Annotated in this window: 44 protein-coding genes, 2 tRNA genes and 1 pseudogene (2 of these 47 running past the window's edge); 27 read left to right on the top strand and 20 right to left on the bottom strand. The window is 74.1% G+C overall.

The window, feature by feature from the left end:
• From ACU610_RS21575 to fdh, 11 genes and pseudogenes are all read right to left on the bottom strand, one after another.
• Positions 1-919, bottom strand: partial view of a hypothetical protein gene (locus ACU610_RS21575; protein WP_446769740.1) — the 5' portion only. 281 nt of this gene lie to the left of the window's left edge; the window shows 919 of its 1,200 coding nt (coding positions 1-919); it begins with the start codon at positions 917-919; the stop codon falls past the left edge of the window.
• The gene (locus ACU610_RS21570) at positions 919-3,645 is read right to left on the bottom strand and encodes a hypothetical protein (RefSeq protein ID WP_446769739.1); all 2,727 of its coding nucleotides are present in this window, start codon (positions 3,643-3,645) and stop codon (positions 919-921) included. Before ACU610_RS21570 ends, ACU610_RS21575 begins: the two co-directional genes overlap by 1 nt.
• Before the next feature lies 1 nt (position 3,646).
• Positions 3,647-5,275, bottom strand: a complete 1,629-nt coding sequence (locus tag ACU610_RS21565; protein WP_446769738.1) for an Hsp70 family protein — start codon at positions 5,273-5,275, stop codon at positions 3,647-3,649.
• 8 nt (positions 5,276-5,283) lie between these two features.
• Positions 5,284-5,895, bottom strand: a complete 612-nt coding sequence (gene grpE / locus ACU610_RS21560; protein ID WP_446769737.1) for a nucleotide exchange factor GrpE — start codon at positions 5,893-5,895, stop codon at positions 5,284-5,286.
• 113 nt (positions 5,896-6,008) lie between these two features.
• On the bottom strand, positions 6,009-7,190 hold the full coding sequence (locus tag ACU610_RS21555) for a hypothetical protein (protein ID WP_446769736.1): 1,182 nt from the start codon (positions 7,188-7,190) through the stop codon (positions 6,009-6,011).
• A 167-nt stretch (positions 7,191-7,357) separates the two neighbouring features.
• Positions 7,358-9,292 (bottom strand): VWA domain-containing protein, encoded by a 1,935-nt coding sequence (locus tag ACU610_RS21550; protein ID WP_446769735.1) that lies wholly within the window; start codon positions 9,290-9,292, stop codon positions 7,358-7,360.
• 2 nt (positions 9,293-9,294) lie between these two features.
• Complete coding sequence (locus ACU610_RS21545) at positions 9,295-10,539, bottom strand: hypothetical protein (RefSeq protein ID WP_446769734.1); 1,245 nt, start codon at positions 10,537-10,539, stop codon at positions 9,295-9,297.
• A complete protein-coding gene (locus tag ACU610_RS21540; RefSeq protein ID WP_446769733.1) occupies positions 10,536-12,371 on the bottom strand; it encodes a hypothetical protein in 1,836 nt (611 codons plus the stop codon). The genes ACU610_RS21545 and ACU610_RS21540 overlap by 4 nt, the downstream gene beginning before the upstream one ends.
• A gap of 114 nt (positions 12,372-12,485) precedes the next feature.
• The gene (gene nrfD / locus ACU610_RS21535) at positions 12,486-13,544 is read right to left on the bottom strand and encodes an NrfD/PsrC family molybdoenzyme membrane anchor subunit (protein WP_446769732.1); all 1,059 of its coding nucleotides are present in this window, start codon (positions 13,542-13,544) and stop codon (positions 12,486-12,488) included.
• Positions 13,545-13,617: 73 nt separating this feature from the next.
• Entirely contained in the window at positions 13,618-14,685 is a 1,068-nt protein-coding gene (locus ACU610_RS21530) for a 4Fe-4S dicluster domain-containing protein (RefSeq protein ID WP_446769731.1), read from the bottom strand.
• 130 nt (positions 14,686-14,815) lie between these two features.
• Positions 14,816-18,106 (bottom strand): annotated as a pseudogene (gene fdh / locus ACU610_RS21525) (formate dehydrogenase).
• 362 nt (positions 18,107-18,468) lie between these two features.
• Here fdh and ACU610_RS21520 point away from each other — a divergent pair.
• The 6 genes from ACU610_RS21520 (at position 18,469) to ACU610_RS21495 (ending at position 25,479) form a co-directional block, all read left to right on the top strand.
• Complete coding sequence (locus ACU610_RS21520) at positions 18,469-19,269, top strand: MBL fold metallo-hydrolase (protein ID WP_446769730.1); 801 nt, start codon at positions 18,469-18,471, stop codon at positions 19,267-19,269.
• Positions 19,266-19,892, top strand: a complete 627-nt coding sequence (locus ACU610_RS21515; protein WP_446769729.1) for a DedA family protein — start codon at positions 19,266-19,268, stop codon at positions 19,890-19,892. The genes ACU610_RS21520 and ACU610_RS21515 overlap by 4 nt, the downstream gene beginning before the upstream one ends.
• Positions 19,889-22,036, top strand: coding sequence for a phage holin family protein (locus tag ACU610_RS21510; protein ID WP_446769728.1), 2,148 nt, complete (start codon positions 19,889-19,891; stop codon positions 22,034-22,036). Before ACU610_RS21515 ends, ACU610_RS21510 begins: the two co-directional genes overlap by 4 nt.
• A gap of 85 nt (positions 22,037-22,121) precedes the next feature.
• Entirely contained in the window at positions 22,122-23,096 is a 975-nt protein-coding gene (locus ACU610_RS21505; RefSeq protein ID WP_446769727.1) for a glucosyl-3-phosphoglycerate synthase, read from the top strand.
• 215 nt (positions 23,097-23,311) lie between these two features.
• Positions 23,312-24,274, top strand: coding sequence for a glucosyl-3-phosphoglycerate synthase (locus ACU610_RS21500; RefSeq protein WP_446769726.1), 963 nt, complete (start codon positions 23,312-23,314; stop codon positions 24,272-24,274).
• A complete protein-coding gene (locus ACU610_RS21495) occupies positions 24,271-25,479 on the top strand; it encodes a glycosyltransferase (protein WP_446769725.1) in 1,209 nt (402 codons plus the stop codon). Before ACU610_RS21500 ends, ACU610_RS21495 begins: the two co-directional genes overlap by 4 nt.
• A gap of 1 nt (position 25,480) precedes the next feature.
• Here the strand turns inward: ACU610_RS21495 and ACU610_RS21490 are convergent, their stop codons facing one another.
• Positions 25,481-26,452 (bottom strand): Gfo/Idh/MocA family protein, encoded by a 972-nt coding sequence (locus ACU610_RS21490; RefSeq protein WP_446769724.1) that lies wholly within the window; start codon positions 26,450-26,452, stop codon positions 25,481-25,483.
• A 310-nt stretch (positions 26,453-26,762) separates the two neighbouring features.
• Here ACU610_RS21490 and ACU610_RS21485 point away from each other — a divergent pair, with 310 nt between their 5' ends.
• Positions 26,763-27,455, top strand: a complete 693-nt coding sequence (locus ACU610_RS21485; RefSeq protein WP_446769723.1) for a TetR/AcrR family transcriptional regulator — start codon at positions 26,763-26,765, stop codon at positions 27,453-27,455.
• Positions 27,456-27,457: 2 nt separating this feature from the next.
• Here ACU610_RS21485 and ACU610_RS21480 read toward each other — a convergent pair whose 3' ends face one another.
• The 3 genes from ACU610_RS21480 to ACU610_RS21470 all read right to left on the bottom strand — a co-directional run bounded on the left by ACU610_RS21480 (position 27,458) and on the right by ACU610_RS21470 (position 29,565).
• Complete coding sequence (locus ACU610_RS21480) at positions 27,458-28,051, bottom strand: TetR-like C-terminal domain-containing protein (protein ID WP_446769722.1); 594 nt, start codon at positions 28,049-28,051, stop codon at positions 27,458-27,460.
• Positions 28,052-28,195: 144 nt separating this feature from the next.
• A complete protein-coding gene (locus tag ACU610_RS21475; RefSeq protein WP_446769721.1) occupies positions 28,196-28,528 on the bottom strand; it encodes a hypothetical protein in 333 nt (110 codons plus the stop codon).
• Positions 28,529-28,674: 146 nt separating this feature from the next.
• Positions 28,675-29,565, bottom strand: coding sequence for a 1,4-dihydroxy-2-naphthoyl-CoA synthase (locus ACU610_RS21470; protein ID WP_446769720.1), 891 nt, complete (start codon positions 29,563-29,565; stop codon positions 28,675-28,677).
• A 110-nt stretch (positions 29,566-29,675) separates the two neighbouring features.
• On the opposite strand from ACU610_RS21470, the gene ACU610_RS21465 reads away from it, so the two are divergent.
• A complete protein-coding gene (locus tag ACU610_RS21465) occupies positions 29,676-30,482 on the top strand; it encodes an endonuclease/exonuclease/phosphatase family protein (RefSeq protein ID WP_446769719.1) in 807 nt (268 codons plus the stop codon).
• A 121-nt stretch (positions 30,483-30,603) separates the two neighbouring features.
• Here ACU610_RS21465 and ACU610_RS21460 read toward each other — a convergent pair whose 3' ends face one another.
• Together ACU610_RS21460 and ACU610_RS21455 are read right to left on the bottom strand one after the other, a co-directional pair.
• Positions 30,604-31,071, bottom strand: a complete 468-nt coding sequence (locus ACU610_RS21460; RefSeq protein ID WP_446769718.1) for an NUDIX domain-containing protein — start codon at positions 31,069-31,071, stop codon at positions 30,604-30,606.
• A 64-nt stretch (positions 31,072-31,135) separates the two neighbouring features.
• Positions 31,136-32,503: an FAD-binding oxidoreductase gene (locus ACU610_RS21455; RefSeq protein ID WP_446769717.1), complete on the bottom strand. Its 1,368-nt coding sequence runs from the start codon at positions 32,501-32,503 to the stop codon at positions 31,136-31,138.
• A gap of 117 nt (positions 32,504-32,620) precedes the next feature.
• Here ACU610_RS21455 and ACU610_RS21450 point away from each other — a divergent pair, with 117 nt between their 5' ends.
• Genes ACU610_RS21450 through ACU610_RS21440 form a run of 3 tightly spaced genes read left to right on the top strand, consistent with a single transcriptional unit; the run spans position 32,621 to position 35,460 of the window.
• Positions 32,621-33,676 (top strand): LuxR C-terminal-related transcriptional regulator, encoded by a 1,056-nt coding sequence (locus tag ACU610_RS21450; RefSeq protein ID WP_446769716.1) that lies wholly within the window; start codon positions 32,621-32,623, stop codon positions 33,674-33,676.
• Between the two features lie 53 nt (positions 33,677-33,729).
• Positions 33,730-34,299, top strand: coding sequence for an LOG family protein (locus tag ACU610_RS21445; RefSeq protein WP_446769715.1), 570 nt, complete (start codon positions 33,730-33,732; stop codon positions 34,297-34,299).
• A gap of 39 nt (positions 34,300-34,338) precedes the next feature.
• Positions 34,339-35,460, top strand: a complete 1,122-nt coding sequence (locus ACU610_RS21440; protein ID WP_446769714.1) for an NAD(P)/FAD-dependent oxidoreductase — start codon at positions 34,339-34,341, stop codon at positions 35,458-35,460.
• Here ACU610_RS21440 and ACU610_RS21435 read toward each other — a convergent pair.
• Positions 35,405-36,493 carry a GGDEF domain-containing protein gene (locus ACU610_RS21435; RefSeq protein WP_446769713.1) on the bottom strand — a complete coding sequence of 363 codons (1,089 nt, stop codon included), beginning with the start codon at positions 36,491-36,493 and terminating at the stop codon, positions 35,405-35,407. The two genes, ACU610_RS21440 and ACU610_RS21435, sit on opposite strands and share 56 nt — an antisense overlap.
• 146 nt (positions 36,494-36,639) lie before the next feature.
• Here ACU610_RS21435 and ACU610_RS21430 point away from each other — a divergent pair, with 146 nt between their 5' ends.
• From ACU610_RS21430 to ACU610_RS21420, 3 genes are all read left to right on the top strand, one after another.
• Complete coding sequence (locus ACU610_RS21430) at positions 36,640-36,963, top strand: STAS domain-containing protein (protein ID WP_446769712.1); 324 nt, start codon at positions 36,640-36,642, stop codon at positions 36,961-36,963.
• Complete coding sequence (locus ACU610_RS21425) at positions 36,960-37,205, top strand: STAS domain-containing protein (RefSeq protein ID WP_446769711.1); 246 nt, start codon at positions 36,960-36,962, stop codon at positions 37,203-37,205. Before ACU610_RS21430 ends, ACU610_RS21425 begins: the two co-directional genes overlap by 4 nt.
• 112 nt (positions 37,206-37,317) lie before the next feature.
• Entirely contained in the window at positions 37,318-38,610 is a 1,293-nt protein-coding gene (locus tag ACU610_RS21420; RefSeq protein WP_446770741.1) for an IS481 family transposase, read from the top strand.
• Here ACU610_RS21420 and ACU610_RS21415 read toward each other — a convergent pair.
• Positions 38,565-38,644 (bottom strand) — tRNA-OTHER (locus ACU610_RS21415). The genes ACU610_RS21420 and ACU610_RS21415 overlap by 46 nt on opposite strands.
• 746 nt (positions 38,645-39,390) lie before the next feature.
• Between ACU610_RS21415 and ACU610_RS21410 the strand changes: the two genes are divergently transcribed.
• From ACU610_RS21410 to ACU610_RS21395, 4 genes are all read left to right on the top strand, one after another.
• Entirely contained in the window at positions 39,391-40,485 is a 1,095-nt protein-coding gene (locus ACU610_RS21410; protein WP_446769710.1) for a hypothetical protein, read from the top strand.
• A 161-nt stretch (positions 40,486-40,646) separates the two neighbouring features.
• Complete coding sequence (locus ACU610_RS21405; RefSeq protein ID WP_446769709.1) at positions 40,647-41,273, top strand: DUF6308 family protein; 627 nt, start codon at positions 40,647-40,649, stop codon at positions 41,271-41,273.
• Between the two features lie 398 nt (positions 41,274-41,671).
• Entirely contained in the window at positions 41,672-43,222 is a 1,551-nt protein-coding gene (locus ACU610_RS21400) for a hypothetical protein (protein WP_446769708.1), read from the top strand.
• A gap of 65 nt (positions 43,223-43,287) precedes the next feature.
• On the top strand, positions 43,288-45,774 hold the full coding sequence (locus tag ACU610_RS21395; protein WP_446769707.1) for a hypothetical protein: 2,487 nt from the start codon (positions 43,288-43,290) through the stop codon (positions 45,772-45,774).
• Between the two features lie 76 nt (positions 45,775-45,850).
• Here ACU610_RS21395 and ACU610_RS21390 read toward each other — a convergent pair whose 3' ends face one another.
• Complete coding sequence (locus tag ACU610_RS21390) at positions 45,851-47,164, bottom strand: helix-turn-helix domain-containing protein (RefSeq protein WP_446769706.1); 1,314 nt, start codon at positions 47,162-47,164, stop codon at positions 45,851-45,853.
• A 98-nt stretch (positions 47,165-47,262) separates the two neighbouring features.
• On the opposite strand from ACU610_RS21390, the gene ACU610_RS21385 reads away from it, so the two are divergent.
• The 9 genes from ACU610_RS21385 to ACU610_RS21345 form a co-directional block, all read left to right on the top strand.
• Complete coding sequence (locus tag ACU610_RS21385; protein WP_446769705.1) at positions 47,263-47,511, top strand: hypothetical protein; 249 nt, start codon at positions 47,263-47,265, stop codon at positions 47,509-47,511.
• Between the two features lie 165 nt (positions 47,512-47,676).
• A tRNA-Ser gene (locus ACU610_RS21380) sits at positions 47,677-47,761 on the top strand.
• A 199-nt stretch (positions 47,762-47,960) separates the two neighbouring features.
• A complete protein-coding gene (locus tag ACU610_RS21375; RefSeq protein WP_446769704.1) occupies positions 47,961-48,695 on the top strand; it encodes a hypothetical protein in 735 nt (244 codons plus the stop codon).
• A gap of 645 nt (positions 48,696-49,340) precedes the next feature.
• On the top strand, positions 49,341-49,733 hold the full coding sequence (locus ACU610_RS21370) for a hypothetical protein (protein WP_446769703.1): 393 nt from the start codon (positions 49,341-49,343) through the stop codon (positions 49,731-49,733).
• A 435-nt stretch (positions 49,734-50,168) separates the two neighbouring features.
• The gene (locus ACU610_RS21365) at positions 50,169-51,878 is read left to right on the top strand and encodes an ATP-binding protein (protein WP_446769702.1); all 1,710 of its coding nucleotides are present in this window, start codon (positions 50,169-50,171) and stop codon (positions 51,876-51,878) included.
• Between the two features lie 50 nt (positions 51,879-51,928).
• Entirely contained in the window at positions 51,929-53,098 is a 1,170-nt protein-coding gene (locus ACU610_RS21360; RefSeq protein ID WP_446769701.1) for an exonuclease SbcCD subunit D, read from the top strand.
• 31 nt (positions 53,099-53,129) lie between these two features.
• Positions 53,130-56,432 carry an AAA family ATPase gene (locus tag ACU610_RS21355; protein ID WP_446769700.1) on the top strand — a complete coding sequence of 1,101 codons (3,303 nt, stop codon included), beginning with the start codon at positions 53,130-53,132 and terminating at the stop codon, positions 56,430-56,432.
• Positions 56,429-57,472, top strand: a complete 1,044-nt coding sequence (locus tag ACU610_RS21350) for a hypothetical protein (RefSeq protein ID WP_446769699.1) — start codon at positions 56,429-56,431, stop codon at positions 57,470-57,472. The genes ACU610_RS21355 and ACU610_RS21350 overlap by 4 nt, the downstream gene beginning before the upstream one ends.
• 71 nt (positions 57,473-57,543) lie before the next feature.
• A protein-coding gene (locus ACU610_RS21345; protein WP_446769698.1) for a TY-Chap domain-containing protein crosses the window boundary here: on the top strand, positions 57,544-57,671 show its beginning. Its footprint extends 232 nt past the window's final position; only the first 128 of its 360 coding nucleotides appear in the window; the start codon lies at positions 57,544-57,546; its stop codon lies off the right edge, out of view.

The raw sequence follows: 57,671 nt of genomic DNA, 5'->3' as shown, positions 1-57,671 counted from the left end.
TCGGGTGGTCCGAGTCGACCTCCGCGAAGAAGGCGTCGATCTTGGCCAGGACGACGGCCAGCGGGCGCTTGATCTTCTTGTTCGGGCCCAGCCGGTCGGCCTCGCGCAGCATCCCGGTGACTGCGGACAGGACCTGCATGGGCGTGTCGTCGAGGTTCTCCGGGTTCACCCCCCGGGCCAGCGCGGTGTCCCGGTTCTCGGGGAGGCCGAACGGGTCCAGCAGCAGGATCAGGCCGTCGGTCGCCGCCAGGTAGTGCTGCTCGCGGGCCCGGTCGAGCGTCGCGAGGTCCTCGCCCGAGGTGTCGTAGAACGAGAGGATCGTCGAATCGGTCCCGCCCCCGAGGCCGCGGCGCTGCCTGGTCATCTGCCACTCGAAGACCGCCGGCACCGTGTCGGCCTTGGTGAACGCCGCCGTCTGGGCGGGAAGGCGCCCGTCACCGCCCGGTTCCAGGCTCTGCCGCACCGACTGCAGCCGGCCCAGCAGAGCGGAGTTCCCCACGGTGTCGATCGAGGCCCCGAAGCGACGGGCGACGGCGCTGGTCAGCTCGGCGGCGAGGACGGACAGCAGCACCGTCTTCCCGCTGCCGCGGACCCCGACGAGGCCGAACACCGGGCTGCTCGCGGTGAAGTTGGCCGGCAGCGTGGAGTGGCAGTTCGGGCAGAGCCGGATCCCGGTCGGCCCGGAGCAGTGCGGGCACTCGGCCTCGTACGCGGTGCCGAGGCGACGGCCGCGCTCCGGGTGGAACGCCGGGAAGCCCGGCGTCGCGTCGTCGAGGACGGTCACGCGGACGTCGTCCTGCTGCTTCTGGCACGCCACGCGCCCGGGCGCGGGCCGTCCCGAGCACCGGAAGGCCGGTGCTGCGACGTCGACCCCCTCGTAGCAGTAGGGGCACGGTGCCGACCGCTTGCCGCCGAACATCAGGCTCCTCGCAGGTCCGTGGACGGTGGGTCGATCAGCCGGACCCCGGCGGCGTCCCTGGCGAACGCCCGCACCCAGAAGCTGCGGCCGAGCCCGCGGAGGGGGACCGTGAGCTCCGCGGACCCGGTGGCGGAGAGGTCCAGGGTCTGCTCGGCCAGGACGACACCGCTGTCGGGCGTGTACGGCATGACCTGCCCCGGCTGGCCGACCACCACGATCGGCACGGCCTCGGGCCGCTCCTCGCTGCCGAAGGTGAGGGTCACCGCGTGCGCGGGACGCGCGATCCGCTTGTGCCATGACGTCGTGTACCGGACGCCGGGCGCGGCGCCCGGCACCGTCACGACCGCCTCCGGGGAGGACCAGGCCCGCCCGCCCGATGCGGGCACGGTCCGGAGCCGCACCCGGCTGGTCTGCGTACCGACGACGATGCGCAGGCCGCCCTCGCCCACGTACCGGGCCCGGGTGATCAGGCGCTCGCCGGGGACCTGCCCGTCCCAGGTGGCGAGGACGTCGAACTCCTCGCCCGGCCAGTCCCAGCCGAGGACGACGACGCCGTGGAAGCGTTCGGCCGTCACGCCGGTGGGGGTGGGGCAGACCCCGACCTCGTTGCTCTGCCCGATGACGCCGACGTCCCCGTCGCGCGTCACCGCGACGTAGTGCCGGAGCCCGGCCGCGGCCGGTCCACGCACGCCGTCGCGGGAACCGCTGCCCGCGGTCACGCCGGCCAGCCGCGTGGCGACCGCCGCGATCTCGGCCATGGGGACGCGCGCGCCGTAGGCCCAGCGCGGTGGCCCGGCGGTGTGCCAGATCTCGACGTCGTAGCCGGGCACGGCCTGCCAGCCGGCCTCCAGCTCGGGCGTGCCCCCGTCCTCGGTGTGCAGCCGTACGGCGACGGAGGGCACCGGCCGCACCGGTTCCCGCGGGACGCCGGTGACCCGGCACGGCTCCGCGGCCAGGTCGCCGGTCGCCGTCGCGTACAGCGCGGTGAGCAGGTACGTGTAGGTCGCGCCCGTCGTCAGTCCGGTCGACACCACCGCGCCGTGCCGGTCGGGGTGCAGCTCGGTCTGTCGGCCGTCGGGCCCGACCTGCAGCACGTGGACGGCGCGGGCGCCGGATGGCGGGCTCACGGTGAGGGTCACGCTGTCGGGGTCGGCGTCGACCCGCACGTCGCGCACCGGCGGGAGAACGGTGACCGGCAGGGAGACCACGGGCGACGGAGCGCCGCTCCGCCGGGCGGCGACGCCGTAGTGCAGCGGCGTCGCCAGGTCGGGGGTGGGGTGGTCGAAGCGGGTCGCGGTGACCCCCTCGGCGAGCACGGTGCCGTCCTGCGCGTTCCGCGGTGCGGCGCCGGTCCGGCAGACGACGACGTAGGTGACGTCGTCCGTGGTGCCGAAGCCCGGTTCCCAGCTCAGCCGCACCGTGCGCCCGTCGGGACCGGTCGCCGCGGCGAGGTTGAGCGGGGGCGCCGGCGGGAGTGCCGCCAGCATCTCGGCGAGCGCCGGGTCGTCGGCGGACAGGCTCAGCGCCTCGTCGAGCGCCTGCCGGGCCGTCGCCAGGTCGCCGGACTCGACCGCCGCCTGCGCTCGGGCGCGCAGCTCGGCGACGCGCCGCTCGCCGGCCTCCAGTGCCTGCTGCGCCTCAGTGCGCGCGCCGGCGTCGGAGTTGCCGGACACGGAGGCGGTCGCCTCGAACAGGCGCCGCGCCTCCTTGAGCGCCCCGGCCTCGATCTTCTGCCGCACACCGGGGAAGCCGCCGGTCCTGCTCTCGCCACCGGCGAACAGGGTGAGGATCCGGGCGGCGTCGAGCCGGTCGAGCCGGGTGGCGGTCAGCCGCTTGAGGGCCAGGGTCAGCGCCGGCTCCGACTGCACGGCCTGCCTGCCGGCCTCCACGAACCAGGCCAGGACCACCTGCTCGAGCGTCCGGTCGTCCGGTAGGTCGGCGAGGATACCGAGGACCCGCTTGATCGCCGCGTTCTCGTTGTCGTTGACGGAGCGCTGCTCGGTGATCCGGCGGCTGGCCCTCACGGTGTCGCGTGCGAGCCGCTCACCGTCGTCACCGGCGAACCCGTCGACCACGCGGAAGCCGACGGGTGGGCGCTGCAGGAAGATGGCGTCGACGATGCTGGGCAGCGACGTGCTGCCGAGCTCCGTGAGCACCGCGGCCGGGACGGGCGTCGCCGGGGGCGCCACCGGGGTGACGACGTCGACCCCGGCGGCTCGCACGGCTGCCGCGATCTCTGCCGCGTCCGCGTGCGCGGCGACGCCGACCTCCTGCGCGAGCCCGGTCAGCCGCTCCGTCGTGACGACCTTCAGGATCCCCGCCTCGCCGACGACCGCGTGCACGAACTCGTCCAGGCGCCGGCCGCCGTCCGCCTGCCGGTCGGCCAGGCGCGCCCGCCAGAAGGCGGCCGTGCAGAGGTCGGGGTTCCGCTCGGCCAGGAGCTGGTGGATCTCGACGAGCGTGGGGCCGATCTTCTTGAAGCTCTGGTTGGTCAGGGTCTTGTTGAAGACGTCGAGCACCCCGGCGACGTGCGCGGCGACCTCCGCGTCGGAGCCGACCGACGACAGGTCGTACAGGTCGACGACGTCCAGCGACGCCGGCACCCGGGCCCCCGGGTCGGTCTTGAGCTCCCGCAGTCCGGCCTGCAGCTCGGGCAGGCGCTGCTTCCTGAAGGCCGTCAGCACCCGCTTGCGGTACTCGGCGGCCTGGTCCGGCGCAAAGGCCATCTCAGTCCGACCGCGCCATGCCCGCCACGATCTTCGTGGCCGCCTCCAGCGCCTCCCGCTGCATCACGGACAGGGTCGCGGTGATCCTCAGCTGCTGGCCGCTGCGCGGCTCGACCGCCGACAGCGTCGCCAGGCCCTCGGCGTCGATCGCCAGGGAGACGTGGATCGGCGAGCCCTTGGGCAGCCGGGGCAGCCCGTAGAACGTCGCGCCCGAGTCCGGGGTGATCTCCCGGTTGTCGGTGACCACCTCGGACTCGGCCTCGCCCATCTGCTCGTAGAGGTGGACGGTGAGCTCGGTGACGTCGTGGTCGTAGGTCTCGGCAGCCTGCTCCACCTCCAGCGGGAGCGACTCCTGGGCGTGGGCGAGGAAGCCGATGAAGGGTTCCGGCCTTCCTCCGGCACCGTCCCGGACGAAGCGGACGCCGATGCTCCGGGAGAGGACGTTGGAGATGGTCACGGCCTTGCCGCCGAGCAGCAGCTGCCGCCCCTCGGCCTGCCCGCCGAGGGCCGGGTGCGCCACGGTGGCGACGTCGGTCCCGGTCGAGCCGGCCACCGCGGAGTCGATCCAGGCGGCGGCGCCCTGGCCGTAGATGGCCGCCCCCTTGGCGACGGCGAGGTCGAACTCGGTCTTGGTCAGCGACCAGCCGAACCGCTCCTGCAGGGCCGCCTCGATCATCGGCATGCGTGAGGAGCCACCGACCAGCAGCACCTCGTCGTAGCCCAACCCCGGCACCTTCTGCTGGGCCACCGCCATCGCTCGGGCGACGATGTCGACGGTCTGGCCGACCAGGTGCTCGGTGGCCGCCTCGAACTCGGCGCGGGTGACCTCCACGAGCTCGACGGCGGTGCCGAAGGTGCACTTGATGCTGGCCTTCTCCTTGCGGCTCAGCGTCATCTTGCAGGTCTCGACCTCGGTGAGCAGTCGCTGGGCGAAGTCCTCGTCGTCGACCGGGTCCTCGGTCAGGAGGGCCTGCTGCCGGAACTTGTCGGCCACCAGGTCGAACAGCGCCTGGTCCCAGTCGGCGCCGCCGAGCAGCCGGTTGCCGTCGGTGACCAGTACCTCCACGCCGTCGGCCGAGATGCGCATGATGGTGCAGTCCAACGTGCCGCCACCGAGGTCGTAGACCAGCAGCGACTTGTCCACGTCGGTGCGCACGCCCGCGGACAGGGCAGCGGCGACCGGCTCGGTGATGATGCCGACGACGTTGAGGCCGGCGATCTCGCCCGCCTGCCGCGTGGCCTCCCGCTCCGCCAACCCGAAGTACGCCGGCACGGTGATGACGACGTCGCTGGTGTCGAGGCCGGTTGCCTCGCGCGCGTAGGTGACGAGGTCCTTGAGGATGACGCCGGAGATCGTCTCGGGGTGGAAGGTCGTGCCGAAGAACTCCAGCTCCAGCGGTGTGCCCATGTGCCGCTTGATGAGGGAGACGGTCTGGTCCCGGTAGACCAGCGCGCCGTTCTTCGCCTCCTTGCCGACGACGTACTGCGAGTCGCTCTCGAAGAAGACGACCGAGGGGGTCGTCTCGGCACCGTCGGGGTTCCGGATGACCTCCGGGCGGCCGTAGTCGTTGATGCAGGCGATCGCCGAGTAGGTGGTGCCCAGGTCGATACCGAAGACGGGGTTGCTCATCGCTCCACTCAGCTCTCGTCCGTGCCGGCCGAGGCCGGGTCGTACTGGAAGACGGTCACGCGGGCCATGACGGACGCCCGTTCCGCGCCCTCGGTGCAGAAGCCCTGCCGGACCACCGAGGCGACGGTCTGGTCCAGCTCACGGTCCCCGGTGGGGACGCGGCGCACGGCGGTGTGCCGGCGGCGGTCGAACGGGACGCCGGGAGCGGCGTCGACGGTCTCCATGCCGAGCGACTCCAGCCCTGCCTCGACGCGCTGCACCAGGAGCCCGACCTCCTTGAGCACCTGCGCCGTGGTCGTGGCGTCGGCGTCGCGGGAGCCGAGCTCGGACAGCTCGCCGTGCAGGGTCGCCAGCTGCGTGGCCACGGGCCCCAGCAGCGCCCGCACCTGGTCGGCCTGCAGGTCCTCGATGCGCGCCTGCATGCGCTCGATGACGTCTTCCTGCGCCCGGGACCGGTCGTGGAACGCCTCCACGGCACGGCGCAGGTCCTGCAGCTCGGCCGTCTGCGCCGCGAGCTCCTGGGCGGCGGCCGGGGTCGGGCGGTCCTCCGCGGGCGGCTGCTCGTCGTCCGGCACCTGCTCGGGCAGCTCGGCCTCCTCGGCCGCGACACCAGCACCCATGTCGAACACCCGTCTCGATCGCCCTGGAGCGGGCGTTCGGCGAACACCCGTGCCGGTGCTATCGGCCGGGAGGTCGCGCTCCTTGAGCGGAGCGGGACGCCGCCGTTCCGGAGCTACTCGTCGCCCCCCGCGCCTGCGGTCGCGCGCCGCCACACCCAGGCAAGCAGGCACAGCACCACCCCGGCCGCCGAGCTGCCCGCGAACAGTCCCCAGCTCGGCTCAGCGATCACCGCCGCCCCGGTGTAGACGACGGTGAGCGGCAGGAGGAGGAACGACACCACGGTGATCGCGCTCACCACCCGCCGTTCCTGGCGGTCCTCGGCGGCCCGTTGGCGCTCCTCGGCGTGCCGCACGGCCTCCTGCTCCGCGGCCTCGCGCGCCTTCCAGTAGCGCGAGAGATCCGTGAGGTCCTGCACCAGCTGCTCGTACAGGGCGGGCAGGCGGTGCTGCTGCTGGAACCCGACCAGGACCGCGCTGGTCTGCTGACCGCGCTGACCCACGTCGTTCCACCAGAGACCGATGCGGAACCGGAGCAGGTCCCGCTCCAGCCGCTCCAGCACCTCGGCGTCCAGCTCCTCGATGTCGAGCTCGGCCACCGAGTCGGCGACCTCGTGCAGCGCAGAGTGCTGCAGGATGCCCAGCAGCAGGACGTCGACGTGCAGCGTCCGCGCGTACACCCGCGCCGAGGCGTGGAAGTCGGGGCCGCTGCCGGCCGGCGTGCGCGGCGTGCAGGCCACGAACGAGATACCGTCCCGCAGGACCAGCGCGGACCAGTCGCGGGACAGCCGGATCCGCCCCTGGGTCCAGTCGGGACCGTCCACGTCGGGGACGAATGCCTGCGGGGTCACCCCGGCGGCCAGGTACCAGGCCCACCAGTCCAGCACCGGGTGGGCGGCCTCCCCGGTCGGCTGCGGAAAGCGCTCCGGGAGCCCGGCCGGGAGACCGGGCAGCGCGCCCTCCCACACGAGGTGGGTGACCGCCCGGGCGCGGCCCGCGTCGAGCGCGAGGTCGGGGCCCAAGAGCGCGGCCAACCACTCCCGGCCGGGGCCGGCGGGAGCGGTGAGAGCGGCCAGGTCGGCGACGGGGTCCGCGGCCAGCTGGACGTGCACGACCAACAGCACACCGGTCGCCGTGTCCAGCAGCTCCGCCGCCTCCACCGTGACCCCGCGCGGCCCTGGGGCGGACGCGACCTGCCGATGCCACCGGCCCTCGCGCCCCGCGGCGGCGGACCCGTAGAGGGCGTCGTGCACCCGGGGCGAGAAGTGCGCCCCCCGTGCCGCGCGGTCGGCGACCACCTGGCGAGCGGGAGGGGCGCCCGGTGCCGGGGGCACCGGCACGGGCAGGGGTCCGGCGCGCCACCCCGCGCCGGCCGGACCCTGCGTCCCCGCCCACCGCGCGGACAGGACCAGGCACGCATACCCGTCGAGGACGCTCGCGGAGGTCGGTTCCACACCCATCCCCATCAGTCCCGGACCCGCAGGTCGAGCAGCGTGGAGAGGTCCTCGGGTACGGCGTCGACGAGGCCCTGGCGGTCGGGGACGGCCGGGGCCTCACCCTCGCCACCCACGAAGCTCCACGCCTTCTGCACGGCTGCCTCAGTGGCGTCCGCCGCGTCGACCAGCAGACCCGTCCGGAGCTGCGCCCAGCGGGCGGCGTCGTTCTCCTCGAGGACCCTGCGGCCCACGTAGTGCACCAGCGCGTCAGCGGCCCGCTCGACGATCTTCTGGTCCGCCGAGCTGCCACTGGACTTGTCGTGCGCGTGGACCTGCCGCAGGTCGTTCAGGCGGGAGACCATGGGCCTCAGGCACTCGCGGATGTCCCACACGACCTCCGAGAGCTCGTGCCCCTCCGGCAGACGCCGGCCCGGTCCCTGCTCGACCATGACGTTGTGCAGCCGGAGCAGCACGGTCTCGAAGGACCACTCGCTGTCGACCTTGCGCTTGAGGTCCCGGTCCAGCGCCTTCAAGCACTTGGCGGTGAGCTTGAACGGCGACCACCCGCGGAGTTCGCGGCCGGCGAGCGGGCTCACCACCCGCTCGAGGGAGTAGATCGCGGCGCGCAGCCGCTCGACGGCCGCCGCGCACTCCGCCACGTCGTCGTCCGCGAGGAGTTGCACCTGGTCGACGGTGGCCGGGCCCAGACGCGGGAACGGCGCAGGCCGGGGCGTGCCGACGTGACGGGTCAGGCCCGCACCGAGCCCGGAGAAGTACTGCTCGAGCACGTCGATGCCGCCGATCCGGCTAGGATCACCGCCCCCCACCCGCACGAGTTCCTCGAGCAGCGGGTGGTCAGGGGCCAGCGTCGCGTTCTGCACCTTCGTCCGGCGCACCCACGCCTGATAGAGCGATGCGTCGGAGACGCCGACGGTGTGGAAGCGGATGCCCCGGTCCTGGTGCAGGTGCTCGACCAGCGTCACCGGGTCGTCCTTCGCGACGACGATCTCCCCCGTCGAGTCGGCCGTCTTGGGCGTCCAGTCGTTGCCGTCGGACACCAGGACGACGAGCCGGTCGTGGTCGGGGCGCCCGTAGCGGTCCAGCAGCTCGGCCGCCCGCAGGATCGCCTCGGAGATGTCCGTCGGCCCGAAGGCGGTCAAGCCGCGGACCGCCCCCTCGAACGCCACCCGCACGGCCGGCGGGGCGGTGGCGTCCAGGGTGGCCATGCCCTCCCGGTCGGGGAAGACCTGCCGGACCGTGTCCGCGAACCGCAGGAGGGCCACCTGTGAGTCGCGGCCGGAGACGCGCAGGCGTGCCTCCAGCATCTGGTGCAGGGCCTCCTTCAGCGCGTCCAGGCGGGTGCGGTAGCGCCCACTGCGGTCCGGCGCGGGGAGGTCGTCGGTCTCCATCGACGCCGAGCAGTCGGCGAGCACCACCACGTCGAGGCCCGTCCGGGAGCCGTCGAGGAACAGGTCGACCCCGGTCGACGGGACGATCTCGACCAGCCCGGTCATCCCCGCGTCCACCTCGCGGACGCGGAGGTCCTGGTCGGCGACGTCGACCACGCACATGGTCGGATCGGACCCCAGCCACAGACACTGGCCGGCAAGGGCGAGGTCGTCGCGGATGGCCGTCAGCACGTCGCCGGGCGCTCCCTCGCCGGGGCACTCCATCGTCAGAGAGCGCAGCGGCACGGCCGCACTGTTCTCCAGGCGCCACGTGGCGCCGTCGTCGTGACCCATCCGGGCCGCCAGCGCATCCGACACGACGAGCACCTGCGCCGGGACCCCGGCCTGTTCCTCGACCCGGACACCGACGGTGGTGGCACCTCGACGGCCCACGACCGTGAGGATCGCCGGCCCGGTGAGGCCCGCGCCCGGCGCGGTGACGACGCGGCCACCCCGCAGCGCCGGCTCGTCGCCGACCACGAGGATCCGCGCGCCCCTGTCGTCCAGCGTGCCCATGCTCACCTCACCAGCACCACGTCGAAGCCGAGCGCGTCGGCGGCCTCTCTGCGTACCCGGGGTGGCAGGAGGTCCCGGTCGCAGTACACGAAGAGCGCGGCGTTGCGCGCCTCCTGCGCGTCCCGTCCCTCCCCTGCCGGCCGCGCTTCCCGCGCCGGCGCGTAGTTGCGCACGGTCAGCGCCGCGGCGACCTCCGCCTTGCCGACGCTGGTCAGCCAGGCCAGCAGCGCCTCCGTGGCCCGCCGTTCACCCGCCTCGTTCGCGGACGCCTGGTCCTTCCAGCGCTCCCGGGTCCGCAGGACCACGTCGCGCAGCAGCTCCCGCAGGGCGGGGGGTGCCGAGGCCGGTTGCTGCTGGGCCAGGGTCACGACGTCCCGCAACGCCACCTGCTGACCCGTCGACTTGACCACCGCGTGACGCAGGCTGGGCGCGGTCGGCAGGCGCGACCCCTTGAGGGCGCAGGCCGCCAGGATCTGGTACAGCACGTCGGCCGCCCGATCGGCCCGCGTCGAGGAGTGTGCCTCGCACCGGCCCAGGCCGATCTGCTGCGGCCCGAAGACCTGCCACCGCCAGGCGTGCCGGGGGCACCGCCGCGCCTCGCACAGCCGTCCCTCCGGTTCCACGTGCTCGCAGGACACCGAGCCGACGCCGGGGCAGCCGGACGAGATCCCGCACTCAGGGAACAGCCGGTCCCGGCACCGCGCGCAGTAGCCGGTCTCCGGGTCGGACGAGTGGGCCTGCAGATGGGCGGCGCACCAGGCTGTGCGCGACCGGCAGTCCGGGCCGGGGCAGCGGGCGGCGGCCGGGGACGAGCACGCCGCGCAGGCGGGCTCGTGAGCGGGGCAGGTCGCGGCCATCCCGCCGGGGAGCAGCCGGGCGTGCTCGTCGCAGACCCCGTGGCCCTCCTCCGGGCATTCCCCGCACACGAACGGGGCGTAGGTGCTGCGACCGTCGCGCGCGCAGGTCGCGCACCCGTGGGCCTCGTGGACCCGGTGCCGCTCGAGCACGGACACGATCCCGAACTCGGTGTCCGGCCCGACCGTCACCGGCTCCTGCGGTGAGAGGACGGTGAAGTCCAGCCGCCCGGCATCGAGGGTCACCGGCAGCACGGTCCCCGGGGACAGGGTGCGGTCCTGCAGCCGGTCCTCGACCTGTCGCCAGGCCCGCACGAAAGCCTCGAGGTCGGCGCTGCCGAACAGCCCTCCGGGCAGCCCCCGGGAGTCGACGGACAGCGCGATCTGGGTCATGCCCCGTCCTCCCGCACCACGAGCAGCTCCAACCGCGACCTGCGCACTCCGCCCCGCCCCTTGGCCACGGACCTCCCGAGCAGCACGACACGCCGGTCCCCGTCCCGGAGGGCGATGAGCTCCGCCGCCGCTGCCCGCGCCGACTCCTCCTCCTCGGGGTCGGCGTCGGCCACCAGCAAGGCGACCCCGTGCTCGCGGGCGAGGTCCTGCGCCCGTCGGACCGCCTGCGAGCCGGCACGGAGCTGGGCGAGGGAGCACGGGACCTGTTGGGCGTCGCCCGGGCGCAGCAGCCGGCGCGCCTGGGTGACCTGGTCGACGAGGGAGGGGCCGACCCACGGGACCAGCTCCGCCGTCGGCGAGGCCATCCGAGCGGCCTCCCGCAGGACGAGGTCGGGGGTGACAGCGGTGTCCGGCGGCAGCGCGGCGAGCCGCCGGACCGTCTCGCGGGCGGCCGCCCGAGCGTCCGGCACGGCGGCGCCGGCCGCGGCCGGACGGGCGCCCCGGAGGGGCGCGGTGTCAGGGCGGTCGGCGGGCTGCCCGGGGGCGTGGACCACGGCCGGCTGCTCGGGGACCGCCCGCACCACCGGAACGGGTGCCGCGGACGGCGCGCCGGTCGACGGTGGCGGCTCCGTCAGGGACTGCTCCCAGACCTGGGCCAGCGTGGTCACCGAGTCCTCCGCCGCACGTCCCGAGGCCAGCAGCGCTCCGGGCACGTGGTGGTGCTCGTCGGCCACCACCGCGGCCCACGTCTCGGGCCCGCCGGCCAGCGTCTGCTGATAGAAGCGGGCGAAGAGCTCCGTCTCGTTGCGAGGCATCGACGCCTCGTCCAGCAGCAGCGCGGAGACGGCGGCGAACTCGCGGAACCCGACTTCGAGCGTGCCGAGCTCCGGGGTGAGCTCCGTCAGCAGTTCCTCGGCGAGCGCGGCCAGGGTGGCGCGCCGGCGGTCCGACCGCGAGGTCGCCTCCCCAGGAGAGGGCAGTGCGGGTACCCGTGCGTCGAGACCCCGCAGGATCGCCGCCTCCCGCTGGCGCTGCAGGACCCGCGCCGACACGGCGCCCACCCGCTCCCCGGCCCGCACCCGCCGCCGGGCGGACATCACCACCGCCTGCAGCAACGCCGCGTGGGCGATCGCCGACCCGGCGAAGGCCTGCCCGTCGACGCAACGCACGACCACCGAACCGGAGAACGGCCTCGGGGCGGTGTCACCCAGCGGGTGCACGTCCATGCACCGCAACGACCGGATGCCGGTCGTCCGCCGCATCTCCCGCTCGACGTGCACGAGGTGCCGCTGGGACGTCGAGGCGAGGTGGCGAGGCGCGACCTGGTCCGAGGACTCCGCCAGCCGCCGCGACCCGATCGGCTCGACGACGGTCGAGACGCCGGCCCGGCCGGTGAGCGCGATCAGCACCGGCGCCACCGTGCGCAGGAGGTTGTGGGCCACCTCCTGCTCCACGGCGTCCGCGACCGCGATCTGGTGCTCGTCGGCCGCGAGCCAGTCCGGCCACCGCTTCTCGTCCGGTGGCCGCACGGCGCTGGGGATGACCATGCACCCCGCGCGGCGGGCGAGGCCGCCCAGCTCGAGCACCGCGGCGGTGAGCGCGTCAGCGGCTCGCCGCCGGCTGGGCCCGTCGTGCAACCACGACCAGCCGGTGTCCAGGGCCACGCCGCGCGGCTGGTCCGGCGGTGCCGTGATCGTGACGCTCCCGGCCACGCGCCGACCGTGCAGGGTGCGACGCAGGTGCTCCACGTCGGGCAGCGCGCCGGCCAGCACGTAACCCTTGCGCAGCCGTTGGGGCGTCGGCCCCAGCCGGTACAGACGCCGCAGCGGCATCGGCCCCCCGTTCACCCGGCCGTGCACTCCGGTGCCCGGCAACGGCACCATAACTGCGAGTGACCGAGTTCCCGCGCATTGCGACGAGGGAGGGGCGCGCGCCGCGCCCGCTGCTCAGCGGGTGATCGTCGAGGCGTGCCCGTCGGAGGCGACCCGGTCGCCGGCCTGGCGGGCGGCGAGCCGCTCGCGCTGCGGGACGACGGTGTACTTCGGGTCCTTGGCGCTGACCATGCCCGCCTCGAAGACGCCGAACCGGGTCAGCAGCGACCCGGCCGCCAGCAGCACGCCCGCGGCGACCGCACCCGCCCGCCGCCGTCCGGCGACGACGGTGAGCGCCGCACCGGCCGCGGTGCACGCCTTCGCCGCGCGCAGCAACCGGCCGGCCTTGCCCTCGTGGTACGGCTCGCTGACGATGCCGAACTCGGTCTCGACCCGGTGCATCGCGGCCAGCTCGATCGCCGCGCCGGCCACTGCCATCTTGCGCGACGGCCCGGCCTCGTCGATCGGGCTGAGCGCCATGGAGATGCCCCCACCCGCGGCCATCCCGGAGGCGCCGAAGACGAACGGCAGCTCCTTGTGGGCGGCGTGCCACGACGGGACCGCGGTGTTGGCGAACAACACCCCGGTGTAGGTCGCCAGCGGGCCGCCGAACAGCGCCGCCACCACCCCGCCGAAGCGCTTGAGCCGCGGGAACCAGCCCAGCAGCTCCACCGCCGCCGTCGCCCCGGCCGCCGCGCTGAACGGCGCCAGGATGTAGGAGCCGATCGACAGCGGGGACGTCGGCTTGACGACCCGCAGCATGTGCAGGAACCGCTCGGGTCGCCCCAGGTCGTGGACGAGGAACACCACCGAGGCGATCGCCGCGCCCCCGGAGACGTAGCGGGCGTTGCGGGTCAGCGCCGGCCGGTCGGTGAGGTCGGCCAGCGCCGCCATGATCGACGACGAGCCGGCCGCACCGCCGAGGAAGAGGTACAGCGGCACGTCCGGCGTCTTCCACACCGGCGGCTTGATGATCGGCCGGCCGTAGTAGGAGGTGAACTCGGCCTCCTCGACCATCGCCACCTCGCCACCGGGGCGACCACCGCCGCGGCGGCGCCGCTTCTGCCGCTTCTGCGCCGGCGGCCCGTCCGCCCGCCGCCAGCCGGCCCCCGGCGTCGTGATGCCCTCCGTCACGTCTCCTCCTCGCTGGCGCTCGTCAGAGCCGTGCCAGGCCGTGCCCTGCCCATCGGTGACCTCGCGAGCTCGGTCACCCGCGCCTCCTCGACCCGAGGACGGCCGACAGCGCCACCCCGAGGATCATCACCGCGGCCGCTCCGGCCGACTTCCACATCGCGGGCAGGTCGCGGGTCGTGACGACCGGGTCCGGCGGCAGGCCGTAGACCTCCGGCTCGTCGAGCAGCAGGAAGAACGCGCCGTTGCCTCCCACGCCGTCGTCCTCGTCGCGCCCATAGAGCCGGGCGGTCTCCACGCCCTGCGACTTCAGCGTGGCCAGCCGCGCGTCGGCGCGAGCCTGCAGGTCGTCGAGGTTGCCGAACTGGATCGACTGCGTCGGGCAGGCCGTCGCGCACGCCGGCTGCAGGCCGTCGGTCAGCCGGTCGTAGCACATCGTGCACTTGAAGACCCGGCCGTCGCCCTTGCGCTGCTCGATGACGCCGTACGGGCAGGACGGCACGCAGTAGCCGCAGCCGTTGCAGATGTCGCCCTGCACGACGACGGTGCCGAACTCGGTCCGGAACAGCGCCCCGGTCGGGCACACGTCCAGGCACCCGGCGTGCGTGCAGTGCTTGCAGACGTCGGAGCTCATCAGCCAGCGGATCTGCTTGTCCGTGCCCGACTGCCCGGTCTGCGGGTCGAACTCCGAGAGCGCCTCGGCGTTGAGCACGCTGGACTGCTGCGCGTCGGCCAGGCTGTTGTCGGGCGCGTTGGACGGCGACGGGCCGCTGTCGTGGCGGTCGTCCCCGGGCCGGCCGAACGTCGGCATCGGCAGGTCGACGGTGCGGGTCTGCTCGATGAACGCCACGTGCCGCCAGGAGTTGGCCCCCAGTTGCCCGGTGTTGTCGTAGGACATCCCGGACAGCCCGATCACGTCGCGCACGCCGTGTGCGTCGTCCATCGGCAGGGTGTTCCACTCCTTGCACGCCACCTCGCAGGCCTTGCAGCCGATGCACACCGAGGTGTCGGTGAAGAACCCGACCCGCGCCGGGTGGTCGCCGTCGTAGCCGGCCTCCCCCTGCACGTCGGGCAGCGGCCCGTACAGCCGGTTGTCCGGGTCCCGCCCGGTGAAGGCCGGGCTCGCCGAACTGATCGAGGTCATGCCGGCCTCCTCCCTCGCGATGAGCTCACGCTGTCCTGGCTCACCGTCGTGGGTCCGGGCTCACGACCGGTGGTGAGCCAGGACCCACGACGATCAGCTGACCTGATCGTCGACATCCCCGGGGTTCCGCTCACAGCGTCGATCCCTCGCCGGCCTCGGCCGCGACGGGGTCACGGCCGTTGACCCCGACCCGTCCGGACGGCACGCCGGCGCGCTGCCGGTAGCCCTCCACGAACTCGAGGAGCGCGGCTCCGCGCGGGCGCCGTCCCGGCACGATGTCGGCGGTGCTGACCTTGTCCTCCTGGATGTGCGTGTTCGGGTCCAGCACGATCCCGAGCAGGTCGTTGGCCCCGTCACCGGTCGAGATGCCGGCGTAGGACCAGTGGTACGGCATCCCGATCTGGTGCACGACCTGCCCGTCCCGCAGCCGGATCGGCCGCATCCGCTCGGTGACCAGCACCTTCGCCTCGATCGCCGTCCGCGAGCTGACCAGCGTGGCGTACTCGCCGTTGGTCAGGCCGCGCAGCTCGGCCAGCTCCGGGCTGACCTCGACGAAGAACTCCGGCTGCAGCTCGGACAGGTAGGGCAGCGTGCGGCTCATCCCTCCGGCGGTGTGGTGCTCGGTGAGCCGGTAGGTGGTCACCTGGAACGGGAAGACCTCGCTGCGCGGCGGGTTCTCCCGGTTCCACGGCCCCTCGATGTGCTCCAGCGTCGGGTTCATCTGCTGCTTGTACAGGGCGTTCTCCACGACGGACTCCGCCGGCTCGTAGTGCGTCGGCAGCGGGCCGTCGACCAGCCCCGCGGGCGCGAACAGCCACGCCTTGCCGTCGCCCTGCATGACGAACGGGTCGGTCCCGGCGATCGCGTCCTGCGCCCTGGCTCCCTCCGGCGGCACGTAGTCCGGCCGCTTGGTCGCCTCGAAGTCCGGGTTGTCCAGACCGGTCCAGCGACCGGCCTCCTCGTCCCACCAGACGTACGCCTTGCGCTGGCTCCACGGCTTGCCGTCCGGGTCGGCCGAGGCGCGGTTGTAGAGGATGCGCCGGTTGTACGGCCAGGCCCAGCCCCACTCCATGGCCACCGAGCCCTGCTCGCGACCCGGCCGGCGGCGGGCGGACTGGTTGACCTCGTCGGCGTAGACGCCGGAGTAGATCCAGCAGCCGCACGTCGTCGAGCCGTCGTCCTTGAGCTCCAGGTAGCCCGACACCGCACGCCCGTCCGGGCCGGTGCCGTTGATCTCGCGCAGGACGGCCTCCGCGCTCGGCTCCACCTCGGGCCCGTGGGTCGGGTAGTCCCAGGTGAGGTCGAGCAGCGGACGGTCCCGCGGGTCGGTGGAGTCGGCCAGCCGCTCACGCAGGATGCGACCGAGGTGGAAGTAGAACCACAGGTCGCTCCTGGCGTCGTTCGGCGGCTCGACCGCCTTGTGCCGCCACTGCAGCAGCCGCTGGGTCTGGGTGAAGGTGCCCTCCTTCTCCGCGTGGGTCGCCGCGGGCATGAAGAAGACCTCGGTGCCGATCGTCTCCGGGGCCAGCTCCCCGGTCTCGATCTCGGGGGACTCCTTCCAGAAGGTCGCCGACTCGATCATCTGCAGGTCGCGGACGACCAGCCAGTCGAGGTTGGCCAGCCCGAAGCGGTTCATGCGCCCGTTGGGGTGCCCGACCGTCGGGTTCTCGCCGACCAGGAAGTAGCCGGAGACCTTGCCCTGGATCATGTCGGCGATCGTGCGGTAGGAGCTGTGGTCGCCGTCGATCCTCGGGAGGTAGTCGAACGCGAAGTCGTTCTCCGGCGTCGCGGCGTCCCCCCACCAGGCCTTGAGCAGGCTGGTCATGTAGGCGCGCTTGTTGCCCCAGAAGCCGGCCTTGCCCTCGGCGTCGGCGCAGTACTCGTCGAGGTCGCCGTGCTGCAGCGCGTGCGGCATGGGCAGGTAGCCCGGCAGCAGGTTGAACAGCGTCGGGACGTCGGTCGAGCCCTGGATGCTGGCGTGCCCGCGCAGCGCCAGGATGCCGCCGCCGGGACGGCCGATGTTGCCCAGCAGCGTCTGCAGGATCGAGCAGGTGCGGATGTACTGGGCGCCGACGCTGTGCTGCGTCCAGCCCACCGAGTACACCCACGCCGTCGTCCGGTCGCGGCCGCTGTTCTCGGTCACCCACCGCGCGACCTGCAGGAAGACCTCCGGCTCGATGCCGCAGACCTCGGCCACCATCTCCGGGGTGTAGCGGTCGAAGTGCCGCTTGAGGATCTGGAACACCGACCGCGGGTGCTGCAGCGTCTCGTCGCGCTTCGGCTTGGCCGCGATGGGCGGCCCGCCGCTGCCGGCCGCCTGGGCGCGGTCGGCCTTCTTGACGTCCGGGTGCTGCTCGATCGCCTCCTGCTCGGAGGCCTCGGCAGGCTGCGCCGAGCCCGAGTGCGGCGGCTCCTCCGGCTCGTACTGCCAGCTGGCCTCGTCGTACTGGCTGCGCTCCGGGTCGAAGCCGGAGAACAGCCCGTCGAGGTCCTCGGAGTCGACGAAGTCCTCGCTCACCAGCGCCGAGGCGTTGGTGTAGGCGACGACGTACTCCTTGAAGTACAGCTCGTTGTCGAGCACGTACTTGATCAGGCCGCCGAGGAACGCGATGTCCGTGCCGACCCGCAGCGGGACGTGCAGGTCGGCGATCGCGCTCGTACGCGTGAACCGCGGGTCGATGTGGACGACCTTCGCGCCGCGCGCCTTGGCCTCACCCACCCACTGGAAACCCACCGGGTGGCACTCGGCCATGTTCGAACCCTCGATGACGATGCAGTCGGAGTTCGCGAGGTCTTCCTGGAAGTTCGTGGCGCCGCCACGACCGAACGAGGCACCCAGACCGGGCACCGTGGCGGAGTGCTATATGCGCGCCTGGTTCTCGATCTGGATCGCGCCCAGGGCGCTGTAGAGCTTCTTCATGAGGTAGTTCTCCTCGTTGTCGAGGGTCGCCCCTCCGAGGCTCGCTATCCCCATGGTGCGGTTGACGCGCTTGCCGTCGTTCTCGTCCTGCCAGCCCTTGCGGCGGGCCTCGAGGACACGGTCGGCGATCATGTGCATCGCCGTGTCGAGCTCGAGGTCCTCCCACTCCGTCCCGAACGGACGGCGGTACTTCACCGTCGTCACGCGGGTCGGGCTGGTGACCAGCTGCTTGCTGGCGCTGCCCTTGGGGCACAGCCGGCCCCGGCTGATCGGCGAGTCCGGGTCGCCCTCGATCTGGACGATCTGCTCGTCCTTGACGTAGATCCGCTGGCCGCACCCCACCGCGCAGTACGGGCACACGCTCTGGACGACGCGGTCGGCGGTGGCCGTGCGGCTCACCACGTTCTCCGTCGCCTTGCTGCGTGCGGCCGCGCCGCGTCCGAGCGGGTCCGGTCCCGTCAGCTGCCGGAACACCGGCCACGCGTCGAGCCAGGTCTTCACGTGCGCAACTCTGCCACTCCTGCGCCCGCTCGGCGCTCCGGAACCCGCGGTCGCCGATGACAACCGTCCGTTGCGGTTCCGCCGTCCGACCTGCCCCTCTGCCGTCCGTCCCCTCCCGCTCGGCCTGCCGTCGGGCCCCCTCCGCCTGCTGTCGCCGTCTCTCCGCCGTGATCATGGGGTTGTTGCCCGCCCCGCCGGCGCGTCGGCGCGTGTCACCCGCAACACCCCCATGATCAACCCGGGGGTGGTGCAGTACGGGTGGTGCAGGAGGCAGGAGGGGCGCAGCGGAGGCACCGCGCCCGAGGGCACCCCAGGGGTCGGTCCGGTGCCGGATCGTCGGAGGGGCGGTCGATACTGGACCGGTGGGCGGCCTGCACCTGCACTTCCTCGGCCACTCGACCGTGCGCGTCGAGTCGGCCGGGCACACGGTGCTGACCGATCCCCTGCTCACCGGGCGGGTCGGGCCGCTGCGCCGCGTGGTGCCGGCGCCCGCGCCGGAGACGTACGCCGACGTCGACCTGGTGCTCATCAGCCACCTGCACGGCGACCACCTGCACCTGCCCTCGCTGCGGCTGCTCGACCCGGACGTGCGGGTCGTCGTCCCCCGGGGTGCCGGGGCGTGGCTGCGGACGCGGGGCTTCCGGCACGTGGTCGAGGTGCTGCCCGGCGAGACCATCACCCACGGCGCGCTGCGGGTCACCGCCGTCCCGGCCGAGCACGCCGGGCACCGCTGGGGTCCGCGGCTGACGCACGGGCCGGACACCCCCGCGGTCGGTCACCTGGTCGAGGGCGCCGGGCAGACCGTGTACGCCGCGGGCGACACCGACCTGACCGACGTGATGTCTCTGCTCGGCGAGCGCGGGGTCGACGTCGCCCTGCTGCCGGTGTGGGGGTGGGGGCTCACGCTCGGCCCCGGTCACCTCGACCCCGCGGGTGCGGCCGAGGCGACGGCGCGGCTGCGGCCGCGGGTCGCCGTCCCCGTGCACTGGGGGACCCTCGCGCTGCGCGGCGCCGCGGGCCTGCCGCGGATGCGCCGGCTGCTCACCGAGCCGCCGCGGCAGTTCGCCGCCGCGGTCGCCGCCCGCGGCCTGGACACCGCCGTGGTCGTCGCCGAGCCGGGCCGCCCGGTGCCGCTGCCGGAGCCCGTCGGGACGACGCCGTGAGCGCGCTCGCGGCCGGCTGGACCGACGGCTCGATCGGCTACCCCGTCCTCTTCGGTGGCGTGCTGCTCGGCTCGGTGGTGCCCGTCGTCCCCACCGGGGCGGTGGTCGGGGCCGGCGCGGCCTTCGCCGTGACCGCCCACGAGCTCAACCTCGTGCTCGTCGTGCTGGTGGCCACGCTCGGCGCCTGGGCCGGCGACCTGGTCACCTTCGCGATCTGCCGGTTCGGCGGGCCGGCGGCGGTCCGCTGGGTCGCCCGCGGCCAGCACGCCGAGCGCATCGAGGAGGTCCGGGAGCAGTTCCGCCGGCACGGCTGGCAGATCGTCGTCATCGGCCGGCTGCTGCCCGCGGGCCGCATCCCGGTGCTGCTGGCCGCCGGCGCGCTGGCCTACCCGTGGCGGCGGCTGCTGCCGGCGTCGCTGCTCGCCGCGTTCCTCTGGGCGGTCGCCTACGCCGCCCTCGGCGTGGCCAGCGGCGGCATCTTCGACTCGCCGCTGATCGCGGTCCTGCTGGCCACCGTGCTGGTGCTCCTCGTGGGCGCGGTGCTCAACGCCGTCGGCACGCACCGCCGGCGCACCCCCACCCCGGAGCCCGAACGCGACCCCTCGGCCTGCGGTCCGGCATGACCGCACCCTCCGGGCGGGTCCTCCAGCGGGGCCGCACGCCGGCGCGCGTCGTCCTGACCTGGGCGGCCAGCACCGCCGCGCTCGTCGTCCTCGACCGCTGGCTCGGCGCGTTCGTGATGCCGTCGTGGTGGCAGCCGCCGCTGATCGCGCTGCTGCTCGGCCTGCTCACCGGCGTCGTGTGGCCGCTGGTCATGCGGGTCGCGCTGCCGCTGGTCTTCTTCACCCTCGGCCTCGGCAGCTTCCTGCTGCTCGGCGCCGCGGTGCTCGGCCTGTCCTTCCTCGTACCCGGCGTGGTCATCGCCGACCTGCGCACCGCGGTCGTCGTGGGTGTCGCCATGGCCGGAGTGTCCGGGCTGGTCAGCAGCCTGCTCGCCCTCGACGAGGACGAGCTCTTCTTCCGTCGCGCGCGCCGCCGGGCCCGGGGGACGGCGGAGGGCGAGCCGTGCCCGCCCGGCGTGCTCTTCCTGCAGATCGACGCGCTGTCGTACGACACCGCCCGCCGCGCCGTCCGCGACGGGTCGATGCCGCACCTGGCCGCCTGGCTGCGGTCCGGCAGCCACGTGCTGGCCTCCTGGCACACCGACTGGAGCTCACAGACCGGCGCCTCGGTCTGCGGCATCCTGCACGGCTCCAACGCCGACATCCCGGGGTTCCGCTGGTACGACAAGGAGCGCGACCGCATCGTCCGCGTCTCCTCGCCGACCGACGCCGCCGAGATCGAGCGGGCGCACTCCGACGGCCGCGGGCTGCTGTCCGGCGGCGGGGCCAGCCACGGCAACCTGTTCACGGGGGACGCCGAGCACGTCAGCCTCACGATGAGCTCGCTGGCGCACGTCGTCCCCGCGGCCAGCCGCCGGGCGCGGCAGCGGCGGCAGCGCGCCGGCACGGGCTACTACGCCTACTTCGCCAACCCGGGCAACGCGCTGCGCACGCTCGCGGGCTCCCTCGCCGACGTGTACCGGGAGCTCGTCGCCGCTGCCCGCGAGCGCCGGGGCGACGTCCGGCCCCGGGTCTCGCGTGGTGGCATCTACCCGCTGGCCCGCCCGGGGACGACGGTCATCTCCCGCGACGTCGTGGTGTTCGCGCTGCTGGAGGACATGCTCGCCGGCCGGCCGGTCGCCTACGCGGACTTCCTGGGCTACGACGAGGCCGCCCACCACGGCGGGCTCGAGCGGGCCGACAGCCTCGCCGTGCTGCGCAGCATCGACCAGCAGATCGGCCGGCTGCACCGCGCCGCCCAGCTCGCTCCGCGCGAGTACCACCTGGTCTGCCTCTCCGACCACGGCCAGACGCAGGGCGAGTCCTTCGCCACCCGGTTCGGGGAGACCGTCGAGCAGCTGGTCGGCCGGCTCTGCGGCGGGCGCGGCGAGCTGCCGGCCGGGCACCTCACCGGCCCGCGGGACAGCCGGCGGCTCACCGAGGGCTGGCAGGTCGGGGCGGCACTGGCCGAGGGTGGCGGGCCGATCGCCCGCCGGCTGCGCGAGCGGGTGGAGCGCGCCGAGGGCGTGCCGCACGCCCACGAGCTGCCCGCCGACCGCGAGGGCCGGGTGCCGCGGGTGGCCCCCGGCGTGGTCGTCGCCGTCTCCGGCCACACCGCGATGGTGTCCTTCGCCGACATCCCCGGCCGGGTGTCGCTGGAGGAGATCGAGCGGCACTGGCCGGCGCTGCTGCCCGGCCTGGTCGACCACGACGGCGTCGGGTTCCTGCTCGTGCACTCCGAGGAGCACGGCCCGGTGGTGCTCGGCCGCGACGGGTTGCACCGCCTGGCGACGGGCGAGGTGGTCGGCGAGGACCCGCTGCTCCCCTACGGCCCGCACGCCGCCGCCCTGGTGGCCCGCGGCTCGACGTTCCCGCACTGCCCGGACGTCGTCATCAACAGCCGCTACGACCCGGTCACCGACGAGGCCTCGGCGTTCGAGCCGCACGTGGGCTCGCACGGTGGGCTCGGCGGCCCACAGCAGCACGCCTTCCTGCTGCACCCGCGCTCGTTCCGGGCGCCGGGCGAGGTCGTCGGCGCCGAGGCGCTGCACCGGGTCCTGCGCGGCTGGCTCACCGACCTCGGCCACCCCGAGCCGACCGGGGACGGCGCCGTCGTCGGGGCACTGAGCGCGACGGCGCGGCGCTCCTCCGACGTCCCGGTGTGACCTGCGGCAGCACAGTCGGTGACGTCCGCGTGAACTCCGTCGCGCCGCGTGGCATCTCGGTGATCACCTCACCGAGAGTGGGGTGATGCGACCCGACGCGCGCGCCTGGTTCGAGTCCCGCACCAGCTCGGCCCCCTCCCTCGACGCGCTCGACCTCGATGCGCTGCTGCACGCCAAACGCCGCGGGCAGCACCGGGTCAGCGTCGTCCTCCCCGCCCGGGACGAGGAGGCGACCGTCGGCGGGCTGGTCGCCGACCTGCACGAGCAGTGGGTCCAGCGGGTGCCGCTGGTCGACGAACTGCTCGTCGTCGACTCCGACTCCACCGACGCCACCGCAGGGGTGGCCCGCGCGGCCGGAGCCGACGTCGTCGCCGCGGCCGACGTGCTGCCGGCCCACGGCAGCCGCCCGGGCAAGGGTGAGGCGCTGTGGAAGGGGCTGGCGGCGACCACCGGCGACCTGGTCGTCTTCCTCGACGCCGACCTGCTCGGCGACGTCCGGCACTTCGTGCCCGGCCTGCTCACGCCGCTGCTGACCGACCCGCAGGTCGACTACGTCAAGGCCTGCTACACCCGGCCGCTCGAGCTGGACGGGTCGTCCGTCCCGGCCGGCGGCGGGCGGGTCACCGAGCTGACCGCGCGGCCGCTGCTCAACGCCCTGTGGCCGGAGCTCGCCGGGTTCGTCCAGCCGCTGGGCGGCGAGTACGCCGGACGGCGGTCGGCGCTGGAGCAGGTGCCGTTCGTGTCGGGCTACGGCGTGGAGGTCGGGCTGCTGGTCGACCTGCTGCGGCTCTCGGCTCTCGGGGGGCTCGCGCAGGTGGACCTCGGCGTGCGCCGGCACATCTCGCAGGGCCAGGAGGCGCTGGGCCGGATGGCGGGGCAGGTCGTGTCGACGGTGCTCGCCCGGGCCGGGCGGGCGCGGGCCGGCGGGCTGCTCACCCAGTTCCGGCACGACGGCACCGGGTTCGTGCCGCACAGCACCGCGATGGCCGTCGACGAGCGGCCGCCAATGGCGACGGTGGCCGAGTACCGGGCGCTGCGGGGCGACGTCGTCGTCGGCTGACACCGGGCCCCACGCGGCTCCGATCCCGGACCGTCCCCCGGACCTCGACCGCTGCCCGCTCTGCGGGGCAGGTGGAGGGAGCATCCGGAGGGACACTCCCGGACCGGGAACGGAACGCGGACGGTCGCTCCAGACTGCCGATCCTCGTGCATCCTGTCGCCCGACGGGGACCTCCGTGCCGACACCGACGTCGGCACCCGGCCTGGGGGAGACGCGTGCGCCCTGACGTCCGACGCTGGCTGCACCACCGCACCTTCACCGCCGAGAGGTGGCGGGCATCCGAACTGGTCAGCGCCAGAGAGATCCGTGGCACCACCGTCAGCGTGGTGCTCCCCGCCCTCGACGAGGAACGCACCGTCGGCAGCATCGTGGCGACGATCCGCGAGGAACTGGTCGAGCGCTGCCCGCTGGTCGACGAGGTGGTCGTCGTCGACAGCGGCTCCAGCGACCGGACGGCGGAGGTCGCGTCGGCGGCGGGCGCTCGCGTCGTCCCCGTCGACACGGTGCTCCCCCGCCACGGCAGCCGCCCGGGCAAGGGAGAGGCGCTGTGGAAGTCGCTGCACGCCACCAGCGGCGACCTGCTGGTCTTCATCGACTCCGACCTGATCGCCTTCGACCCGCAGTTCGTGGTCGGCCTGCTCGGCCCGCTGCTCACCGACCCCACCGTCGGCTACGTCAAGGCCCTCTACGACCGGCCGCTGACCACCACTGACGGCATCGTCCCCTCGGGCGGCGGCCGGGTCACCGAGCTCGTCGCCCGGCCACTGCTCAACGCCTTCTGGCCCGAGCTGTCCGGCTTCGTCCAGCCGCTGTCCGGGGAGTACGCCGGCCGCCGTGAGCTGCTCGAGCAGGTCCCCTTCGTCTCCGGCTACGGCGTCGAGTTGGGTCTGCTCGTCGACCTGGTGGCCCTCGCCGGCCTCGACGCGCTGGCCCAGGTCGACCTGGGCACCCGCCAGCACACCCACCAGGCCGACGCGGCACTCGGCCGGATGGCCGGACAGATCCTGCAGACCGCGCTGGCCCGCCGGCCCGGCACCGACCGGCCGGAGCGCGAGCTGCTGCAGTTCCTGCGCACGGCCGACGGCCTCGAGGGCGTCAGCTGGGACGTCGGGGTGGTGGAGCGCCCGCCGATGCGGTCCGTCCGCGCCGCCGAGGGCCGGCCGAGGGGCCGGTCGTGAAGATCCTGATGGACGCCGGGCCCTGGCTGCCCGTGCCCCCGCCGGGCTACGGCGGCCTGGAGAACGTCGTCGCCACGCTGACCACCGAGCTGCGCGCCCGCGGGCACACCGTCGTCCTGGCCTCGGTCGGCGACTCGACCCTGCCGGTCGACGGGCTGGTCAGCGCCTTCCCCAGCGGTCGGTTCGAGCAGCTGGGTGGGCCGTACCCGCAGGTGGTCGGCACGGCGCACGCGCACGAGCAGGTGGTGCTGGCCACCCTCGCCGAGCACGCGCTGGCCGGTGAGCCCTTCGACCTCGTGCACAGCCACGTCGAGGTGATCGGCCCGGCGCTGCTCGCCGGCCTGGGGGACACCGCCCCGCCGACGCTGGCCACGCTGCACTGGGACACCCGCCGCAACGCCGACTTCTGGGCCTCCTTCGACGGCCGGGGCCGGGTCTGGTTCGCCGGCGTCTCCGACACCCAGGTGGCGCAGGCGCCGGCGGCGCTGCGCGAGCAGGTGGTCGGCGTCGTCCCGCTGTCTGTGCCGGTCGACGGCCCGCCGCCCGTGCCGCGGAGGGACCGGTCGGGCTCCGTCCTGGTGCTGGCCCGGCTGTGCGAGCCCAAGGGCATCGACACCGCCCTGCGCGCCTGCCGCGCGGCCGGGGTGCCCCTGGTGCTCGCCGGCCCGGTCGGCGGGCTGCCCGACCGGGCGGCACTGGAGGACGCCCGCGCCACCCCGGGGCACCCGGCCCGCTCGCACCCCGACGTCGCGTGGTTCCTCGAGCACGTCGACCCGCACCTCGACGGCGTGGCCGCGCGCTGGATCGGCAGCGTCGGAGGCGCGGCGAAGGACGAGCTGCTGCGCACCTCCCGCGCGGTGCTGTTCCCCATCCGGTGGGAGGAGCCCGGCGGCACCGCCGTCTGCGAGGCCCTCGCCGCGGGGACGCCGGTGGTCGCCATGGCCCGCGGCTGCCTGCCCTCCCTCGTGGACGACGGCCGCACCGGCTTCCTCGCCACCGACGAGGCGCAGTTCACCGCGGCGCTGGAGCGGCTCGACGAGATCGATCCGGAGACCTGCGCCGCCGAGGCCCGCCGCCGCTTCGCCCCGGCCGTGATGGCCGACGGCTACGAGCGGCTGTACGCCGCGACGCTGGCCCGCGCGCGGGCCTCCACCCGGTCCCGCGGCCGGCTCCCGTCCCCCCGCCGGCAGCGCGCGTTGCGCTGAGTCAGGGCCGGACGGCCTCCCCGGTGCGGGCCGACTCGGCGATCGCCACCGCGACCCGGTGCGTGCGCAGCGCCTCGGCGTAGTCGACCAGCCCGTCCGCAGCCGCGCCGCCGGCCAGCACGTCGACGAACGCCCGGTCGACCGCGGTGCGCCCGTCGACCCGCGGCTCGCTGCGCTGCGCGCCGTCGGCCGTGGTGACGGTCAGCGAGGTCTCGGTGAGCTCGACCGCCGCGCCGTCGCACACCACGTCGAGACCTGCCGCCAGCTTGCCCGGCAGCGAGCAGGCGGCGGCCACCGTGCCGACGGCGCCGGACTCGAACGCCAGCAGCGCGGCGGTCGCGTCGTCGACGTCGCGGCCCTCCGCGGTGGACGGCGCGGCCGTGGCGCGGACCTCGACCACCTCACCGGCGAGCAGCCGGGCCAGGTCCAGCACGTGGGTGAGCTGCTCGACGACCTGACCGCCGGAGCGCTCCCGCCGCGACCACCAGGCCGGTGGCGGCACCTTGTCCAGCCAGGTCGCGTCGACCAGCCGAGGCCGGTGCGCGGCGCAGACCGCGCGGGCGGCCGCCACCGTGTCCAGGTGCCGCCAGTGGTAGCCGGTCGCGGTGGGCAGCCCGGCCCCGGCCACGGCCCTCGCCACCTCCTCGGCGACGGCGGCCCCGGTGGCCAGCGGCTTCTCGACGAAGAAGGGGACGCCTGCACCGACCGCGGCCCGCTCCAGCTCCCCGTGCGCGAAGGGCGGCACGCACAGCCAGACGCCGTCCAGCCGCTGGGCGAGCAGCCGGTCGACGTCCTCGACGACCGGCACGCCCAGCTCGCCGGCGAGCGTGTCGGCGGCGCCGGGGACGGCGTCGGTCACGCCGACCAGCTCCACGTCGGGGAAGCCGGCCAGCGTCCGCGCGTGGCGGGCGCCGACACCCCCGGCTCCGACGAGTCCGACGCGGACGGGGAGGCCGGTGTGCGGTGCGCCCATGGCGGGGTCCTGCCCTGGCCTCGGGGCGCGCAACCGCAGGTCGGCCGCGCGACCGCTCCGGCGACCGACCCGCGGCACACGCCGACGTGCGGCACGGCGAGCATGGTGTCGCCGTCCCCGTGGCTCGGGCCCGTGGGCGGACGGCGACACGCCGGCACACCCTCGTGGCCGACGCCGCCGACCACGAGGGGTCAGCCACCCTTCCTGGCGGAAACGGGGACGGACCCGTGCTCACCGGCTGGCCGGGGCGCACAATGGCCGGGTGGGGGAGCACACCGAGTCGTATACGAGGCGGGGTTAACCTGAGACCGTGAGTGACGTCATGGACCGGCGTGCCCGGAAGAAGGCGCAGACCCGGACACTCATCCGCGAGACCGCGCAGCGGCTGTTCGCCGAGCGCGGCTTCGAGGCGGTCACGATCGCCGACATCGCCGCCGCGGCGGACGTCGCCGTCCAGACGGTCTTCAACCACTTCCCGACGAAGGAGGACCTCTTCTTCGACGGGCACACGCCGTGGGTGGAGGGCGCCGCCGAGGCGGTGCGCTCCCGCCCAGCGGGCACCGGCCCCCTCGACGCCCTGCACGCCCACCTCGTCGAGCGGGTCGGCATGCACGTCCGGCAGCTCACGGATCCCGAGGGCCGGCTGTTCGACACCACGCTGGAGGCCTCGCCGGCACTGCGCGCCCGCGAGCGCGAGCTGCACCACGAGGCGACCGCCCGGCTCGGTGACGCGCTCCACGAGGTCTGGACGACCGAGGGCGGCGCCCCCGCGGTCCCGGAGGACGTCCGCACAGCCGCCTCGGTGACCGCCGCGGTCTGGTTGGCCGCCGTCCGCACGCTGATCGTCCAGCACCGTCGGCTGCTCACCGGCCCGGCCGGTGCCCTCCTCGGCGACCCCGAGGAGGGCGTCTCCCTGGCCTGCTCGGTCGCCGACCAGGTGTTCAGCGGGCTCGGCACCGCGATGTCGCCACCGGCGGCCAACGGGCTGCGGCCCACCGGCTGAGGTCAGACGGCGACGCGCTCCTCGTCGGGCGCGACCACCGGCAGCAGCACGTCGTCCAGCACGTGCTGCACCTCCTCGCGGCTCATGGGGCCGCGGGCCGAGGTGTAGCGCTGCCACCAGAACGCCTCGATGACCGAGCACAGCAGCGCCAGCCGTGCGGCGGGGACCTCCTGCCCCCGCGCCGCCTCCCGGGCGCCGATCGTCTGCACGGCCTCGGCGAGCGGGCGGACCAGCGCGGCCTCCAGGCCGGCGCGCAGGTCCTCCTCGTGGCGGGCCGCGCCCACCAGGCTGGCCGCCGCCCGCTCCTCGCGGTCCAGGGGCCGGCGCCACCGGTCGACGAGCGCGGCGAGGTCGTCGCGGAGCGAGCCCTGGTCCGGCGGCGTCCGGACGAGGGTGAAACGCCCCACCGCGGAACGGGCCATCGCCGCCATCGTGGGCCAGCGCCGGTAGATGCCGGCCTTGCCGGCATGCGCACGGGCAGCGACGCGGTCGCTGTTGAGCTTGCCCCAGCCCTCGTCGGCCAGGATGTCGACCGCGACGGTGAGCAGCTGCTCGGACAGTTCGGCGCTCAGCGGGCGCCCCGGCGTGCCGCTCACGTCGGGCCCAGGGGGATTCGGGTCACGAGGACATGGTGGCGCGCAACTGGAACCGCCACAACGATGACGCCCGGGAGTCTCGACCTAATTCGGCGGATCCACGTACCGGAAATGATCCGCGTCGCCACCGCGGCACCCTCCCGTTCAGGCTCCCGCGGCACTCTCGACCCGGACCTGCAAGCCGGCCCCGTCGTCCACCAGGCGGCCCGCGTCCGCCGCCTCCGCGACCACGCCGTCCCACCGCTGCGCCCAGTCGCCGCCGCCGGCCTGCGGTTCGGCCGCCGCCCGCAGCGCCGCGACGTCCAGCACGCCGGTCTGCGCGTCCTCCACCCGGCCCAGGCCGGCGTCCCGCAGCGCCTGGTCGGCCTCCTCGTCGGTCACCGCACCGACGGCCAGGAACACCGCGGTCAGGTCGTCGACGTCGACCACCCGCACCTCGGGCCGCTCGTCGGCGCCACCCACCACCTCGACGATCACGCCGCACCTCCTCCGCTCGGGCCTCCGGGCAGGAGTCCCCTCAGACGTGCTGTGTCACACACGTGTTCCCGACGCGGCCGGCGCTCCCCGCTCGCAGGGCTCGCCCCGCCCCGCGCCTGCGGAGGTGGGCAGGACGGGGTCCCTCCTCACACGTGCCAGGGGAAACGGCTGAAGTCCGGGTCCCGCTTCTCCAGGAACGCGTCCCGCCCCTCGACGGCCTCCTCGGCCATGTAGGCCAGCCGCGTCGTCTCGCCGGCGAACAGCTGCTGGCCGACCAGCCCGTCGTCGACGAGGTTGAACGAGTACTTGAGCATCCGCTGCGCGGTCGGGCTCTTGGCGACGATCCGCCGCCCCCAGTCCAGCGCGGTCCGCTCCAGCTCGGGATGCGGGACGACGCGGTTGACCATGCCCATGCGGTGTGCGTCCTCGGCGGAGTACTCGTCGCCGAGGAAGAAGATCTCGCGGGCGTACTTCTGGCCGACCTGCCGGGCGAGGTAGGCCGACCCGAAGCCGCCGTCGAAGCTGCCCACGTCGGCGTCGGTCTGCTTGAACCTGGCGTGCTCGGCGCTGGCCAGGGTGAGGTCGGAGACCACGTGCAGGCTGTGCCCCCCGCCGGCCGCCCACCCGGGGACGACGCAGACGACGACCTTGGGCATGAAGCGGATCAGCCGCTGCGCCTCGAGCACGTGCAGCCGGCCGCTGCTCCGCCCCTTGTCGTGCTCGTACCCGTACCTGCCGCGCACCCGCTGGTCGCCGCCGGAGCAGAACGCCCAGCCGCCGTCCCTGGGGCTCGGGCCGTTGCCGGTGAGCAGCACGCACCCCACGTCGGTCGAGAGCCGGGCGTGCTCGAGCGCGGTGATCAGCTCGTCGACGGTCTGCGGGCGGAAGGCGTTGCGCACCTCGGGCCGGTCGAAGGCGATCCGGACGACGCCGGCGTCCACGGCCCGGTGGTAGGTGATGTCGGAGAAGTCGAAGCCCTCGACCGGCTGCCACGCCGCGCTGTCGAAGATCTCGGAGACGTCGTCGCGGGCGGTCATGGACCGAACCTAGCCCCGGGGCCGGCCGGTCACCGCAGCAGGCGGCCAGGGCCGGCGGCGAGGTGGCGCGGGCGGGAGGACAGGCCCCCGCCGCGGGTAGCGTCGCCGGGGTGTCGGAGGCGCCCGCCGTGCGAGTCGGCACCGTCAACGTGGCCTCGGGCCGCATTCCGGGCGGTCGGGTCCTCGACGCTGCGGGGCTGGAGAAGGCGGTCGCCGGCCTGGACGTCGACGTGCTCGCCGTCCAGGAGGTCGACGCCGGGCAGCCCCGCTCCCAGCGGGTCGACCAGGCCGCCGCCCTGGCCGCCGGCGTCGGCGCCGCGGACTGGCGGGCCGCGGCCACGGTGGCGGGCACGCCGGATCCCTTCCGCAGCTGGACACCGGCCGGTCCGGTGCTGCGCGGCCCGCACACCCCGGCGGACGGTCCGCTGTACGGCATCGCGCTGCTCAGCCGGTTGCCGGTGCTCGAGTGGTCGGTGCTCGACCTGGGTGCCGGCCGGGCGCGGCTGCCGGTGCAGGGCCCCGACCCGCGCACCGGCCGGGTGCGCTGGTGGTGGGTCCCCGACGAGCCGCGGGCCGCCGTGGCCGCCCGGCTGGGCTCGCTGACCGTCGTCGCCACCCACCTGTCGTTCGCCCCGCACACCGCCGTGCGCCAGCTGCTGCGGCTGCGCCGGTGGATCGCCGGGATGCCCGGCCCCGTGGTGCTGGCCGGTGACCTGAACCTGCCCGGCGCGCTACCCGCCCGGCTGTTGCGGGCGACCCCGCTGGTGCGCGCGCCGAGCTACCCGGCGTCCGCGCCCCGGGCCCAGCTGGACCACCTGCTGGCCGTCGGGGTCGGGATGCGCGGGAGCGACGGCGCGGCCACCGTGCTGCCGATCGGCGACCACCGCGCGCTCACCGCGACGGTGACGCCGACCTGATCCACGGCCGGGGGGTCGAGGCATAGGAGGCAATGCATACGGCGTAGGACCCGCAGACGCATGCATTGCCTCCTATGCCTGCGTCCAGTGCCTGCGTCCAGTGCCTGCGTCGAGCCGAGGGTCAGGCGGAGAGCAGGTCGTGCAGGCGGTACAGCGACGCCTCGAAGCCCGGGTGCAGCGGCACCGACACCAGATCGCCGAGCGCGATCCAGGCCACGCCGTCGCTCTCGCCGTCCAGCTCCAGGTCGCGCGGCTCGATGTCGCGCAGCGGGCGGGCCAGCACGGTCGTGTACGACCAGCCGCCGTGGTCGTCGACCGAGGAGGGGCCGAGCTCGAGGTGCTCCGGCAGCAGGCCCAGCTCCTCCCGCACCTCCCGCAGGGCGCCGTGCTCCGGGGACTCCCCCGCGTGCAGTGCGCCGCCGGGCGTCCCCCACGTGCCGCCGTGGTGCGACCAGACCGCCCGGTGCTGCAGCAGCAGCACCGGGCCGTCGGCCCCGGCGCGGTGCACGAGCAGCCCGGCCGCGCCGACCCGGCCCCAGTGCCGGTGGCCGAGCGCGCAGGTCACCCAGCCGTCGGTGGAGGAGAACACGCCCCCAGTGAACCGCGTCCTGTGCGTGCCTGGTGCGTGACAAGGGGTCCGTCGCCGTGGAGGCTCAGGCGGCCGGGGGGATGTTCTGGTTGTGCCGGAACACGTTGCCCGGGTCCAGTCGGGCCTTGAGCAGCCGCAGCCGCGAGAAGGTGGCCGGTGGGTATGCCTCGCGCACCCGCTGCGCGCCCTCCATCTCCAGGTGGTTGACATAGGTGCCGCATGCCAGCCGCCGGGTCGTCGCCCAGGTCTGCCGGGCCCACGTGGCTTCCGCGGCCGGGTCGTCGCCGGCCGACCAGGCGCCCACGATCGTCGTCATGTGCGCGGCCTGCCGGTGCGCGAAGGCGGTCGCTTCCGCGTCGACGTCGGCCATCGCTCCGCCCAGCCGGCGCACGAGCACGTGGGACTGCGGGTGGGTCCGGTGCGCCGCGACCTCGGCCAGCGCGTCGAGCGCCTCGTCGTCGAGTTCGTGCAGCAGGTCGCTCTTGAGGTGAGAGCGCATGCCCCACGGCACGCTGGCGTCGGCCGACTTCTGCAGCACGCAGTACGGCAGCGGCCCCAGCAAGTCGAGGGCGGGGGTGCCCAGCGCCGTCCGGAGCGGGGCGAGCACCTGATCGGCCAGGGCGGGGTCGCCCAGCCAGGCCGCGGACAGTCCCACGACCGGCCGGCTCCGCAGCTCCTCGGGGACGAAGGGTGCGGGGGGCGCGGTCGCCTGGACGGCGACGAGGGACAGCTCGCGGGGTGCCTCGGCGCCCAGGTCGCGGTAGAGCCGCAGCGCCCGGGGCGCCAACTCGGCGGGGAAGAACACGGTCCCCCCGTGTACCGGGCCGACCGGGTGCAGCCGGAAGGTGAAGGCGGTGACCACCCCGAAGTTGCCGCCGCCACCGCGCAGGCCCCACATCAGCTCGGGATCGGTCGCGTCATCGACCCGGAGGACGTTGCCGTCGGCGGTGACGAGTTCCACGGCGAGCAGGTTGTCGCAGGCCAGGCCGTGCAGACGGGTCAGCCAGCCGATGCCGCCGCCGAGGGTGAGGCCCGCGACGCCGGTGTGCGAGATCTCGCCGCCCGGGGTGGCCAGCCCGTGCTCCTGGGCGGCTGCGTCGAACCCGCCCCAGGTGACACCCGGCTCCACCACGGCCGTCCGCGCCACCGGGTCGACGGTGACCCGAAGCATCCCGGACAGCTCGATGACCAGCCCGCCGTCCACGACCGACCAGCCGGGGATGCTGTGCCCGCCGCCGCGAACGGCCACGGCGAGGTCGTGCCGGCGGGCGAACGCGAGCGCGGCGGCGACGTCGGCGGCGGACGTGCAGCGGGCGATGAAGGCCGGATGCCGGTCCACGGCGCCGTTCCACACACGTCGGGCCTCGTCGTACGTCGGTGACCCGGGCGTGAGCAGGGTGCCGGTGAAGGCCGGCGGGGTCAGGCTGGTCATGGCGACCTCCTCGCGATCGGCTGCGGGTCCGGCACCGACGCTCGTCCCGCCGGGGAGCGGCGACCATCCCTGGCGTTGGGGATTCCGCCGGGACCCTCTGCGTTCGACACTCGGTCCATGGAGCGACGGCTCCGGCGAGCGGCGCTCGCAGAGGTCGAGCGGAGCTGCCGGACGGCGACGGACGCGACGGCGCTGCACCGGGCGGTGGTGGCAGCGCTGGCCCCGGCGGTGCCGTTCGACCGGTGGTGCGCGATCACCTTCGACCCCGCGACGGCGTTGCCGACGGGCGGCTTCCACGCCGAAGGGCTGCCCGTCGCCGTGATGCCGCGCCTGCTGCAGATCGAGTTCGGGACCGAGACCGACGTCAGCCGGCTGTCCGACATCGCCCGGGCCGTCCGGCCGGTGACGGTGCTGTCCGAGGCCACGGGGCGGCACCCGACCCGCAGCGCGCGATTCCGTGACGTGCTGCGCCCGGCCGGCCTGCCGCACGAGGTGCGGGCCGTGCACCGCGACGGCCGGTCACCCTGGGGGGCGACGATCTTGCTGCGCGGCGGTGACGTCCGCGACTTCGGTCCGGACGAGGCTGCGCTCCTCGCGGCGGTGACGCCGCGGGTCGCCGCGGCGCTCCGGCGCGTGCACCTGCTGTCGCGCCCGCGTGCGGCCGGCGAGGACGACGCCCCCAGCGTGCTGCTGCTGACCCTCACCGAGGCGGCGGTCACGGTGGCCTCCGGGACGCCGTCGGCGCTGGAGCGCATCCGCGAGATCGAGGACGGCGACCTCGGCGGGGTACCCGTCGCTGTTGCCTCGCTCGCCCGCACGGCGCACGGCCGGCCCGGTCCCGCACGCTGTCGCCTCCGCACCCGGTCCGGCCGGTGGCTGACCCTGCACGCCGAACGGCTGTCGGCCACCACGGTCAGCCTGATCGTCGAACCGGCCCGTCCCAGTGACGTCGCCGCGCTGCTCAGCGACGCCTACGGACTGACCGCCCGGGAGGCCGAGGTGGTCGGGCTCGTCGTGCGTGGCCACACCAACGCCGAGATCGCCGGGGCGCTCTGGCTGTCGCCGTACACGGTCGCCGACCACGTGAAGAACGTGTTCGCCAAGACCGGCGTGCGCAGCCGCGGCGAACTGACCAGCCGGCTGTTCTTCGACCACTACCTGCCGAGGGCCTGACCGGTCGGAGGTCACGGACGCGGCGCCGGCGCCGCCGTGACAGGCTCGACGTCGTGCGCGTCGCCGTCTTCACCGGGTCCCAGAGCGGGCCGCCGTCCCACCGAGCCGCCGTGGCCGAGTTCGCCGCCGGGCTCGCCCGCGCCGGCGTCGGCGTCGTCTACGGCGGCGGGCGCGCCGGGCTGATGGGCGTGGTCGCCGACGCCGCCCTGGCCGCGGGCGGCGACGTCGTCGGCGTCATCCCCCAGCACCTGGTGGACGACGAGCTGGCACACCCCGGGCTGCCACGGCTGGAGGTGGTCGGCTCGATGCACGAGCGCAAGGCACGCATGGCCGAGCTGGCCGACGCGTTCGTCGCGCTGCCCGGCGCGGCCGGCACGCTCGAGGAGCTGTTCGAGGCCTGGACCTGGGGGATGCTCGGCCTGCACGCCAAGCCGGCTGTCCTGGTGGACGTCGACGGCTTCTGGCAGCCGCTCCTGGCCCAGCTGCGCCGCATGGTGGACGACGGCTACCTCGACGGCCGCCGGCTGGACGCGCTGGGCGTGGTCACCGACGTGCCGGAGCTGCTGGCCTTCGTCGAGCGCTACGAGCACCCCGCCCGCAAGTGGGCGCCGACCCCGCCCTGACCAGGTGACGTCCGCGCGGGGGGCCGTAGCGTCGGGCGGGTGGAGCGCTGGGACGTCGTGGTCGTGGGCGGCGGCCCGGCCGGATCGGCCGCGGCGCTGGCCGCCCGGCGCAGCGGTGCCGCGGTGCTGGTGCTCGACCGCGCCGACTTCCCCCGCGACAAGGTGTGCGGCGACGGCGTGGCCCCCGAGGCGCTCGACGTCCTCGCCGGCCTGGGCGTCGACCCGGCCGCGCTGACCTCCGGGTACCCGCCGGTCCCCCGGCTCTCGCTGCGCTCGCCGGGTGGGGCGGTGGTCGGGCGCGACACGCACCGGCCCTCGTCCGTCGTCCCCCGGGAGGTGCTCGACGCCCGGCTGCTCGAGGCCGCACGGGCGGCCGGGGCGGAGTTCCGCCGGTCCACCGTGCGCGCCGTGGTGGCCGACGCGGACGGCGTCACCGTCGACGGCACCGTGCGGGCGGGCGTGCTCGTCGGGGCGGACGGCGCGGAGTCCGTCGTCCGCCGGGCACTGGGGCTGGGCGCCAACCGCCCGGACCGGCTGGCCTTGGCGATCCGCGGCTACGCGCCCGCGCTGCCCGGCCAGGGCACCACGCAGGTGCTGGTGACCACCGAGCAGCGCTGGCCGGCCTACGCGTGGTCCTTCCCGCTCGGCGACGGGCGGGCCAACGTCGGCTACGGCGAGCTGGTGTCCGGCGGTGCGACGCGCGCGGCGCTGGTCGAGGGGCTGCACCGGCTGCTGCCCGGCGTGGCGCCGGAGGGACTGCGCGCGCACCGGCTGCCGCTGTCCACCGGCCGGCCGCGGCTGCCCGACGGCCGGGTGCTGCTGGCCGGCGACGCCGCGTCGCTGGTCAACCCGCTGACCGGGGAGGGCATCTTCTACGCGGTCCTCTCCGGCGCGCTGGCCGGTGCGGCGTGGCCGGCGGGCGCCGACGCGGGCCAGCGGTACCGGGAGGCGCTGCGACGGCGGCTCGGCGGGCACCTGCGCGCCACCCGGATCGCCTCCGAGCTCTCCCGCTGGCCGCGGCTGATGGACGCCGCCGTCCGCGCGGCCGACGTCGATCAGCGGGTCTTCGACGACGTGGTGGCCCTCGGCCTGGCGGAGGGCCGGCTCACGGTGCGGACCGTTGCCGCGACAGCTCGTCGGCTGGTCCGGGGACGGGACTGACGGCGACCTCGACGCGGTCGCGGCCGGCCCGCTTGGCCTGGTACAGCGCCGCGTCGGCAGCGGCGTAGAGCTCCCGCACGGAGGCGGCGTGCAGCGGCGCGTGGGCGACCCCCACGCTGATCGACAGCGGCAGCGCCCCGCCGTCGGCGCGCGGCAACGGTGAGGCACGCACCGTCTCGACCAGCTCCCCGGCGCGCCGCGCCGCGGTCGCGGCGGTGCAGCCGGGCAGCAGCAGCGCGAGCTCGTCGCCACCGAGGCGGCCGACCACGGCGTCCCCGGCGCGCACCTGGCGTCGGACCAGCCCGGAGAGGTGCACCAGCGCGTCGTCCCCGACGGGGTGTCCGTGCGCGTCGTTGATCTGCTTGAACGAGTCGATGTCCAGGAGCACCAGCGCCGTCCCGGCGCCGGTCGGGTCCCGCTCGAGGGCGCCGGTCAGGGCGTCGTCGAGGACCCGCCGGGTGACCAGTCCGGTCAGCGGGTCGACGTGGGCCTGCTGCTGCAGCGCCGAGACCAGGCGGTCCTGCACCGAGGCCGCACGGGTCAGGATCACGGACGCCACGACGAGCACGGTCCCGACGACCAGGGAGTCGTGCGCCGCAGGCTCGAGGGGCTGGAGCACCAGCTGGGTGATCCCGTCGCCCACCACGGCCGCCGCCGTCACCAGGGCGACGGCCGCCCAGCGCAGGTGCGACGCCGCCCAGAGCACCGGGAAGGCGAGGAACGCCTGGGCACCGGCGGAGGGGTCGTCGGTCAGCACGTCGAGCACGCAGGTCAGCAGCACGCCACCCACACCGATGAGGACGAAGGCACCGGCGCGGTCCAGCCGCTCGACCGGGACGAGGACGCACAGCGCGGTCGCCGCGACCAGCGCGGCGACCCCCACCCAGGACGCGGCCCTCGTCGCGCTGCTGACCGAGTTGGGCCCGAACGTCGTGAGCAGCGCCAGCACGACGGTGGAGACGCCCATGATCAGGACGATCGAGTGCGCCGAGGCGCGCGGCTCCCGCGCACGCAGTGAGTCGGCGAGACGCATGCCCTCTCCATCGTCGTCCCGGCGGTCGGCACCGGCAGGCCTCGGCCGCGCGAACGGCACCAGCGGCAGCGGACTCCCAGGTGGAGCCCAGGGAACTGTCAGACCGTGCGCGCAGGATAGCCATCAGTCACGACGAGGAGGACGGCATGACGATGGCACCCGCCCTGAGCCGGGTGGACACGGGGACGGTCCACCTCGACGACCGACTGCTCGCCGGCGGCCTGGCCGACGTCCGCTGGGCGCTGCTCGGTGCGCTGCACGCCGGAGCCCGCTCCCTCGTGGTCGACCTCTCCGGGGTGCGGCGCCTGCCGGACACCGTCGTCGCCGTCCTGGTGTCGGCGCACCGCATCTGCCGGGCCCGTGGTGGCGCGCTGGTGCTGCGCGGCGCCGACGTCCCCACCGAGGAGCTGCTGCGCCGCACCGGGCTGTGGCGGGTCCTCGTCGCCGAACCCGCGCTGGCGGTCGCGTGACCGGGGTGCTCAGCGAGGTCGTCGACCGGCGGGCGGGGCTGATCACGGTGAGCGGCCACCTGACCTCGAGCGGCGCGGACCTGGTGCGGGGCACGGCGGACCAGCTGCGCGACGCCGGCCACGCCCGCGTGGTGCTCGACCTGCGCGGCGTGGGTGCGGCCGACGACGACGGCCTGGCGGTCCTCCGCCAGCTGCACCACGACTTCCGCGTGGACGGCGGCGAGCTGCTCATCCGCAGCTGACCGGCTGAGGCGGAGGGCGTGGTGTCCTGGTTAAAGACATCCCGGACACATGTCTCACGACATACCGGACTGATGTCGCAGGTCATGCCGGACCACCGGTCGAGGCTCGGCCATGTCGAAGGCCCGGCTGGTCATCACCGCGATCGAGGTGGAGGGCCGCAGCCCCGCGGAGGTCATCGCGGCCTATGGCGTCTCCCGGTCCTGGCTCTACGAGCTGCTGGCCCGCTATCGGACCGAGGGCGACGCGGCGTTCGAGCCGCGCTCCCGCCGGCCGCACACCTCACCGGGGGCCACCCCGCCGCCGACGGTCGAGTTGGTGTTGCGGCTGCGCAAGCAGCTGAGCGAGGCAGGCCTGGACGCCGGCGCGGACACCATCGGCTGGCACCTGACCCACCATCACCAGGTCACGCTGTCGCGGGCCACGATCCACCGGATCCTGACCCGCGCCGGCGCCGTCGTCCCCGCGCCGGCCAAGCGGCCGAAAGGCTCCTATCTGCGCTTCGCCGCCGAGCAGCCGAACGAGACCTGGCAGTCGGACTTCACCCACTACCGGCTGACCACCGGCGCCGTCACCGAGATCATCACCTGGCTCGACGACCACTCCCGGCTGGCGCTGCACGTCTCCGCGCACCCCCGGATCACCGGCCCGATCGTGCTGGCCACCTTCAGGCAGGCCGCCGACCGGCACGGCTACCCGGCCTCCACGCTGACCGACAACGGCACGGTCTACACCACCCGCTTCGCCGGCGGCGGGAGCGGCCGCAATCACCTCGAGCACGAGCTGCGCCGGCTGGGCATCGTGCAGAAGAACTCCCGGCCCAACCACCCGACCACCTGCGGCAAGGTCGAACGCTTTCAGCAGACCCTCAAGAACTGGCTGCGTGCCCAGCCCGCCCAGCCGGCCACCCTCGACCAGCTGCAGGCCCTGCTCGACGTCTTCATCGCCGCCTACAACCAGCACCGGCCGCACCGGTCCCTGCCGCACCGGGCCACCCCCGCGACCGCCTACACCGCCCGCCCCAAGGCCACCCCCGGCGCCGACCGCGACCGCGACACCCACGACCGCGTCCGCACCGACCGCATCGACACCACCGGGTGCGTCACCCTGCGCCTGGCCGGCCGCCTGCACCACATCGGCATCGGCCGAACCCACGCCGGAACCCACGTCCTGCTGCTGGTCCAGGACCTGCACGTGCGCGTCATCGACGCCGCCACCGGTGAGTCCTGCGCGAGCTCGCCATCGACCCCACCCGCGACTACCAGCCCACCGGCCGGCCACCCGGACCGGCCCGGCAATGACGGACGCCCGGACCCACGATCCGTGGGTCCGGGCGTCCGGGATGTCCTGAGACATCACAAGGCGGAGGGCGTGGGATTCGAACCCACGATGGGTGTCACCCCATAGCGGTTTTCAAGACCGCTGTCATACCTATCTCCGCTCCTTTACGGGGCTGTCGAGCCAATGCCGTGACGGTGCCACAGAGTCCTGACCTGCGCAGTCACCAGTACGGGTAGGCATCGCCGCCTGGACTTCACCCCGTCGAAACCGGGTCCATCCGTAGACGCATCCGTACGGACGAGGCGTGGGGGAACCTCGGACTCAAGATCCTGATGGCCTCGCCGATGGGCACGCCCGTAGCCGGACCGGGAGCCCAGACCACCCCGGCGACGAGGTGGACGACTGCCCCGGGGCCCGTGCCGGCGCGCGGAAGGCCTCGCCGGATCTTCCCTGCGTCATCGAAAGAGGATCTCTGGCGAGACAGGTCAACCCAAACTGCGGACCACCCAAGCGATTCCGGAACCGTCGAAGCCGCGCCCCCCGACGCGCTCCTCGTGCTCCTGGTGCTCCTGGTGCTCCTCGGCGACAAGGCATCTGCCGCCGCCGAGCTATGCGTGCGCGCCGACGCGACAAGGTCCGGCCATTTCGTCCGCGGATCTACACCCGTTCCCAGAAAGGGCCATCGCGCCAAGCTCTTCGCTGGGCAGCGCGACCACATGACCGCGGCCGTCAGCGCCTGGGCCGCATAGCGGAACATCCCCCGCCGCGCCGCCACGTCGCCGGGCGGCCAACGCCGTCCTCGACGGGGTCGGCAGCGGCCGCATGACGTTCGCCAGGGCGGTCCTGTCCGGTAGCAACCCACGACGGCGACTGCCGTCCGCCTGGCGCCGCGCACGGTGACCACTCATGAGCCACCACGACACTTCCGGCCGGCACGAGAACGAGACCGCGATCCCTCCGCTGCCCCCGGAGCAGACTCGGACCGCGCCCACGGAGACCGTTCTCCCGCTGGCGCCCCCCGACACGGCCGGCGCCGCACGGTACGCCGATGAGCGCTGCAGCTACTGCGACGAGCCGGTCGGCCCCAGCCGCTACCGCGACGGCGACCTGCGGCTGTGCCGCCCGTGCGGCGTCATCGCCCGGATGAGCGGAAAGCAGCGGACCGACCAGCTGCGCCACCACCTCACCGGCGACCTGCTGCGCCGCGTGGCGCTTCTGAGCACCGAGGCCACGCACCGCAACCTCGAGTCGGCCTTCGGCTGGGAGCCCCACGCGGACACCGCCGCCCTCTTCGCCGGCGTGGCCACCGACGCGCTCATCCGCGCCACGCTGCACAGCGGCGCTCACGTGCCCCTCATCGCCGACGAGATCGGCCGCCGCGGCGCCGCCCACACCTTCGCCGAGCAGGCCGGCTGGACCGACAGCACCCCGCTGCCGATCAACGCGCAGGCGATGGTCCGCCGCGCCCTCGAGCTCGATGACACCCTGACCGCTGCACAGCTGGCGCAGGTCGCCGACAGCCGGTTCCGCGGGGCGGTCGTGTCCCGCGTCGGCGAGCTGGACGAGGCGGCGACCGCCGAGCTCGTGGCCCGGCTCACCGAGTGGGAGGCGTACCGGCTCGCTGAGCTGGGCACCGCCCCGGTCGGTTTGCTGACCTCCCTGGCCGAGCGGGACCCCTCGGTCGCGGGCGCGGTGGTCCGCGATCCGAGGGCGACCCCCGAGACGCTCGCCACGATCGCCGCCCACCACAACGACCCCACCTGGTGGAGGGCGGCGGCCGCCACCCTCGGGCACGCCAACGTCGACGTGACCCTCATGCCCGTACCGCTGCTGACCTGGGCGCCCGAGCCGCGCGGCCGGATGACCGGCTACCTCGACGGCCATCTCGGCATCGGCACCCCCAAACGCCGCACGGCCGGACGACTCGCGGACCGCTTCGCCGGCACCCTCGCCCAGCTGCTGCTCGTCGTCGCCGGCATGAATGAGGCCCCCGCAGGCTGACCGACCGTGGCCGCCGTGAGCTGAGTCCGCAAGAGCCGCGGTTCGGCCCCGGCCCCGGCCGGTCATGACCCATCGGGGCGCGGAGTGCCGTCGACCACCTACTGCCGGACCGTGATGTGATCCTCCGCCGTACGACCCAAGAACAACGGAAGGAACCGGGCGTGACGATCACCATCGCTGGTGAGCAGGTGCCCGACCCGTTCAACCGGTTGACGGCCTACGCCAGCGCCTACTCCGGCACGCTGCTCCGGTACGACCTCGCCGGACAGGACGACCCGGACACCCTTTCCTCCGACGACGTGCAGCGCACCAGGAAGATCGCCTCCCGCATCAGCAACCGGGAGCGCGACTGGTTCCTCGACCGGGCACAGACAGCGCCCTGGAACGACGTCGAACCCGAAGCCGACCTCGGCGACGCCGACCCGGGGGAAGCCGGAGGCCTCTACGACCGCGCCGACGCGCTCTACCGACACTTCTCAAGCGACGCCCCGCGCAACGTCAACACAGCGAAGATCAGCAAAGTCCTGCACTTGAAGCGGCCGGGGCTCGTTCCCGTGCTGGACAGTCACCTGGCGCGCGCGTACCGCCGGCAGGCCCGCAGGGCCGCCCTGGACCACCCCGCCCGCGGCTACCGGCGCATGTACTGGGCCCCAATCCGCGACGACCTGCTCCACAACCGCGACAGCATCACCGCGCTGAAGGACAGGTGCGCCACCGACGACCGCGAGCACGTGAGACGGCTGGCGCAGCTCACCGACCTGCGGGCGCTGGACATCCTCACCTGGTGACACCCATGCCGACCGGGCCCACCGGGCTTGTCCGCGACATCAGTTCTGGTCGAGCAGGCCGACGGCGCTGCGGCCGACGCCCAACGCAGCGAAGAACGCGTCGATGACCGCAGCGGCAATCGTCGTCGCTCCGAAGACCGCGTCTCTCGATGCGCACCAGCACGTCGCGGCGTGTCCACCAGGGGATGTGTCGGGCAACTGAAGTCCCCGACCAGAACAACCTGCACTTACTCCTACGACGAGGCAACCTCTCGGGCATCGCGTGACAGGAGGCCGGAGTCGCCGTCGGTCGTGCGGACAAGCCTCGGTCCGCCGGAAGGGCGCGGCATCCCGACACGGTGCTTTCAACGATGTACAACGAGTCATCACCGGAATGCTGGATCAGAAGGGGTAGACGGATGCCGCCGCTCGTCGTCGGGCCGGCGTGGAGCACCGCTGCGTCACCGCTGATCGACGCAGGCCGCTTTCCCCTGGGCGTGGAGAGCGCCACGCTGGGCAACGCACGGCGGTTGGTGCCGCTGATCAACTCGGGCACCGCGCACGCGAGGTACTACCTGCTGCACGCCGCTGTGGCCGCCGCACACCACGTAAAGCCCGGGGATCGCTCGGCGATGGAGGCGGCCCGGCAGCACGTGCGTCGTGCGGAAGTCGTCCTGGCTGCGGCCACCCTCCGTCACGCCGACACCGCTCCGGCCGAGCATGGCGCAGCGCCGCCGTACCGCGACCCTCACGGGGCCAGAGCGGTCGCCCCGGCCGTCGCCAACGGCACCATCGACGTCGGCAAGCTGGCCGCGAAGTACTCGTTGCAGACCAACGGCTTCCTCGCCGTCTACCGCGGCGCGGAGATCGAGGCCGGGCTGCTGGACCGACGGAACGGCTCCCTCCTGCCCGGCCCGGTCCCACTCCCCCACTCCGGCCTCGACGGCGTCCACGCGATCCTCGCGGCCGCCGACAACAGCAGCCTCAGCCTCGACCAGCTCGATCAACTGCTCCCGGCGGCCTGCCTGTGCCAAGTCCGCCGCGGCGCCGAGGCGGACCAGCTTGCACGGCTGCTACTCGGCGACCGCAGCGGTGACGGGCCGGACCTGCCGAAGGAAGTCCGGCGGGCACGCCGCCGCACCGCGGCGACCGCCCGGCTGCTGTTGCACGCCCTGGACGGCCGCAGCCCGGACACCGACCCCAACGAGGCGATGGCGGCACTCTGCTACGGCAACCTCGATGACGTCGCCGCCCTCGATGATCCGGACCTCGTCGGCTGGGCACAGCACTGGCGGGGCGCCCTGCTGCGGAACGCGAGCGTCACCGCCTGGCGATGGCTGTGGTGGTGGCTCACCGAGCAGCTCCGCCGGCAGCCGCGGAGCCGGGCGGCGCTCGCCTCCGCCCTCGCCGACGCCCTGGTCGAAGCCGCCGGCGGCGACGGCAACGCCGTGGATCTGCTCAACGAACAGCTCCCGGCCCGCAAGGACAGCCAGCGACTGCTCAACGCCGAGGACTCGGTGCTGTACGCCGACGGCGGCGAGAGCGTCGACCCGTGGACCTACGTCCGGGTGCTCGTCCTCGGGGTGCACCGGCTCCAGGACCTGACCGGCCCTGCCTTGACCGCCTTCCTCGAGCCCGGGGAGCTCGGGCCGCCGTACGTCCGCGACTGGCTGGCTGCGTCGGCACACCTGTCGGTCTCCGAGCTCGGCCGCGACCTCGCCGGACGCCTGCTGCGTCAAGCCGAGGAGATCAGCCGCCGACGCATCCGCTGGGAGTTCGGACAGCTGCGGGTACCGACCCGGCTGCGGGAGATCGGGGACGTCCTCGACCTGGCCGGCCAGGAGGGCAGCATCGCACCGGCCCTCCGGCTGGAACGTCTGCGACAGATGCTCGCCGAACTGGGCTACCTCACCGAAGTGGACGGGGCCCTGGCCTGGGGGGCACCCGCGGCGGAGCGGTGGGCCGCATGATCAGCCACTGGAGCGAGCACCTGACACCCGGGAGCTCCCCGCCCGGACTGCTCCGTGCTCGTGCAGTGCCGGCGGAGGAGGTCCTCGTCCTCAGCTACACCGCGGACCTGCGCTTCTTCGAACGGGTGTGTCTCTCGGAGGCGCGGGCCGTCGGCGCCCGGGTCACCGTGGTCCACGACGTCGCGGCCGACCTGGTTCCTGCCGAGGAACTCCACCACGCCGGCGTGCACTACACCGACGTCCCCGTCCGCTGCCGCTCCGACGGCGAGTTCCACCCCAAGCTGCTGATCGCCGTCGCCGCCGACCGTGCCCTCGTCGCGATCGGCTCCGGCAACGCCACCGCCAGCGGCTGGCACCACAACGGCGAGCTGTGGACGACGCTCGCCGCCGACGTCGCGGACTGGCCGGGCACGTTCCACGACCTCGCCGGTTGGTTGGAGGCCCTCCCCGACTATCTGTACATCGACGACTTCGGGCGTGAACGCATGGAAGCGGCCGCCGCCGCGCTGTCCCGCCACCCCGCGCAGACCGAGGGGCCCCGACTCGTCCACAACCTGGACGTCCCCATCGGCTACCGACTGCCGAGACCGACCGGAACGGTGAGCCGGCTCAGCGTCGCCAGCCCCTTCCTGGACGAGAAGGCGGTCGCGCTGCGGCACGTAACCGAGCACTTCTCCCCCGAGCAGGCCACGCTCGCCCTCACGGACAACGCCGACGCCGACGCGGACACACTCGCGGCCTGGGCCCAGCGCCCGGGCGCGGCCATCCACGCCATCGACTCCGAGCGCTACTTCCACGGCAAGCTCGTCCAGTGGACCGACGACACCGGAACCCACGCCCTGGTGGGCAGCGCGAACGTCACGGTAGCTGCCCTGCTCAGGACGACCGGACAGCACCACGGCAACTGCGAACTCGGCCTGTTCTGCGACCTCGGGTCGGCCGACCTGACGCCACCGCTCGCTGACGAGCTCACGGCCTCCGACGAGATCGCCGGCGTGCTGACCGACGCGCCCCCACCGCCCGCGCGGGACGCGCACACCCCACGGCTGCTCCGCGTGCTGCTCGCCGAGCCGGGCGTCCTGGTCACCGTGGTCGCCGACAGCAGCGACGGGGTGGACGCCGTGGTGACCGCCGCCGGCGAGCGCTACCCGCTCACGCTCGTGGAGAGCACGGGCCGCGTACACCAGTTCGCCGGGTCCGCGGATGTCCTCATCGGGGCGGTCTGCTACGTCGAGCTGGCGGACGGCTCACGACTCGGCCCGGTACGCCCGACCGACCCGGTCACCGTCATCGCCCGTCCGGGAACCAGCAGCCCGCTCGAGGGTGCCCGCCTCACCCAGGTGCTCTCCGACCCTCGACTCAGCGAGCGGCTGTTCCGGGCCCTCGCCGACCTGGCTGCGGTGCGTCCCGAGGACACGCCCCAGCAGAGGGGCGCCGCGGGCGGCCAGCCCGCACGGTGGCGCCGCACGGCGGAGTTGGTCGTCGGTTCCGCCCTGGTCCGTCTAGCCCTCGGCGGTGCCGGCTCTGACGCCGACCTGGCGGACGACGGCGATGCCAGCGCTGCCGACGTCGACCCCGGTGACGCGGTGTCCGAAGTCGGAGAGGACGACGACGTCACCAGCCTGTTCGACGAGGAGGACGCCGAAGTCGACACCGGGGTCCTCGACCCTCTCGACGCAACCGGCGACCCGGTCAGCGCGCTGATCGCGGACAGCGTCACGGCCGGCCGCCTCGCCCGCGCGATCGACAGGCGGCTGACCGACACCGAGGGGTGGAGCCTGGTCGCGCTGCTCGCCCTGCTGCGCGTCACCCTGATCGTCGCCGCGGGCGGCGGGTGGCCCGACCGGCTGGATGCGGCCGACGCCGTCGCGGACGTCCTCGATCGTGTGCTGCAGGCACCGCCCGCTGCGGACCAGGACGTCGAAGCGGCACGCCGCGCCGCCGTGCTGGTCGCGTTGGCCGTCGTCGCCACGGCGGTCGAGCGCTGGGACGAGCCGGACGACCCCTTCGCCGCCGACTTCGAGCGCTACCGGTCGGGCGCCTCCCTCACCCCCTCCGAGGTCGCCGCCGAGCGGGTCGCGCACTACTCGGCCGACCTGGACATCGGCTTCGGCTCGATGTTGACCGCCGACTCGGTTCTCGACGCAGCTCCTTTCCTCTTGGCCTCGACCGCTCTCGAGCGGGCGGCCGAGACCCTCACCGCGGACTACCCCGGCCTGCAGGTCGCGGCCCCGCGGCTGTTGCGCATCCCAGCGGCGACGAACCCGTACACGGCCGCGATGCGCCTGCTGACTCGGGCGGCCCATCTCGCCCCCGTAGCCGTGCATGCCGGGGGGCCAGTGGGCGAGGTCTACGCCGCCTGGCGGCCGAAGGCGCTGGTCCTGCAACGCGGCTCCGCCGCCGGGGCGCCCACCGTCGGCGGTGTTCACCACCTCGTAGTGGGCCCCGGCGCCCACACGACAACCCCGCCGCGGTCGGCGTCTCGGACGTGGCGTGGTCCGCTGCCGGCCGAGTTGGCGCTGGAACTCACCGCCGCCGGCTTGCTCGCCTAGCAACCGGCGGGTGGCGAAGAGACTTGACCGCCGACTCTCGGGAGATCTCCCCGCCTCGATGACTGCCGTCGGCTCGTCAGCCATTGCCGCGCGCGATGGTTAGCGCAGTGTCGCTGACGGCCCGGATGGTCTCCTCAATGGTCACGATGCGCGGCATCTTCGGATCGTTGAACCGGAACTCCTCGGAAAGTCGCTCCTCGAGGTCGAGGGTGACCGCGCGGAGTGCGGCGAGGATTGTCTCGATGTCGGGACAGGGTTCAATCTGGGGATCCGTCCGGCGCCGCGGCCGCACGACCAGATCGACGGTCACCGCGAGCTTGCCGAGTTCACGTCTGGCCCAGTCGGGCCCAAGCGCGAGCAGGAAGTCGGCAACGTCCGCACCACTATCGGCTTCGGTGTCGGGCATGGTGAGGCTCTCCTCTCGACGCCGGATGCGGCGTTCGAGGAGCCTTCCGACCGCCACACCGGCCAGCGGCCACAGAGGCGCAAGAGGGAGCAGGCCGCTCTTTCCGGCAACCACCGCGCCGGCCACCGCGCCGGCGAGCGCACGGTCGCGCCAGGAGGGAAGCGCCACCCGTGCCGTCGCGGTCATCGGTGACGCACGGTCGAAGCCCCGGGCCAAGTAGAGGCCGCCGGCGACCGACCACCCGGCCCAACCGACGAGGTCTCGTCCGCGCAGTGAGGGTGCCACGAGTCCATCGGCCGCCTTGTCGAGAACGGCGACAGCGGGCCCGGGTGCCAGTTGCGGCTTCTGAGCCACCGCTGCGGGGAATCGTGCGAACGCGGCATGCACCTCGTCGACCGCGTCGGCCGGCACGTCCAGCGTGTCCGCGAGGTCCGCGAGCGACTGGAACATCTTGGAGCGGAGTGGCTCGAGATCGAACTCGAAGGGCGCAAACGGATCGCACGCGGCAAGCTCGATCAGAAGCAACCAGCGTGTTGCTTCCGGCAGCAAGCGGGGCTCCGGCGTGCCCTCCCCGGCAACGACGGTGAACCGTGGCTCCGCGGCCAGGGCCTCAGCCAACTCGCGAGCGGCAGCGAGCATGCGCCGTCCTCGCTCCCAGTCGTCTTCGTGCTGGGCGAGGGCTGCGGCAAGAAACACCCGGCCGTGGTGGTACGCCATTTCCGCAAGGGGCATGGGGCCACCACCACCGACGTCCGCGTCGACCGTCAGCGCGGCGAGCGGAATCTCGAGTGCCTCGGCGATCTGGTGCAGCTTCTTCGGAGACGGGTTCAGCTGACCCCGCTCGGCCATGCTGAGCCAAGACTTGCCGAGCTTGGCTCGCGCTGCGAACTGGGTCTGGCTGTACCCACGCGCTTCTCGGAGGTGAACGATCCGCTCTCCCAAGCGGCGACGCCGTTCTTCCAACGCGCGGTCGGTGTCACCCATTCGACTGCTTGACCTCTCGTACTGATCCGGTGTTCAGTATCGCTGAACCGTCTGTCCATCGGAGCCGCACAAGCGTACAGCCGACTCAAGGAGACATCGTGACCGTGACCGCATTCGACGAGTTCGAGACCGAGCCCACCCGCTCGGAGGAGCCGAAGCCGCAACGGCGAACGGACGGGATCTACGGCCTGCCCGGCGTCGGCGGACCCGCCAGCAAGGTCCACGAGTTCTTCGAGAGCATGGCGCCGGAGCCCGAGGACCCCCTGGCCGTCAAGGTGGGCAAGAACCTCGTCCGGGGTGGCGCGGTCGCGGCCGCCACCGGCGCCGCCCTGGTCGTCGTCTTCTAGCTTCCGCCTCCGACCGACCCCGCCCCCGTCCAACGGGCGCCCGATCGGCACGCGTACCGGCTCGGCCCCATTCCTCGGGGCCGAGCCGGTCGCGTGTGCCGGGTCGCCGTACAGGACGGAGCCGGGCCTGGGATGATGCGATCACGCGCGGCGCCCCCGGGCGTGGGAGGGTTCGCATAGCGGCCGAGTGCATGCGCCTTGAAAGCGCACGACGGGCAACCGTCCGTGGGTTCGAATCCCACACCCTCCGCCCCTCCGCGGCTCGGTGGTGCTCGGTCCGCGCCCACCGGCACTGCGGACGACCCGACAGGCGGCAGCTTCGCCGTCGCGCGGTTGGGCATGCCACCGTCGGCGCCCGGACCCGTACGAGTCCCCCAAGAGAGTGAACCCGCGCGGGAGTTCCACTCGGGACGAGGATGCTGTCGCGCCAACCGCAAGGATCGGCACTCGTGGAGAGCGACGACGACCGTGGCCGGGTGCTCCGCGGGAAGCTGCGCGAGTCACGGGTCGAGATCACCCTGGGCGCTCCGGTCATCGAACACGGCGACTACGTGCACCGCGGTGTGGCGGCCTGGCACGGAGAGGCGCTCGTTGACGTCGATCCCGAGCTGGACACTCAGCCCGTGTGGGCGCGTGCGGACGTGGCACTGGCCCGCCGGCCGATTCCCGGAGCGGACGGGAGTGAGTTCCTCACGATCGCCCGCGGCTACGGGCTGCTCATCGACCTCGACATCGCGGGGGATCTCGCCACGGCCCTGGATCAGAACGGCGACCATGCACACTTCCTCCCCCTGTTCTTCGACACCGGGGAGTTCGGCCTGCATGCCGACTTCGATGAGCTAGTCGACGGCATCGGTAGTCGGGTGGTCCTCCTCGACCGGGCACTACTCGCGCGAGAGTGGCGGGGCCTGGGCGGCGCCGGCCGGCTGTTGATCGCGCGGATGCTGCAGTGGCTGATGCCCGGGGCGATGCTCGTGGTGACTCAGCCGGCGCCGTTCGAGTTGTCCAACAGCGTGGACAACACCACGTACGCGGCCGGGCTGCAGCAGGTCCGCGGCGTCTGGCGCTCGCTGGGGTTCACGCACTGGCGGGACGACATCTGGTACATGGACCCGGCGAGGAGCGAGTTCGACGATGCGGTCGCTCACCTCGAGGATGGACTCGTTTTGCCGAAGGAACAGTAAGGACGGCCGTTGGCGCACTCAACCACGGCGAGCCGGACGGGGGACGTCGTGCAGGAGTGGGACCTACAGCCGGGCGCGCAGGCCACGCGCACTGGGCTTCAGGCGAAGTTCGGGGGATCGCTGAGCCGGGGCATCTCGGCGCCCGCGGTGAGTAGTGGGCCGGGCACATCATGCTCTGGTGGACCCCCGAACGGGGCGAGCTCTACGGCTACGCCGACGGCTGGACGGAGGCCGGCGACGCGTTCTACTTCTCGGGGACGGGGCAAGAAGGCGATCAGCACTTCAACTCGCCCTACGTCGAGAATCGACGCCTGCGGGACCACGCACTGACAGGCGACAGCGTCCGATTGCTCGCTATGTGGCCAAGAACGCAGTCGTCTACGCAGGTGAGCTGCGGGTCGACCCAAACGATCCGTGGCGGTGGCGTGACGGCGCCGATCGTTACGGCAACCCGAGGCGAGTCATCCAGTTCCGCTTGCTACCGGTCGGCCCGGCCATCCGCTTAGAGGGTGAGCCGGTTCACGCGGCGTACCAGCCTATGGCGTCGCCGTCTGCGTTGCCGGAACCACCTCCGCCACCGGCCGCAACCGACCTCGAGGCGCTGACAAGGAAGCGTTCACGCGGCTCGTCCGGGCGCAACATCTCATGGCCCAGCGGATCGAGGCGAGGCTCGTCCATGACTTCCGCGACTGGTTGGTGCAGGAGCACGGCCTCGCTGCGACGGGGCTCCGGATCCCCTACGCCGTAGAGGCGAGGTCGTTGCGCGCGGACCTGTTCATCACGACCCCTCGAGTCCTGGTCGAGGCGAAGGCGAGCACGGCGCGCGAGCACATCAGGATGGCGATCGGGCAGTTGCTCGACTACCAGCGGTGGGTCAAGCCGACTCCCAACATGTGCATCCTGACCCCTGGTCGTCCCGCCGACGACCTGCTCGAACTCCTCGGCGAGCTCGGGATCGGCGCCGCCTGGCGGAAGACGCCGGCGAGGACTCAGTTCGTCATCGAGCCTGAACCCCTGCTCGAGGTGCCCGCCCCGTAGCCCTCCTGTTGCCGCGCCGTATGTACCTGGTGACGCGGACCTACTGCGCGGCAATCGACCTGGAGGCGGTGTGACACCCGAGCAGCTCGAGGAGGCGCACCCGGACGGCTGGAGACGTCCCCCCGAAGAAATCCTCGGTCCAACTGTCACGCCGGTGCTCCCCACGGGATCTTCCCGACATGGAGGGCAGGACCACCGGTGACGGCGCCGGCCGGCGCCACGGTGACAACCGCAGTGGTTCGGACACTGTCGGTGACGTCCCCTACGGTGACGCCCCCCGCAGCCGCACAACCACCCGTACAACCACCCTTCAGGAGCCACGTGTCCGGCCCTACCGACGACTCCACCGCATCCACTGACGTTGCGCAGCTGTCCGTGCAGCCGCTCCGCGCGTCCGACACGTCGGCGGCTCCGACGTCGTCGGCCGTCGGACGGGTGCTCGGCACCGAGGACGCCACCCCGCTGAAGTACCACGTCGCGCTCACCGACGGCGAGTACCTGCAGCTCGACGACGTCGTCGTCACCGTCCGGGCAGTGCCCGGTGTCGGTCCGGTGATGACCGCCGGCGTGGTGACCGAGGTCCGGGCCCGGCACGAGGGCGCCAGCTTCGGCTCGGACGTGTTCCTCATCAGCGACGGCGTGCTGCCCGCCCAGGTCCAGGAGATCGCCGAGGTGACCACCACCCGGGTCGAGCCGGAGGTGTACGTGCCGCCACGGCCCGGGGAGCCGGCCCGCCGCGCGACCGGTGCCGAGCGGGCACAGGCGCTGTACTTCGACCGGATGGAGCGCAAGCTCCCGGTCGGGCTGGGCCGCGACGGCTCGCCGATCTACCTCAACCTCGACTTCCTCGACGGGACCCGCGGCGCGCACATCTCCATTTCGGGTATCTCCGGCGTGGCGACCAAGACCAGCTACGCGCTGTTCCTGCTGCACTCGCTGTTCCGCTCCGGCGCGCTCGGCACGCGGGCGGTGAACGCGAAGGCGCTGGTCTTCTCGGTCAAGGGCGAGGACCTGCTGTTCCTGGACCACGGCAACGTCCGCCTCGATGACGACCTGCGCGGGGCCTACGCCGAGCTGGGCCTGCCCGCCGAGCCGTTCGCCTCGGTCGGGTTCTACGCGCCGCCGACGCCCGGGGACACCACCGGCCGGCCGTACGTGGCCGGCCGCACCAGCGGGGTCGCGTCGTTCTGGTGGACGCTGACCGAGTTCTGTGCGAACGACCTGCTCCCCTACGTGTTCGCCGACGCCGAGGACGAGCGCAACCAGTACACGATGGTCGTGCACCAGGTCGCCGCGCAGCTGCGCCGCGTGGCGACCCCGGCCGGCGCCGACGGCGCGGTGAGCATCGACGGGGACCTCTGCCGCACGTACGAGGAGCTCGTCGACGTCGTCGTCGACCGGCTCAACGACGACACCACCCGCGCCGACTGGGCCGGGCCGGTCACCGGCGCCGGCACCATCAACGCGTTCGTCCGGCGGCTGCGCAGTTCGCTGCGGCCGCTGGGCCCGCTGATCCGCGCCGACCTGACCGACCCCGGGACTCGGGCGATCTCCACGGCCGACCGACAGGTGACCGTCGTCGACCTGCACAACCTGCACGAGCGCGCCCAGCGGTTCGTCGTCGGCGTCGTGCTGGCCACCGAGACCGCCCGCAAGGAGGCCGCCGGGCCGGGCAGCCTGCTGTTCACCATGATCGACGAGCTCAACAAGTACGCGCCCCGGGAGGGCAACAGCCCGATCAAGGACGTGCTGCTCGACATCGCCGAACGCGGCCGCAGCCTGGGCATCATCCTCATCGGCGCGCAGCAGACCGCCAGCGAGGTGGAGCGGCGGATCGTCTCCAACTCCAGCGTGAAGATCGTCGGCCGGCTCGACCCGGCCGAGGCCGGGCGACCCGAGTACGGCTTCCTGCCGGCCAGTCAGCGGATCCGCGCGACGCTGGCCAAGCCGGGCACGATGTTCGTCTCCCAGCCGGAGATCCCGGTGCCGCTGGCGGTGGAGTTCCCGTTCCCGGCGTGGGCGACCCGGCAGTCCGAGTGCGGCACCCCGCCGCCGGCGCCGGCGCACCGTCCGACCGGGTCGGCGTTCAGCCGGCTGCCCACCGCAGCGGCCGACGATGAGGACGACGACCCGCCGCCGTTCTGACCGCCCCCGCGGCCCGCTCCCCCTTCGGCTCGACCTTCGAGGACGTCATCGTGAAGCTGCTGCACACCTCCGACTGGCACGTCGGCAAGACGCTGCGGGGCCGCAACCGGCTCGACGAGCAGCGGGCGGTGCTGCGCCAGATCGTCTCCCTGGCCCGTGAGCACGAGGTGGACGCCGTGCTCGTCGCCGGCGACCTGTACGACACCTCCACCCCGTCGGCGGACGCGCAGCGGCTGGTCGTGCGCACGTTGCTGGATCTGCAGCGGACCGGTGCGCACGTCATCGCGCTCGCCGGCAACCACGACCACCCCGGCACCTTCGACGCGTACCGGCCGCTGATGGGCGCGGCCGGCATCACATTGGTCGGCCACGTCCGCCCCGCCGACAAGGGCGGCGTGGTCACCTTCACCGCCCGCTCCACCGGGGAGAAGGCCAACGTGGCGGTGCTGCCGTTCGTCTCCCAGCGCTACGCCGTCCGCGCCGCGCAGTTGGTCGCCGCGACCCCGGCGGAAAACTCCGGCAGCTACGACCAGATGATCCGCGAGCTCATCGACGCGCTCACCGCCGGCTTCTCCGGCGACGCGGTGAACATGATCATGGCGCACCTGACCGTCACCGGCGGGGCGATGGGCGGCGGGGAGCGCGCCGCCCAGTCCATCTTCGAGTACCACGTGCCGGCCTCGGCGTTCCCTGCCACCACGCACTACGTGGCCCTCGGCCACCTGCACCGCCGGCAGACGCTGCCGGCGGGGTGCCCGGTCGTGTACTGCGGCGCGCCGCTGGCCGTCGACTTCGGCGAGCAGGACAACACCCCGGTCGTCTGCCTGGTCGAGGCGTCCCCGACCACCCCGGCGAAGATCACCGACCTGCCGATCACGGCGGCGAAGCGGCTGCGCACCGTGACCGGCACGGTCGCCGAGCTCACCGCCCGCGCCGCCGAGTTCGGGGAGGACTACCTGCGGGTCGTGGTTCGCGAGCCGGCCCGCGCCGGGCTGCGCGAGGACGTCGTCGACGCGCTGCCCAACGCCCTCGAGGTGCGCATCGACCCGGAGTTCGCCGCACCGCTGCACGACAGGCGGCCCGCGGCCGACCGCACCGGCCGCACCCCGCGGGAGCTGTTCGCCGAGTACTGCGCAGAGGCGCACGTCACCGACGACCGCGTGCTGGCGCTGTTCGACGAGCTGCACGACGAGCTGACCACCGCCGGCCCGGCCGACTGACTGTGATTCCGTCCGAGGAGAGGAACCGAGCATGCGCCCCGTGCGGCTGGACATGGACGGCTTCGCCAGCTTCCGCGAGCCGACCTGCGTCGACTTCACCGACGCCGACTACTTCGCCCTGATTGGCCCGACCGGTGCAGGCAAGTCGACGGTCATCGACGCACTCACCTTCGCCCTGTTCGGCACCGTGCCCCGGTGGGAGAACAAGAAGGCGCTGAGTTACGCGCTGGCTCCGACGGCGAACCGCGGCACCGTCCGGCTGGTGTTCGACCTCGACGGATCCCGCTACGTCGCCGCCCGCGAGCTGCGTCGCACGCGGCAGGGGGTGCAGCAGAAGAACGCCCGCCTGGAGCGGCTCGACGACCCGGCCGCCCTCGGCGGCCTCGACGACCCCACCGAGGTGCTCGCCGCCGACGGCGGAGTGACCGGCGCGGTGGAGGGACTGCTCGGCCTGACGTTCGAGCACTTCACCCAGTGCGTCGTGCTGCCGCAGGGGGAGTTCGCGGCGTTCCTCAAGGCCAGCCCCGCCACTCGCCGCACGATGCTGCTCAAGCTGCTCGGCGCCGATCTGTACTTCGACATCGGCCGCCGCGCCAACACCCGCGCCTCCCTGGCCGGGGAGCGGGTGCAGCTGCTAGCCGACCAGCTGACCCGCTTCGGTGACGCCACCGCCGACGCCCAGGCGGCCGCCGAACGCCGCGTCGCGGCGTTGACCGAGCTGACCGCCGCGGTCAGCGCGGCGCTGCCCCGGCTCGACGCAGCCGACGACGCGTTGACCGCCGCGCAAGTCGACGCCGAGCGGCTGGCCGCCGAGCACACGCAGCTGACTGCGGTGCGCATCCCGGCCGGCCTCGATGAGCTCAACGCCCAGCTGCGCGCGGCCGAGGACACCCTCACCGGCGCCCGCGCCGTCGAAGAGGCCGCACAGGCCGCCGACACCGCGGCCCGCACCGAACGCGACGCCGCCCCGGCTCGCGGGCCGCTCGAGCAGGCACGCCGGGACCACGCCGACCGCGACCGGCTGACCGGGCAGCTGCCCGCCGCCGCCGCGACCGTCGATGACGCCGAGCAGCGGCTGGCCGCGGCGACTGCCGCGTACCGGGACGCCGACGGTGCGCTGGCGGCCGCCCGGCAGCAGCGGGACACCGCCGCCGCGGCCGCCAGGGACGCCGCGGCCGAGGTCACCCGGCTGGCCGGTGAGACCGACGCGCTCCACCGGGTCGTCGTCCCCGCCGACCTGCCCGCCCTCGACGAGCGCGCCCGTGCCGCGGCGGCCGCGCTGGCCGCCGCCGAGGACGCGCTGACCGCCGCCGAGGCGGCCGAGGACGCCGCCCGCGCCGCGCTCACCACCGCGCCGGCCCGCGCCCCGCTGGAGCGGGCCCTGGCCACCCTGGGCGAGCTGGACGACGCCCGCGCCGCCCTCGACGGGCTGCGCGCCGCAGAGGACGAGGCCGCCGCAGGGCTCGCCGCCGCGGAGGGCGCCCTGGCCGCCGCGGCCGAGCAGGTGGCCGCGGCCCGCGCCCACCGGGACGCGACGGCGGTCGCCGACGGCACCGCCGCGCTGCGCGCCCACCTGACCGTCGGAGCCGCCTGCCCGGTCTGCGAGCAGACCGTGGCCGTCCTGCCGGCGGCCGCGGAGGCGTCGGCAGTCGACGCCGCCGAGCAGGAGCTCACCGAGGTGGTGGCCGCGCATGCCGCCGCGCAGGACGTCGAACGCGCCGCCGCACGCGCTGCGGCCGACGCCCGCGCTGCGCTGACCGCGGCCAGCCGCCGGGTCGAGACGCTGACCGCGGCCCTGTCCGCGGCCCCCGCCGACCCGGCGCTGCTCCGGGCCGAGCTGGACCGGCTCGACGCGCTCGACGCCGCGGCCACCGAGGCGACCGCGGCGCTGCGGGCCGCCCGCGCCGCGCGGGCCGACGCGCAGGCCCGCGTGAGCGGCGTCGAGGCCGACGCCGCCGCGCACCGGTCGGCGTTCACCACCGCCCGCGACGGCCTGGTGTCGCTCGGCGCGCCCGCCGCCGGCGACGGGTCACTGCTGGAGTCGTGGACGGCGCTGGCGTCCTGGGCCGCCGAGGCCGGCCGGTCTCGGTCCGCCGCGCTGGCCGACGCGCAGCAGGCCGCCGGCGCCACGGCCGGTGCGCTCACCGACGCCGAGCGGGCGTTCGGCGCCGCCGAGGCCGACGTGGCCGCCCGCCGGGCGGAGGAGGCCGCGGCCAGCAGCGCGCACGGCAGCGCCGCGACCGAGCTGCGCGGCCTGCGGGAGCGCCTCGCCGAGCTAGACCGGCGCCTCGACGGCGTCCCCAGCCCCGACGACGTCACTGCCGCCCTCCGCGAGCTGGACCGGCTCGAGGTGGCCGCACACACCGCCGACGAGGAGCTGCGCGCCGCCCGCACCGCCCGCATCCGAGCGCAGGAGACGCTCGAGGGACTGACCGCCCGCGACGCGGCCGCGTGGCAGACGCTGCGCGGCGCCCGCGACCGGCTGGTCGCCCTCGGCGCACCGGACCTGTCCCCCGGATCGGCGCTGGCCGGCTGGGAGGCGCTGCTGGGCTGGGCCGGGCAGCAGGCCGGTGAGCGCGCCGCGGCGCTGCCGGCGGCGCAGACCGCGGTGGCCACCGCCGCCGAGGAGCGACAGCGGCTGGGCAAGGAGCTGACCGAGACCCTGGCCGCCGGCGAGGTCACCGTCGAGGACGGGCCGCTGGCGCAGACCGCCCCGGCCGCGGTCGCCGCGGCCGTCGCCGACGCCCGCGGCGAGGTGCGCCGGATCGCCGACCGGCGGGCCGAGGCCGGGCTGGTGGCCGAGCAGCACGCCGCCGCGGTCACCGATCAGCAGGTCGCGAAGCTGCTGGCCAACATGCTGCGCAGCGACAAGTTCCCGGAGTGGCTCGAGGCCGCCGCGCTGGACACCCTGGTGCTGACCGCGTCGGGGAGCCTGGCCGAGCTGTCGGGCGGTCAGTTCGAGCTGACCCACCGCGACGGGGAGTTCTTCGTCGTCGACCACGCCGACGCCGACAGCCTGCGCAGCGTCCGCACGCTGTCCGGCGGGGAGACGTTCCAGGCCAGCCTGGCGCTCGCGCTGGCGCTGAGCTCGCAGCTGTCGTCGCTGGCGGCGTCCGGTGCGGCGCGGCTGGACTCGATCTTCCTCGATGAGGGGTTCGGCACCCTGGACGAGACCACGCTGGAGACTGTGGCCGGCACCCTGGAGAACCTGGCCTCCGGGGAACGGATGGTCGGGGTGATCACCCACGTCGCCGCGCTCGCCGAGCGCGTGCCGGTTCGCTTCGCCGTCCGCCGCGACGCCCGCACGTCCACCATCACCCGGGAGACCGCATGAGCGCCCCGCACTCCCCTACCGCGCCCTCCCCTGGCCGGTCGACCGCGGGGGCGGCCGGGATGCGATTCACCGTCGACGGCTGGAACCCCAGCTATGGCACCAGCCTGGAGCTGGAGGACGCCGACCTCGGCGCCTCCACCGCCCGCATCGACGTCGACGTCGAGCGGCCGGCCGACGACTGGGCGCCGCTGGACCCGCCGGCCGACCAGGCCCGGCCGGGGGCGGTGCTGTTCGTCGACGGGGTCCGCCGGGTGGAGGCCCGGGTGTGGATCGACGACGTGTCGGCGGCCGGGCCGGCGACCGAGGCGTCCGCGGCGATCTGCGCCTCCTACGCCGGCGGGGTGGTGTGCTGCTGCAAGGAGGGCGCGCACTTGCTCGCCGTCGACGCCCGCCGCGGGCTGTTCACCATCGCCGCGCACGCCGTCGACGTGACCACCTTCGCCGGCACCTACACCGCCTGCCACACCGCGCCGAGCGAGGGCATGCCGCTGTCGGTGACCTTGTCCTCGGCGCTGCAGCAGCGGCTTGCCGGCGTGGAGCTGGAGGTCGCCGTGACCGCCCGCGCGCAGCTGGCCGGTCACGGCGTCGACGGTGAGGACCTGCTGGTCATCGACGGGCCGCTGCGCGGCCGGCAGCACCTGCCGCGGGCGATCGGGTTCATCAAGTCCCACCGCGCCGCCTACCTGCCGGCCGAGCTGCACGCGATGGTGGGGGCGCTGGGCCCCGGGCAGCGCACCCCGGTGTTCCTGATGGGCACCTCCTGGGACCGGCACGCCTGGTACCTGCGGCTGCCGTGCCGGCCCGGTGCGCCGTGGGCGGGGATTGTGCGAGTGGAGTGCTCGGCGGACCTGCCGGCCGCCGACGTCGTCGCCCTGGCGAACCTGTCGCCGGTGACGCTGTGCCGGTACGCCTCGGACGAGTACAAGGACGCCCGCGCTCCGCAGAACCTGTACCCGATCGCCGGGCTGGAGCGGGAGCTGCGCCGCCGACTGGGTGATCCGCGGCTGCTGTACCGGGCTCTGCGCGTTGCCGCCGCCTGATCCCGACGCCGCGCCGACCGGCCTCGGCGCGGTGATCGGTGGTGTCCCGGCCGTGCCGCAGAATGCGCGGCATGAAGACGTGGGATGAGGTGAGGCAGACGACCCGGGAGGCGGTCGACGCGGTCGAGGAGGAACGGGAGGACTTCGCGGTCCTCACGCTGACCAACTCCGACCGGTACGTCCAGTGGATCGTGGGCAA

This window comes from Geodermatophilus sp. URMC 61 (assembly GCF_052931555.1).
Note: the sequence above shows the minus strand (reverse complement) of the source record. Positions and strands in the feature narration are given on the sequence as shown.

What these genes read in the sequence shown, in the direction of transcription:
- ACU610_RS21430 (WP_446769712.1), top strand. Translation starts at nt 36,640, where the DNA reads ATGACGATGGCACCCGCCCTGAGCCGGGTGGACACGGGGACGGTCCAC.
- ACU610_RS21400 (WP_446769708.1), top strand. Translation starts at nt 41,672, where the DNA reads ATGCCGCCGCTCGTCGTCGGGCCGGCGTGGAGCACCGCTGCGTCACCG.
- ACU610_RS21390 (WP_446769706.1), bottom strand. Translation starts at nt 47,164, where the DNA reads ATGGGTGACACCGACCGCGCGTTGGAAGAACGGCGTCGCCGCTTGGGA.
- ACU610_RS21490 (WP_446769724.1), bottom strand. Translation starts at nt 26,452, where the DNA reads ATGGGCGCACCGCACACCGGCCTCCCCGTCCGCGTCGGACTCGTCGGA.
- ACU610_RS21530 (WP_446769731.1), bottom strand. Translation starts at nt 14,685, where the DNA reads ATGACCTCGATCAGTTCGGCGAGCCCGGCCTTCACCGGGCGGGACCCG.
- ACU610_RS21570 (WP_446769739.1), bottom strand. Translation starts at nt 3,645, where the DNA reads ATGGCCTTTGCGCCGGACCAGGCCGCCGAGTACCGCAAGCGGGTGCTG.
- ACU610_RS21350 (WP_446769699.1), top strand. Translation starts at nt 56,429, where the DNA reads ATGAGCGCCCCGCACTCCCCTACCGCGCCCTCCCCTGGCCGGTCGACC.
- grpE (WP_446769737.1), bottom strand. Translation starts at nt 5,895, where the DNA reads ATGGGTGCTGGTGTCGCGGCCGAGGAGGCCGAGCTGCCCGAGCAGGTG.
- ACU610_RS21470 (WP_446769720.1), bottom strand. Translation starts at nt 29,565, where the DNA reads ATGACCGCCCGCGACGACGTCTCCGAGATCTTCGACAGCGCGGCGTGG.
- ACU610_RS21355 (WP_446769700.1), top strand. Translation starts at nt 53,130, where the DNA reads ATGCGCCCCGTGCGGCTGGACATGGACGGCTTCGCCAGCTTCCGCGAG.
- ACU610_RS21565 (WP_446769738.1), bottom strand. Translation starts at nt 5,275, where the DNA reads ATGAGCAACCCCGTCTTCGGTATCGACCTGGGCACCACCTACTCGGCG.
- ACU610_RS21505 (WP_446769727.1), top strand. Translation starts at nt 22,122, where the DNA reads ATGCGACCCGACGCGCGCGCCTGGTTCGAGTCCCGCACCAGCTCGGCC.
- ACU610_RS21510 (WP_446769728.1), top strand. Translation starts at nt 19,889, where the DNA reads ATGACCGCACCCTCCGGGCGGGTCCTCCAGCGGGGCCGCACGCCGGCG.
- ACU610_RS21550 (WP_446769735.1), bottom strand. Translation starts at nt 9,292, where the DNA reads ATGGGCACGCTGGACGACAGGGGCGCGCGGATCCTCGTGGTCGGCGAC.
- ACU610_RS21455 (WP_446769717.1), bottom strand. Translation starts at nt 32,503, where the DNA reads ATGACCAGCCTGACCCCGCCGGCCTTCACCGGCACCCTGCTCACGCCC.
- ACU610_RS21435 (WP_446769713.1), bottom strand. Translation starts at nt 36,493, where the DNA reads ATGCGTCTCGCCGACTCACTGCGTGCGCGGGAGCCGCGCGCCTCGGCG.
- ACU610_RS21540 (WP_446769733.1), bottom strand. Translation starts at nt 12,371, where the DNA reads ATGCCGCTGCGGCGTCTGTACCGGCTGGGGCCGACGCCCCAACGGCTG.
- ACU610_RS21410 (WP_446769710.1), top strand. Translation starts at nt 39,391, where the DNA reads ATGAGCCACCACGACACTTCCGGCCGGCACGAGAACGAGACCGCGATC.
- ACU610_RS21450 (WP_446769716.1), top strand. Translation starts at nt 32,621, where the DNA reads ATGGAGCGACGGCTCCGGCGAGCGGCGCTCGCAGAGGTCGAGCGGAGC.
- ACU610_RS21370 (WP_446769703.1), top strand. Translation starts at nt 49,341, where the DNA reads ATGGCCCAGCGGATCGAGGCGAGGCTCGTCCATGACTTCCGCGACTGG.
- ACU610_RS21420 (WP_446770741.1), top strand. Translation starts at nt 37,318, where the DNA reads ATGTCGAAGGCCCGGCTGGTCATCACCGCGATCGAGGTGGAGGGCCGC.
- ACU610_RS21545 (WP_446769734.1), bottom strand. Translation starts at nt 10,539, where the DNA reads ATGACCCAGATCGCGCTGTCCGTCGACTCCCGGGGGCTGCCCGGAGGG.